We start from the raw sequence: 55,655 nt of genomic DNA on the forward strand, positions 1-55,655 counted from the left end.
GAAGCGCATCTTTACGCCGGTCGTTCATGGTATAACGCCATAAAGCTTTCAAGCGTTCTGGTTCGTTACGAGGTATAGGCACAATTTGGGCACAGAGCTTTTTGGAATGACAGGCAACAAAAAAGGAAGATCAGTAAGTAACTGATCTGCCTTTCAAAATATTGGTAGCGGGGACCGGATTTGAACCGATGACCTTCGGGTTATGAGCCCGACGAGCTACCAAACTGCTCCACCCCGCATCAACGTGAGGCGTATTCTACGGATTTTTTGCGCCACGTCAACCCTTTGTAGCAAACAAAGCACAAAAGGCTGATATTCATCGTACTGCAATATGCAAAGAGTAAAGCTATGCTTCCCATGGTCCCAATAAAAAGCTTACTGTCGGTAGGCCGCCTGACAATAAAATCGGTGGCGTGCTGTTGGTGATACAAGCGCTTGACGCTTATTCGAAATGGTTTACGAACCATAACAGTACTTAGCGTCCAAGCCATTTGTCATATCAGGGAGGTAGTCAATGGCCAATCAAGCCCCCGTCGCTTGGGTAACTGGTGGAACTGGTGGAATCGGCACGGCAATTTGTCGTTCGTTGGCAGATGCGGGTTATAGGGTAGTGGCAGGGTATAACAATCCCGAAAAAGCCAAAACCTGGCTGGACACCCAGCAAGCTGCCGGTTATCAGAGTATTACAACACTCGGAGTCGACCTGTCTGACCATAACGCATGCCTGGATGCTGCGCGTGAGATCCACGAACAGCACGGTCCAATTAGCGTGCTGGTAAACTGTGCTGGCATTACCCGCGACGGCACGATGAAAAAAATGGCCTACGAACAGTGGTATCAGGTCATCGATACCAACCTTAATAGCGTCTTTAATACGTGCCGCAGCGTGATCGAGATGATGCTCGAAAATGGCTATGGCCGAATTATTAATATCTCCTCCATCAATGGCCGTAAAGGGCAGTTTGGTCAGGTTAATTACGCTGCCGCTAAAGCCGGTATGCACGGTTTAACCATGTCGCTGGCGCAGGAAACAGCCACCAAAGGCATTACGGTAAATACCGTATCGCCTGGCTATATTGCCACTGACATGATTATGAAAATTCCGGAGTCAGTGCGTGAAGCCATTCGCGAAACGATCCCGGTGAAACGCTACGGTACGCCGGAAGAAATTGGTCGCTTGGTGACGTTCCTTGCCGATAAAGAGTCTGGCTTTATTACCGGCGCCAACATCGATATTAACGGTGGGCAATTTATGGGCTAGGCCACCACGCCTAAACGACGGCTTATCCCTCACAAGGGAGCATGCAAAGCGGGAGGCGAATCGCCTCCCGCTTTGTTGTTGTCGCATTGATGGGGCGATCAGGGGGGCGGGATATGCCCCAGGTCGCGCAATAAGCTATCCAGTTCCCTGGCTTCTTTTTCCCACTGCGCCATCGATACCGGGCCAAGCGCTAATAGCGCGGCTAAAACATCGATAATTTCTTCTTCGCGACTACGCTCTTGGCGAATTCCTTCATTCAAGCGCTCTACCTGAATCGCCAGGCGCAAAGGCTCGTCGCTTTGTCGGATGCTGCCGCTGGTTAACAGGGATAGATGTACCCGCAGCCGAGAAATGGCGTCTGCCCGCGCTGCCTCATCGTCCAGCGACAACGGGAGTGGCGTGGATTGACGCTGACGGTTACGCATCTGATGCGCCTCTGCAAATACGCTGGGAAGCGGCGTGCTGATGATATCGTCAGCGTTGATAATTTCCGCGGCCCCGCCGTCCAGATAGCGCTGATCGGCGGCCAGGTGTGCGTTAACGAGCGGTAAAATAAGCTGCCATTGCTGAACGGTATCCGCAATCTTCAGACGACTCAAACGCTCGCGCTTGGCGCGCACAATACCGCTTAGGCGACGCTGCATGCCTTCGCTACGCCGGTTTCGCGGCAGTGGCTCAAGCTGGCTGACCTGGTTCAAAAAGTCGTCCAGCGTGCTGGTTTCATTGGCGGTAGTGGGTTGCCAGCTGTCCATTTGATCGATAAGTATTTGCATGGCTTCAAGCTGCTGTTGCTGATGGGCAGCCTGCTCACTCTTGTGGGCTTCGCGCTGGGCAAACAGCTGATCGCACTCATGCCGGAACGCCTTCCAAAGGGTTTGTTCCGCCCCTTTGGGTGCGCGCCCTAACTGACGCCAGTGCTGCTGTAGTTGCTTGGTTTGTGTAATGCGTTGAGCCAAGGGTTGTTGCTGGTCGTGACGAAGCGTCCGCACTTCTTCAATAAGCGCCTGCTTTTGAGAAGCGATATGCTCGGCCCGCTGATCAATTAATGTTTGCAACTGATGGCGGATTTTTCCAAACCGCTGACCAACGGCCTCAGAGCGCTCGCGAGGCACCGGCGAGTAGTGGCGCCATTGATGGCGTGCCTTGTCGCGAATTTCACGTAGTACATCCGGGTCGGCGTCCTCTGCTGGCTGGGCGAGCAGTGTTTCAAGCTGTTCACACAGCTGCTCGCGGGCCTGCAGGTTCGCTTCACGCTCCTGGCCAAGCTGGTCACGCCATGGGGCTAACCGCTCGTGGATGCGGTCAGATGCAGCACGAAAGCGCGCGGACTGTTCGCGGTTGGCGGCGGCATCGCCCAGCGACTTCCACTCTTTCACTAGCTGGCGGTGGTGGCGGTCAAGCGCGGTTTCCGCCATGTGCGGGTCGTTGGCCAGTGCTTCAATGCTTGAACATAACTGCTCGCGCTTGGGCCCTGCGACAAAGCCGCGCCAATCGCGTAGTTCGGCCAGCCGCGCGCCGGACTGTTTTAAGCGTGCCTTCAGCGGCTTGGCTTCCGCCATTTGCAGGGCTTCGATTTGCGGCTTTAAGCGCTGGTGAAGATGGCTGGCGCTTTTGAAGGCGCCACGCTCAAGCAGGTGCTCAAAGCTATCGAGTTCCGCTTCATAAGTGCTTAATGAAACCGAGGCGTGTGGGCTAGCTGCCGGTGTGTGAGACTCGGTGGCAAGCGTTGCCTGAGCGCGCTGTATCAACGCAGGCGGCGTAAATGCTTTTGGCCAGTCGCATTCGTTGAGCAGGTGGCGCATGGTGCGGTGGTCATTATCCGCAAGTGCCTGCTCTAGCGCGACACTAACACGTTGCCAGCGCTGCCAGGCATCCAGGCACTGCTCATATTGAATAATGACGTGCGTGTAGCGTTGGCTTGCAGGCTCGCTGGGCGAGTGTACGTCGGAGATCGCTTGCCAGCGTTGGCTGAAAAGCTGGCGTTGGGCACGCAGGCTGTCGATATCCTGAACGGTCAGCTCGGTGGCATGATGAAGACTTTCAAGCGTCTCCTCCAGCCCATCAAGCAGCTGATCACGTGTCTGATCCGCTTCCTCTCGGCGGGCAAGGCTCTGCTGGCGAGCCTGCTCCTGCGTTTCATGGTCGTGAAGCGTTTTACGACAGCCCAGCATGGCCTGATGAAAGCGCTGCTCTTGCTCGGCGCTAGGAGGGGGCGTCAGGTTCTTCCATTCGCGCTCTAAATGGCGAAAGCGGCCGCCATAAAGTGGCTCCCAAGGCGCGCGAGCCTGCTGTTCCATCTGGTGAAGAAGGTGCTCCAGCTGCTGCTGTTGGCGAGCCAGCCATTCGGCATCGGTTCGCTGCTGGCCGAGTTTTTCGCGGGCAAGGCGCGTTACATAACGATCACGTCGCGCATCTTTAAGCAGGCGCTTTAGGCCCTCTTCTGTCTCAATACGCTCGGCGGCGCGATGACGAACAGCCGCGACACCGTTTTGGCACGCTTGCTTAATCAAGTCGTCTTCACGGGTTAGCCGGGCAAGAGCGGTCAGGCGCAGATCAAGGTTGTCGCCTTGTAAGGCAATCACGTTTAAAAGCCGTGGCTCGTCCAGCCCTTCCACCAGCGCTTGGCGTTGTTGCAGTTCGGTACTGCCTTCAAGACCGCTAAGCCGCTGGCTCACGGCATTGAACCATGCCTCTTGCTGGCTGTGGTCAGGGTAGCCCGCCACCAATCCTTCGACATCATCCAGCGCGAGCAGAGCCGCCAAGCGGATGCTGCTGTCACTATCGTGCGCGAGTGCTTGCAGCGCTTCGCGCTGTTCAGCCTGGTGGGGGTCAAGTCGAGAGAGGGCCTGTCGGCGTACCTCGGGGTCGGGGTGTTGCCAACGAGGAGCGAACAGGCGTCTTAACAGTCCGTGCATGGATCATCCTGCGTAGAGGTGCGTAGCATGAAAAAAATTAGCCATTATTGAACAGCGGTTGCAGTCACCGGCGCTGTCGCTTAGCTTTGCCTTACTAGGGTGTAATAGAAATTGATTCTTCACACCCAAAGGCGCCAAATTGCGCTACCTTTATTTTACCTGAACATGACATGGAGTTCGGCTATGAGCCTCAACGCCGATAGTGCCAACATGGCATTTACCTTTAAAGGCGGCATGCTGCCGATGACCGTCATGGAATTAAGTAGCGCTGACCCTGAGCATATCCGGCGGCAGTTGGCCGGTAAACTGTCTCAGTCTCCTGCCTTCTTCCAGCATACACCGGTTGTGCTAAGCGTGGAAAAGCTTGATGAGCCTCATTTGGCTTTGGAAAGAATATGCGCCGTTTGCCGGGATCACAAACTTTTACCCGTTGCGGTGCGCGGCGGTTCAGAGCCGGTACGCCAGTCGGCTTGGGCATTGGGGCTTGGGTGGTTTGCACCTGTAGAGGAGACGCGCGCTCGGGCACTGGAGAGCGTCAGCAGCAAAGAGGAAGCCTCAAAAAACAATGCCTCTGACGACGACCGTATTGAGGCACACGCCAAGAGTGCGGCAACACGGCTTTATCGCGGTACCGTTCGTTCAGGCCAGCAGGTCAGTGCATCGGATGGGGATCTGATCGTTATTGGTGCCGTCAATGCGGGGGCAGAAGTACTAGCAGCAGGTAGTATTCATATTTACGGTGCTCTGCGGGGACGGGCGCTGGCAGGTATTCATGGTAATACTCAGGCCGGTATTTACTGCCGCGAGCTTGAGGCTGAGCTGCTTTCGGTGGCTGGGAATTACAAACGCCTCGAAGATGTTGATCCCCGGCTTTTGGGCCGCGCCGCAGAAGTTCATTTTATAAAAGAGCAGCTTGAAATTAAGCCGTTGGGTTGATGGCTTCAACGCAGCGTAAATCTATGCTGAATGTTTAGCGACGCTGTCTTGCCTATCCGTTACAGTAGAGCTTTTGTGACATTGACGTTCCCGTTACTCGTTCGGCGTCGTACGCTCGCGATAAACGACTTCAAGAAGGAAGTGAATCTTGGCTAAAATTATTGTTGTGACTTCAGGCAAAGGGGGAGTCGGCAAAACCACTAGCGCTGCAGCAATCTCAACAGGTCTGGCACTGCGTGGTAAAAAAACCGTGGTCATTGATTTTGATGTGGGACTGCGAAATCTTGATTTGATTATGGGGTGCGAGCGTCGTGTGGTGTATGACCTGGTAAATGTCATCCAGGGGGAAGCTGGCCTTAACCAGGCGCTGATCCGTGATAAGCGCGTTGAAAATCTGTATATCCTGCCCGCTTCACAAACCCGGGATAAAGATGCGCTAACCCAGGAAGGGGTGGCGGAGGTTTTGGAAAAGCTTCGAGAAGAATTTGACTTTATTATCTGTGATTCTCCCGCAGGTATTGAACGTGGTGCGCAGCTTGCCATGTATTTTGCCGACGAAGCGATTGTGGTCACCAATCCGGAGGTCTCATCAGTACGCGATTCTGACCGTATTTTGGGCCTTTTGGCATCGAAAACCCGACGTGCTGAGCAGGGGGGGGATCCGATTAAAGAGCATCTGCTCGTTACTCGCTATAACCCTGAACGGGTGACTACCGGGGATATGCTTACCCTTGAGGATATTCGTGAAATTCTGGCCGTTCACTTACTGGGTCTGATTCCTGAGTCCGAAGCTGTGCTTCGCGCCTCGAACCAGGGGGTGCCAGTCACTCACGATGCATCAAGTGATGCAGGTCAGGCGTATACGGATACCGTTTCACGTCTGCTGGGTGAGGAGATTCCGTTACGTTTTCATGAGGTGCAGCGCAAAGGTCTGCTTAGCCGTATGTTTGGAGGTAACCGTCGATGAAACTCTTGGAATTCTTGAAGCGTGAGCGCAAGAAATCCGCCTCGGTGGCTAAAGAACGGTTACAAATCATCGTGGCGCATCAGCGAAGCCAGCGTGGTCAGCCTGACTACATGCCGCTACTTGAGCGCGAACTGCTCGAAGTTATTCGTCGCTATGTACATGTCGACGACAACGCCATTCAGATTTCGTTGGATAGCGAAGATAACTGCTCAGTACTTGAGCTGAATGTGACGTTGCCCAAAAGCTGACAAGACAGTAGGGCAACAGGCGGCGAGAAAGGCGCTGGGTGTGCTAGGCTAGGGTTTTTGCTGCCTTGCGGAGTGCTTGTTCATGGCGCCACCTAATGCCGCCCCTGCCAGTTTTTTGTGGCATGACTATGAAACATTCGGGGCCGATCCACGTCGAGATCGGCCCGCTCAATTTGCTGCGCTGCGTACCGATGCGGACTTAAACGAGATCGGTGAGCCTATCGAGCTCTACTGCAAGCCAGCGGACGATTACCTGCCTCATCCTGCCGCGTGTTTGATTACCGGGATTACCCCACAAAAAGCGCGACGTCGCGGCCTGCCTGAAGCGCAGTTTGCCAGTGAAGTGCAGCGCCACATGGGCGAGCCGGGCACCTGTGTTGCGGGATACAACAGCTTACGCTTTGATGATGAAGTGTCTCGCCATCTGTTCTATCGCAATCTGCTCGACCCTTACGCCCGCGAATGGCAAAACGGTAACTCCCGCTGGGATTTAATTGATGTGGTGCGCGCATTTTACGCGCTGCGCCCGGACGGCATTGAGTGGCCGCTTCGTGAAGATGGCGCGCCAAGCTTTAAGCTTGAGCACTTAACCAAAGCCAACGGGATTGAGCATGAAGGCGCGCATGACGCGGTGGCCGACGTTCGGGCAACCATTGCCCTGGCGCGGCTGCTCAAAACGCGGAACCCTAAGCTGTTTGATTACTTGCTTGGCCTGCGTGGCAAACGCGCGGTTGCCACGCAGCTGGACCTGCCTAATGCCAAGCCGCTTTTGCACATTTCCCGCCGCTACCCGGCCAGCCGGGGTTGCAGCGCCCTGGTAATGCCGTTAGCTGAGCACCCTACCAACCCTAATGGGATGATTGTGTACGACCTGAGTGTTGATCCAAGCGATTTTCTTACGCTTTCGCCTGAGCAAATACGCGAGCGCGTCTTTGTCAGTCAGCAGGATTTAGCGGAAGGTGAAGCGCGTATTCCACTCAAGGTCATTCATATCAACCGTTGCCCGGTGATCTTTCCGTCGAGTGTGCTCAAGGATATAGAGGGGCCGCAAAAAGGAGCGTATGGCGCGATTGTTGAGCGCCTTGGGCTGGATATTGCAACGTGCCGTCAGCACTGGAAAACCTTGCGCAGCGCCCAAGGGGTGATGCCTAAAGTGGCCGAGGTCTTTAAGACCAACTTTGATGACGCCCCCCACGACCCTGACATGATGCTTTATTCCGGCAACTTCTTTTCCGCCGTCGACCGGCAGCAGATGGAGCAGGTGCGTGAGATGGAACCCTGGGATCTGGTAGGGCAGCGGTTTGCCTTTCAGGATCCGCGTCTTGAGGAGATGCTGTTTCGCTATCGGGCGCGTAGCTACCCTGACACGCTGGAAGGTGACGAGCGCGAGCAGTGGGAGGCGTTTCGCTGGATGCGTATTAATGATCCGGCGATGTCCGGCTTTACGCTTAAGGCCTTTGCTCGGGAGATCGAGCGCTACAATCAGCAGCCGCTCAGCGAGCGTGAGCGGCAGATCCTTGAAGAGCTGGTAATGTTTGTCGAGGCCATGATGCCCGCCCAGGCGTTCGATGCCTGAGCGGCACACTCATTTACGGAGTGTTGCGCCGGGTAAACGGCGTTAGTGCTTCGCGGTAAGGCGTTACATCGCTGGGCTCATCACCCGGGTTGAAGCGTATATCAAGCTGGTGGCCAAGTAGCTCTGGCCATGCAGTTTGAATATCCGCAGCGCTAACCTCAAGTGCCAGGTTGGCCAGCTCTTCACGACGGTCAAAGCGGATCTCATCCAGCGCGGTGGCCTGCCAGTAACGGTTGGCCATGCCCGCAAGGCTGGTATCACGCTCGCTCAGACTGGCATGGACCGCTTTGCGATAGGCGTCGAGTTCAGCATCGTCGAGTTGCTTAAGTGCTTCGCCAGCGTCAGCTAAAAAGGCATCCATGTGCGCAGCGACCGTTTCGCTGTCCACATCCGGCGATTGAACGAGTAGTGCAATGCCAGGTGCCTCAAGCAGGGGTGAATAACCCGCGTTCACAATATAGCCCAGCTGTTCTTCCGTGCGCAGCTGTTGATAAAAGGGCGTCTCCAGCCACTGGGCAATCACACTAATGGTTGCTTGTTCTTTAGGGCTTTGGTCTCGCCCTTGTAAGTAACGCAGCACCAGGGACTCGTCGCGGGTGCTGTGCGGGTGCAGTACGCTGGAAGTCGTGTCAATGGCCAGCGGGCTAAGCGTTGGAATATCTTCTCGCGTCAAGCCTGGGCGCAGTTTGCTGCGCACCCGCTCGGCTTGTTCCTGGGCGAGTGCTTCATCCAGGTTGCCAATCGCCATGGCGTCGATATAGAGTCCGCCCAAAAAGTGCTTACGGAAGTTCTCAAGGTGCTGCTGGTCAAGGCGCTGACTGGCGTCAAGTAGTTCGGCTGTCGACCAGCGTGGGGTCAGCAGTGCTTCACCCAGCGTGCGGCTTGCCTGGCCATAAAGCGATGATTGCGGCGCATTAACCAGCTCTCTCTGCAGCTGATATTGCACGCGATCAAAGGCGCCTTCGCTAATCTCAGCCGTTTTAAGCTGATCAATGGCTTGCTCAATAAGCGGTGTCTGACCATCACGCCAACCGGAAAATGATAGCGTCATCCCACGTGCGTGCGGGTAGGCGCTAAACGACTGACCGGCCATCCATGCGGGATAAAGTGATTCATTCAAGCTGTCGTTTAGCCACCCAGCCAGCAACTGCGTCAGTACGACCTCTTCGGCCGAATAGCTGGCGTCGGGATACTGCAAACTGACCCGCCACTCAACGCTTGGTGTATTAAAGCGTGAGTCCTGCATGTGCCAAACCTTAAAGAATGGCGTGTCGATCATTAGGCTTGGGTGCTCGTCCTGGCCTTCAATAAGGGCAAGGTCGCTGGCAATAAAGGGGTTGGGTTCAGGCAGGGCCAAACCTTCAAGCGCGAGACCTTCTTGAACAGGCGGTTGTTCTCGCCACTGGGTCGAGAACCAGGGCGAAACCGTGTCACTTTCCACCTCGGGCGCAGAGTAAAAGCGCAGCATGTTGTCCGGCGTTAACGCAGCCAGATACGCTTGCTGGCGCTCAGTGTCCGGTGCATCCATGCGATACGCGGCATACTGCACATCCTCAACCGGGTAGCGGGACAAATTCATGGCGAGCTGAGTGGCTTCCTGCTGGGGTGCGCCGTGCTGTTGAAAACGAAATGCCTGCTCGCTCAAATCGCGCAGTTCAGTATAGCGCCAGTCAGCCAACCCATCGTCACGCAGCTGATCAATGGCGGCAAATAGCGTAGCCTGGATATCATCAAGCCGCTCGGCACCGGCAGGCGTCAGGCTAATGGAAACCGTAAACAGGGCGTCCTGACCATCGCCGCGCTGAACACCTGCGGACAGGCCGTCGGCCAAACCTGCGTTACGCAGTACCGCCAAAAGGCTGCCGTCCCCTTCATCGCCCAGCAAATGCGACATTAAATGAGTGGGTTTTGCGTGGTACTCATTTTCGGGATCAGGGATGGGGAAGTAAAAACGCAACTGGCGGCGATCTTGCAGTGACTGACGCTCAACGTAGCGTGGCAGGGTATCGGTATCTACCAGCGGTGCATCAATCGTAGGAACGCTCAGGCCATTGTCAGGAATATCCGCAAAACGCTCCACCACCCACTCTTCGAGTGTATCAAGCGGCTGAGGGGCTACGACGGCCAGGTTCATTACGTTGGCATCGTAATGTTGGTGATAAAAATCGATGACACGTTCGCGTAGCGTCGCTTCTCCCGCCGGCGGGCTGGCTAACGTCTCGCGGCTGCCAACGGCAAATCCTGTGGTGGCATTGTCAGGGTTGAGCAATTGATTAAGCACGTCGTTTTCGCGTCGGGACTCATCGCGAATTCTTGCCATGTACTCAGAATGAACGATATTGCGCTCGCTCTCTAAATGGTCGGCATTAAACAGCGGTGACAGGAAAAACTCGCTAAAGCGATCAAGCGCTTCCGGCAGAGCGGAGGGCTCGATATCAAAAAAATAGTTGGTATCTTGCTGAGCGGTAAAGGCGTTATGGGAGCCCGCGTGGTCAGAAATAAAGCGCTGATAGGCGTCTGGAGCGGGATACGCCTCGGTACCCAGGAACAGCATGTGTTCAAGGAAATGGGCAAGCCCTTGCAGATCATCAGGATCCTGGGCGCTACCGACTCGGACGTTCATGGATGCAGCGGCTTTATCGGCGTCAGGATCGCTTACCAATAGTGCTTGTAGACCATTTTCAAGCGTCAGCACGCGATAGTCGCGACTGTCAAAGGGGCTGGCAATCGGGATGACAGTGTCTTCTATCGGATCATCACCAGCGGCCAGCACGCCGGGGGAAAACCATACGGTGCTGAGCACCGCTGCCAGTACAACGCGCGAATAAAATAGTCTACTTTTCGGTCGTAACATTACGGCTCCTGTGGGACGGTCCATTGCAGCATTGGCCCAACCGGGTGGGCACAAGCGGCTGATTGATAGGCAGGATTGTTGACATGCTTGGATACTGGAAATGCACCTAATAGTTCCAAGGGTGCGGGTGTTAATAACGCTTTAACGGTTTCCAAAGGGCTATCGGGATCAAGCCATGTGGTCAACGCATGCGGAGGAATGACCACCGGCAATCGGTCGCTAAGCGGTGCCAGGCATGCGTTGGCCGGTACGCTAATCAGTGCTGTTGAGTCAGTAAACGCGGTAAGCGTTGTATGGTAGCGGCACCATAACGCACCGAGCAGTAAGGGCGCGCGCCTCACCTCTGTGACCAGATAAGGCTGTTTGTGTCGCGGCAGTGCTTTCCAAACGTAAAAACCGCTGACAGGGATCACGCAGCGGCGAGCCTGAAACGCTTCATGGAACATGGCTTTTGAACTGAGTGTCTCAGCTCTAGCGCAGTGTGGAGCGTGATCCAGCACCGTTAACCACGGGGGGGTTAATCCCCAAAAAACTGATTCGAGCTGCAACTCACCCTGGGCTAAACGAATAGCCGAAACGGGTTGGCGGGGTGCCAGATTGGAGGATTCCACCAGCGCGGATGGCGCCTTGAGTGAGGGCAGAAGACGCTTGAGCGGTAAATTGTGTACATGTAGGCGTCCGGTCATGCCAGTCTCCTTAAGCAGAATCGACTCAATCATGTCATGGGAGAGGTTAAAGATGCACAAGAATGCGCTAAATGTGGCGCTTTAGTGTCGAAAACAGTGTTCGATATAAGGTATCCTATATTACCCCTTGCTCACGCTAAAGCGCTGTGAGGCATTCTTTCTTGTTATTCGTTGACCTGAAGAGATCGCCATGGCCCGTCCTAGACAGCATGCGCCCGATGCCCTCCATGCGCAGGTCATGAAAGCTTGTGATGATTGGTTGGCTGTACAGTCAGTCCACGATTTATCCCTGCGTGCCCTGGCTAGAGAGGTTGGCTGCGCGCCCAGTACGCTGCTTAAACTTTACGGCAGCTTTAATAACTTATTGCAGCACGTTAACGTCGAAACGTTGGCGGGTTTGAAGCAGACCATTACGTCATTATCGGCAGACGCGCCAGAGCCTTGGCTGCGTTCGCTGGCGCATGCGTACTGGCACTTTGCCGAGCAAGACTGCTACCGCTGGAAGCTGCTGTTTGATTACCCCTTGGCACAAGAAGGGGAGCTGGATCAGCGTCAAAGCCATCTAATTGAAGCGCTGTTTACCCAGGTTGAATCCGCTCTCAAAGAGTACCAGCCCACGCTTGATGATCTCGAAGCTCGGCGGCTGGGGCGCACGCTATGGGGCAGCGTACATGGGCTTGTACAGCTGGGATTAAATGAACGCTTGGGGTATTGGCAAGGCCAGCAGCTTAAAGTGGATGAACTGCTGGATCAGTTGGTCAGTACGGTGCTGGCAGGGCTTCGGCGCCGGGAGCCGGCGTCGTGAGATGGTGGATCAATGCTGTCCGCCAAGTGCTGCGTAGCCTGATTTATCTGGCTATGCGACTTTGCTATCGCTTGCATGTGCATGGGCGTTATCACCTCCCCAAACGCGGCGGTGCGCTGGTTGTGTGCAACCACGTAAGCTTTATGGATGCTCTGGTCTTGGGGGGCGGTAGCCCTCGGCCACTGCGTTTTGTTATGGATCAGCCAATTTTCGATTCGCCCTGGCTCAAGTGGTGGTTTCAGCTTGTCGGCGCTATTCCCATTGAGTCCGAGCGGCGTAGCCCCGGCGCCTTGCGGCGTACGCTGGATGAAGTGAGCCAGGCGCTGCGTCGTGGGGAAGTCGTTATGGTATTTCCGGAAGGGCGGTTAACGCCAGACGGTGATATCCATACCTTCAGACGCGGGCTGGAAACTATTCTGGCACGCGATAATGTGCCGGTGATTCCCGCTGGGCTGGCAGGCTTGTGGGGCTCCTGGACATCACACTACAACGGTAAAGCGCTGAAAAAGTGGCCAAGCCGCTTTAGGGCGCCGGTTAGCCTGCATTTTGGTCCACCCATTAATGTGCAAGAGGTGGATGGGGTTACGCTGCGTGGCTATTTGGAAACGCGGGTGCGAGCGCTAAAAGTGGCCGCCGATAAAGATATTGACGCGTGCTAACGCGCTTCAGCGCTACCTGTTCATGTCGTCCCCAGTGATGTCCATTTCAAGTGCTAGCTATCTCAATCAAGCGCTATCTATCTCAAAGTACTGTCAGGGTTGGCGTCTTGGAAGACGCACGTTTTGCCAGCAGCGGGCAGAGGTGATCAGGTTGTCGCGGATCTCCAGTATTTCCATACGGATATTGTTAATTTGCAGGCTGGCGGGGCCTTCGGGGAACGCTTCAAGATGCTCTAAAATCAACCCGTTCAGGGTCTTGGGGCCATCGGTTGGTAAGTGCCATCCCAGCATTTTATTGATTTCACGTATGTTAGCCGTACCCTCAATGACATGGCTGCCGTCGTCCTGCTGATGAATCTCTTCATCTTCTGACACGTCCGTGGTGAACTCGCCAACGATCTCTTCCAGAATATCTTCAAGCGTTACCAATCCTTCGACATCGCCATACTCATCTACCACGATACCGATACGCCGCTTCTGCTTTTGAAAGTTAAGCAGTTGGGTATGGAGCGGTGTGGACTCAGGAATAAAGTAGGGCTCGCGTGCTTCCTGGACAATGGCCGCCTTGGTGACTTCGTCACGGGATAAAAAGCGCGCGGCATTGCGCAAGTGCAGCATGCCGATGATGTTATTGATATCGCCTTTATAAACCGGTAAGCGGGTGTGCTGGCTGGTACGAATTTGGGTCAGAATATCTTCCAGCGAGTCGTCCAGGTCAATCCCCAGCACTTCATGGCGCGGCACCATAATGTCGTTGACCGTGACATTCTCAAGATCCAGGATCGATAGCAGCATGGCCCGGTGGCGGTAGGGGATCAGCGTACCCGCCTCATGCACCACGGTACGCAGCTCGTCGCGGGTAAGGTTGTCGCCGCCATTCTCCACGCTTTTCACGCCCAGCAGGCGCAGTAGGCCGTTCGAGATCATATTCACCAGCCACACCAGCGGATAAAGCAGCTTCAAAAGCGGCTCCAGCGCCATAGAACTGGGGTAGGCAATACGCTCAGGTTTAATCGCCGCGTAGGTTTTGGGGGTAACCTCGGAAAAAATTAAAATGGTAATCGTTAAAATGGCAGTAGAAATCGCCGGACCTGATACTTCGCCGAAAAAGTGAATAGCGATGATGGTCGCAATGGATGCTGCAAGGTTATTGACGAAATTGTTGCCGATTAGAATGACGCCAATCAAGCGGTCAGGGCGGGTAAGCAGGCGCATGACCCGTTTGGCGCGCCGATCACCGCTGTTGGCCTGATGGCTCAGGCGATAACGATTAATCGACATCATGCCGGTTTCAGAACTGGAGAAAAAAGCCGATAGCAGTACCAGTAAGCCAAGAAGGCCGAATAGTAATCCCAAGGGGAAGTCGTCGCTCAAGTCGAAAATTCCTTTATGCTGTATCAAGCACGGTTTGTAGAAGCTAGAAGAAGGTGTGTCAAGACAGCCATAGCCGTGTATATGGGCTTAGCGATTGAGCAGTATCTCAAGCACAAACTTACTGCCAAAGTAGGCCAGTATCAAAAGCGTGCAACCACCCAGCGTCCACCGTACTGCGCGCATGCCGCGCCAACCGAAACGATAGCGGCCAATGAGTAGGGTTGTGAAAATAACCCACGCCCCTAACGAGAGAGCGGTTTTATGTAATAAATGCTGGGCAAAAATATTATCAAGAAAGATAAAGCCGCTCACAATTGAGAGCGTTAGTAGCAAAATGCCTGCCCAGACCAACTCAAACAGGACGCGTTCCATTGTGGTTAAAGGAGGAAGCGACTGCACGATGCCGCGAATATGGTGATGGCGTAGCGCCTGGTTTTGTAATCCCACCAGGATTGCCTGTATCGCTGCAATTGCGAGCATGGCAAACGCCAGTGCGGAACTAATGGCATGCAGCAGAATGCCGGGTGTCAGGCCCGTGTGGCTAGTGTGGCTGGGGAGCCAAGTGGCGGTAATCAGCGCGACACCCGCTAAAGGAAAGAGAATGATGCCGACGTTAAGCACTGGCTTGAAAAGACTCGCTATCAACAGCACATTAACGGCGACCGCCATGAAAAGCGTCGCGCTGGTGGTAAATCCAGGCAGGAAGCCTGGGGATTGCCCCATCAGTTGGACGACCACCGGGATATGGAGCAGCAGGCCCAAGGCGCCCAGCAGGCGCACCATGCCTTGGCGTGGCGGCACGCGGCGAAAAAGGGTCATGCCCTGCCAAGTGGCAGCAGCAACATAGAGTACAAAAGCGATCGTGGCGAAAGGCAGCGCCTGCATGATGCTATCCGTGCGCGCATTTCGCGCGTTGCAGTAAAAAACAGTTAAGTTAACGTGTACCGACTACTATAACCAATCAAAGCAGTATCGCACAGCCATCGTTAGCCCGCGCGGACAGTCATGGAGACTCAAGGCGTGAGCGCGTATAATCCATGCACATCAGTCTAGGGGCGTAGGCCCGGCGACAGCGACGGAGGCAGAGAGGCCCCATGTTTCAGAATCTCAGTGAGCGTCTTTCCCAGACGTTGAAGTCGATTAAAGGTCAGGCGCGCCTGACCGACGACAATATCAAAGATACCCTGCGTGAAGTGCGCAAAGCGTTGCTTGAAGCCGACGTAGCGCTGCCGGTCGTCAAGGCTTTTATCGAACGCGTTCGCGAGCGGGCGGTTGGCCAGGAAGTGTCCAAGAGCCTGTCGCCCGGCCAGCAGTTCGTCAAAATCGTTCAGCAGGAGCTGGAAGCCATTATGGGCGAGGCCAACGAAGGCCTGGCTCTGAAAGGCTCGCCAGCCGTTGTGTTGATGGCCGGTTTGCAAGGGGCGGGTAAAACCACGTCGGTAGCCAAACTTGCTCGCTACCTGCGCGAGCGCGAGAAGAAAAAAGTCCTGGTGGTGTCGGCTGACGTCTATCGCCCGGCAGCCATTGACCAGTTGGAGACGCTGGCCAAAGAGGTTGAAGTCGACTTCTTCCCGTCGCGCTCGGACCAAAAGCCTGTTGATATTGCCGAAGCGGCGATCAAGCACGCCAAAATCCAGTTCCACGATGTAGTGCTGGTAGATACCGCAGGCCGCTTGGCAATTGATGAAGCCATGATGGCGGAGATCCAGGCGCTGCATAAAGCGATCTCACCGCAAGAGACGCTGTTTGTCGTCGATGCGATGACTGGCCAGGATGCGGTTAATACCGCAAAAGCCTTCCACGATGCGTTGCCACTGACCGGGGTTATTTTAACCAAGGCCGACGGCGATGCACGTGGCGGTGCGGCGCTGTCGGTACGTCATATTACTGGCAAGCCCATCAAGTTTATGGGGGTGGGCGAGAAAGTTGACGCGCTGGAGCCCTTCCACCCGGATCGTGTTGCATCACGCATCCTCGGCATGGGCGACATGCTGTCGCTGATCGAGGAAGCCGAGCGCACGGTTGATAAAGACAAAGCTACCAAGCTTGCCAGCAAGGTCAAAAAAGGCGATGGCTTTGATCTGGAAGACTTCCGCGACCAGTTGCAGCAGCTCAAAAAGATGGGCGGCATGGGTGGTCTTCTGGGCAAACTGCCTGGCATGGGGCAAATGGCCGAAATGGCTCAAGGCCCTGGGCCTGAGAAAGAGCTGGGCAAGCTTGAAGCGCTGATCAACTCCATGACGCCCAAGGAGCGCCGCGCGCCGGATATCATCAACGGCTCGCGCAAGCGCAGGATTGCCGCCGGTGCTGGCCTGCAGGTGCCCGACCTGAACCGTCTGCTCAAGCAGCACAAGCAGATGCAGAAGATGATGAAGAAAGCGGGCAAGAAAGGCGGCATGCAGAAAATGATGCGCGGCATGTCCGGCATGATGGGCGGCGGCGGAGGTCCTGGCGGCCCAGGTGGAATGGGCGGCATGGGCGGTGGCGGTATGGGTGGCCCCGGTGGCCTGCCTTGGCGCTAAGCACATTAGTTTAGGCGCTGCGGCGACGTCGGTAAGGTTGACGGCCTGTGAGTTTTCTGGCTGTCAGGCTTTCCAATCAGGGCGCATTTGCGTAGAATGCGGCCTCTTCATGCGTGGGTGTTGGCAAAATATGTGTAAGCATTGCCGCCACATCCGGTTGTGAAGGCCTAAAATGGTACAAAGCAGCCACTTATCTTCAAGTGAGCCGCGTATCAAGAAAACAGTATGATGAGTGTTCTGGTGGCGGTTTGCGCTATTTTCCACTCTCGTAACCTCAACCGAAGGATAGTTATCGTATGGTTACCATTCGTTTGGCACGTGGTGGCGCCAAGAAGCGTCCCTTTTATCACCTGACTGTTACTGACTCGCGTAACGCCCGTGACGGCCGTTTCATCGAGCGTATCGGCTTCTTCAACCCGGTTGCTCGTGGTCAGGAAGAGCGTCTGCGCGTTGATCTAGAACGTGTTACTCACTGGCAGAGCCAAGGCGCCCAGTTGTCTGGTCGTGTTGCTGAGCTGGTTAAAGAAGCGCGTAAACAGGCGTAAGTCTGTTCACGGTAGAGTCTGGACTGCTGTACGTTGAGGTCGTCGATGACGCGTTTTGAAACAAGCCAAACTGACGACACGCATGTGGTGTTAGGCAAGCTGACTAGCCCCCACGGGGTGCAGGGTTGGCTCAAGGTGTATTCTTACACCAGCCCCATGGACAGCATTTTGGATTATCCCGAATGGTGGGTGCGCCAAGGGGAAACCCTGACGCGAATGGCCATTGTTCAGGGACGTCGGCAAGGTAAAGGCCTTGTTGTGCAGATTAAAGGCGTAAATGACCGCAATGCCGCTGAGGCTCTGGCGCAAGCGGATATTTTACTGCCCAAAGATGCACTGCCTACACTGTCAGCCGATGAGTATTACTGGCATGAGCTTGAAGGCTTGGCTGTCTTCACTCAAGCCGGCGAGCGGTTAGGGCGGGTAAGCTACCTGTTTGAAACCGGCGCCAACGATGTCATGGTGGTTCGCGGCGATGACGACGCGATCGACAAACGCGAGCGGCTACTCCCGTTTTTGCCTGATGACGTGATTGTCGAAATCAGCCTTGAAGATGGCCGTATGGTCGTTAACTGGGACCCTGAGTTTTGATCAATGACGAAGCGGCCGATGTGCAAACAGCGGTGCTCGGCAATGATATGGATACGCCCGCTATGTGGATCGGCGTAGTATCGTTGTTTCCTGAAATGTTCGATGCACTCACCCAGCAGGGCGTAGTAGGTCGGGCGATAGAGAAGCAACGTATTGCCTTGGAGTTTTGGAACCCGCGAGATTACGCCACCGACCGCCATCGCAGTGTGGATGATCGCCCTTATGGCGGCGGCCCGGGTATGTTGATGAAAGTCGATACACTCCGTGGCGCTATCCACGATGCCCGTGAACGGGCACATCAAGCCACCGGCCAGGTGCCTACGGTGATCTACCTTTCGCCCCAAGGGCGTAAGCTTGATCAAAAAGGCGCTCAGGCATTAGCCGCTACTGGCCCCCTTGTGGTGGTGGCAGGGCGCTATGAGGGGATTGATGAGCGTGTGGTGGAGAGTGACATCGATGAAGAGTGGTCGATTGGCGACTATGTGCTGAGCGGCGGTGAGCTGCCCGCCATGGTGCTGATTGACGCAGCGGCGAGGTTGGTTCCCGGTGTATTGGGGCATCAGGACTCCGCTATCGAAGACTCGTTTAATGACGGTCTTTTGGACTGCCCGCACTATACCCGTCCAGAAAGTATCGACGGGCGCCAGGTGCCGGATGTGCTGCTAAGCGGTAATCATGCAGCCATCAAGCGTTGGCGGTTGAAGCAGTCGTTAGGCCGCACATGGCAGCGCCGTCCCGATCTGTTAGAAGGGCGCGCGCTTAATGCTGAGCAACAGCAGTTGCTGAACGAGTTTATCGAGGAACACGCTCTGTCTGCCAAGTAGGTTATTTTCAACGACCTGGTGCAGAGCGGCGGTGCAGGACGGAAAGGGCACGTCGTCTACATATTGACGGCAAGCCTACGGACCTGTGTCACCCATAACGACTCCCGTGTGGCTCGATTCGAGCGCCGGGATCACGGTTTGCCCCTTCCACAACTGCGTGGCAAACCATTCCGTTATTTAGGAGTATGAAGATGAGCAGCAAGAACAAGGTGATCCAGGCGATCGAAAACGAGCAGATGGGCAAAGAGATTCCTTCTTTTGCGCCGGGCGACACCATTATCGTTCAAGTAAAAGTCAAGGAAGGCACCCGCGAGCGTCTGCAGGCGTTTGAAGGTGTTGTTATTGCCAAGCGTAACCGTGGCCTGAACTCCGCTTTCACCGTACGTAAAATTTCTCACGGTGTTGGCGTTGAGCGTACTTTCCAGACCTACAGCCCGCTGGTTGACTCTCTTGAAGTCAAGCGTCGTGGTGACGTGCGTCAAGCCAAGCTGTACTACCTGCGTGAGCGTAGCGGTAAGTCAGCACGTATCAAAGAAAAGCTGTCCTAAGCGACGCTTTCTCGGGCGCGCACTGTTCTTGACGTACGTCTTGGGCACGTGTCGCACCGGATACCAGAACCCCGTCACCGCTTTGCGGGGCGGGGTTTTGTTTATGTGTTCATATACTCAGCAGGAGACGATTAACGTATGAGCGTCATTGATGCTTTCCTGGACGCCCTTTGGTTAGAGCAAGGCGCCAGTGATCATACGTTAGCCGCCTATCGGCGCGATTTAACCGCGTGGCAGCACTACCTGGTAGCAGAAGGTGAGGATATATTGTCTCCCACGGGGCAGCGGCTTCCCGTATGGTTGGATGCCCGCCGAGAGCAAGGCTATCAACTGCGAAGCAATGCCCGGCTGTTATCAAGCCTTAGAAGTTTTTATCGCTGGGCGCGCTTACACGGACATGTGGTTAGCGACCCGCTGGTGGATGTTAAGCTTCCCAGAGTGCAGCCAGGCCTACCCAATACGCTGGAAGAGGCGGAGGTCGAGCGCCTGCTGATGGCGCCTGATGTTGATACGCCGCTGGGCGTGCGCGACCGCACCATGCTGGAGCTGCTGTATGCCTGTGGGCTGCGCGTGTCGGAGCTTGTGTCGTTAACCGGCGATGCGGTGAATCTGCGCCAAAATGTGGTGCGTGTGCGTGGTAAGGGGGATAAAGACCGCTTGGTGCCCATGGGGGAAGAAGCAGCAGATTGGCTTGCGCACTATATGAAAACGGCCAGACCTGCGCTGATGAGCGACCCGACCAGGCCAGCGCTTTTTCCAGGGCGCCATGATAAAGCCATGACGCGACAGACCTTCTGGCACCGTATAAAAGCGCATGCCATCACGGCTGGTATCTCGCGTCCGCTGTCTCCGCATACGCTGCGGCATGCTTTTGCGACACATTTATTGAATCATGGGGCCAATTTACGGGTCGTACAGCTGCTGTTAGGCCACAGCGATTTATCTACGACTCAAATTTATACGCATGTTGCCCAAGCCCGCTTGGAGCATTTACATGCCGAACACCATCCGCGAGGTTGAAGATAGAATGCGCCAACGTACGGTTACTCCTTCTTTACGCACGGCATTACTCACGCTCGCCATCGCCAGCGTTTTGCCGGTCGCCGCTCAGGCAGATGCCGTCACGCAACGACTGAGTGAGTCGCTGAGCGTTAATGGTCAGCCGATGCCGGTTGAGCACGTAACGACGACTCCGATGGAAGGCATTTACCACGTGCGCTTGGAAAGCGGCGAGTCGTTCTACACCAACGCCGATGGCAGCCACTTTTTGGTGGGTGATCTTTTCGAAAATGCTGAGACGGGGCTGGTCAATTTAACCGAGCAGTCCAAAAATCAGGAGCGTGTTGCGGCACTGGCAAGCATCCCCGAGTCTGAGCGCGTTGTGTATCGCGGTGTCGATGAGCCAAAAGCCACCGTGGTAGTATTTACCGACCCCACTTGCCCCTACTGTGAGCGTCTTCACGAAGCCGTGCCTGAGCTTAATGAGCGCGGGATTGCGGTACACTATTTAGCATTCCCACGGGCGGGTATGGGCAGCGATGCGGCGACCTCCATGCAGCAAGCGTGGTGTTCGGATAATCGTAGTGAAGCGATGACCCGTGCCCAGCAGCGCCAGCCACTATCGGGCCCTTCGGATTGCGATAACCCGGTGGCTGAACAGTATGAGTTGGGTATGGCGCTGGGCGTACAGGGCACGCCCGCGATTATTCTGCCCGATGGCCAAATGGTACCAGGCTATGTACCGCCAGAAAGGCTTGCCGTCATGTTAGGCTTGGGCGACGTCTAAGCTTGACCTGTCAGGCGCTTTGAAGCAGGCGCTTGGCAACAGAAACGTAGCAACAGAAACATAGCAATAGGCACGCCCAACAAGTGCCCACCAATAGAGAGCACCGTTAACGAGCGGTGACGCTGAGACACTGAATTTAAGACCAGGCGCCAAGGGCGCCCACCACGAAAGGGGATGTATTTTGAAACCGGTAAGAGTAGGCATTTGTGGGCTAGGCACGGTTGGCGGCGGCACGTTCAATGTATTGACGCGCAACGCGGATGATATTGCACGCCGTGCAGGCCGCCCTATTGTGATTGAGCAGGTGGCTCACCGTAGTATTCACCCCGACTGCGATATTACCGGTATTAATGCAACCACCGATGTTTTCGAGGTGGCAACTAACCCTAACGTTGATGTGCTGGTCGAGCTGATTGGCGGCTATGACATGGCGCGTGAATTGGTACTCACCGCGATTGCCAATGGCAAACATGTGGTCACTGCTAACAAGGCGTTGATTGCTGTTCACGGTAATGAAATCTTCAAGGCGGCTCATGAAAAGGGCGTTATCGTCGCCTTTGAAGCCGCCGTTGCAGGCGGTATTCCGGTTATCAAATCGCTGCGTGAAGGCTTGGGTGCCAACCGCATTGAGTGGGTGGCAGGCATCATTAACGGCACCGGCAACTTTATTCTGACGCACATGCGTGACGAAGGCCGAGCCTTTGAAGACGTACTTGCCGAAGCGCAGGCACTGGGTTACGCCGAAGCCGACCCCACGTTTGACGTGGAAGGTATCGATGCGGCGCACAAGCTGACCATTCTGGCCTCGATTGCTTACGGTGTACCGCTTCAGTTTGAAAGAGCCTTCACCGAAGGTATTTCACGGATTACTGCTGAAGATGTCGAGCAGGCCGATAACCTGGGCTACGTTATTAAGCACTTGGGTATTTCCAAGCGTACCGACCAGGGGCTTGAGCTACGCGTTCACCCCACGTTGATCCCCAAAGAGCGTTTGCTGGCCAATGTGCATGGCGTCAAAAACGCCATTGCCATCATGGGTGATGCGGTAGGTCCCACGCTTTACTACGGTGCCGGTGCGGGTGCTGAACCAACGGCTTCCGCCGTGGTTGCTGATGTGTTGGATGTGGCTCGTGATATTACAACTGCCCACCACTATCGCGTGCCCTATTTGGCGTTCAGCGGTATTGATGAAGATGTCAGCCAACTGCCGATTATGCCGATGGAAGACATCATTACGGCGTATTATCTGCGCCTGTTGGCGGTGGACCGCCCTGGTGTACTGGCCCGCGTGGCCACCATCCTTTCGGAGCAGGGCATCTCTATTGAGGCACTGATCCAGAAAGAGGCAACCGAAGGCGAGCTGGTGCCGATTATTTTGCTGACGCACCGCACCAAAGAGAAGCAGATGAACGAAGCAATTCGTGAAATCGAAGCGATGGCCGATATCGCCGGACCGGTGACACGCATCCGCGTGGAAAGCCTGAGCGAAGGGGAGTAACCCACTATGCGCTATATCAGTACGCGTGGGCAGGCGCCCGCGCTCTCGTTTGAAGAAGTCGTACTAACCGGTATGGCCAGCGACGGCGGCCTTTACGTGCCGGAAGAGCTGCCCACCCTCTCGAAAGAAGCGCTGGCCGATATGGCCGGGCTTTCTTACGCCGAGATTGCTTTTCGGGTCATGAAGCCGTTTGTAAACGGCGAGATCGACGACGACACTTTCCGCACCATCGTGACCGACGCGTATTCCACCTTCACTCACGATGCGGTGGTGCCGCTCAAGCAGCTCGACGCCAATCACTTCCTGCTTGAGCAGTTCCATGGCCCGACGCTGGCATTTAAAGACGTCGCGCTACAGCTTTTGGGCCGCCTGTTGGATCACTTTTTGAAAAAGCGCGGCGAGCGCGCGGTGATCATGGGCGCCACCTCGGGCGATACCGGGTCGGCGGCGATTGAAGGCTGCCGCCACTGCGACAACCTGGATATCTTTATTCTGCACCCGCACCAGCGGGTGTCCGAAGTGCAGCGCCGCCAGATGACCTCGGTGCTGGCCGATAACGTCTTCAATATTGCTATCGAAGGCAATTTTGACGACGCTCAAGCCATGGTCAAGGCAAGTTTTGCCAATCAAGACTTTCTGAACGGCACGCGCCTGGTGGCGGTCAACTCGATCAACTGGGCGCGCATCATGGCTCAGATTGTTTACTACGTAGCAGCGGGTGTGGCGTTGGGTGCTCCGCATCGCGAGGTCAGCTTCTGTGTGCCGTCGGCCAACTTTGGCAACGTGTTTGCGGGCTACATGGCGTACAAAATGGGGCTGCCGGTCAAGCAGTTCATCATTGCCACCAACTCCAACGACATTCTGCACCGTACGCTGGCCGCCAACGACTTCTCCAAGAAGGAGCTTGAGGCAACGCTCGCGCCTTCCATGGATATCGTGGTGTCGTCGAACTTCGAGCGTCTTCTGTTTGATGCTTATGAGCGTGATGGCGCCGCCGTGGCGGCACTGCTGGAGCGCTTTCAGCAAGAGCCCACCGCACTTGCCGATGCGCCGCTTGCCAAGCTGCGCGAGAAGTTCTCAAGTTTTAGTGTGGACGATGCGACCATTCTGGACGTCATTCGCGAAGCGCATCACCGTACTGGTGAAATGCTCGACCCGCATACCGCCACGGGCTATCGCGCTGCTGAGCGTGTCCGCGCTGATCACTCAACGCCGATGATAACGCTTGCCACCGCACACCCGGCCAAGTTTGCTGAAGCTGTGGTGAAGGCAGGCTTCCAGGGTGTACCCCTGCCCACGCATATGGATGATTTGCTGGAGCGTGAAGAGCACTACACGGTATTGCCAGCTGAGCTGAGCGCCGTGCAGCAGTTTGTGGCGGATAACCGTCGTTAACACATGATGACTGCTTTGCCAGATGCCAATCCGCCCGTTACACCTCAGCACACCACGCAGCTAATGTTGGAGCCTCGTCCGCTGGACGAGGCTGTCTACGCCCGTGCCCAGGCACAAGGCTTGAGCGAGCTTCAGGCGCGCCTTCTCGCCTCACGGCTGCCCGGCTATCAGGGCGAGCTTGCCCCGCTGGTAACGCCCAGCCTGCGCTACCTGGCTCACCCGGAAAAGCTCGCCGATGGGCGCCGTGCCGCCGAACGTATTGCTCAGGCGGTTGCCGAGGGTGAATCCATCGGGATTTTGACCGATTACGATGTGGATGGGATTACCTCCCACGTCGTCATTCGCCGCACGCTGGTTGAGCTGTTTGGTGTGCCCGAGCACAAGCTGCATAGCCTGATTGGCCACCGTATCCACGATGGCTACGGGATCAGCTTGCCGTTGGTTGAGCGCACGTTGGCGCTTAAGCCATTCCCGACCCTGGTGATTACCGCCGACTGCGGAAGCAGCGACGAGCCACGTATTGCGCGACTCAAAGCGGCAGGCATTGACGTGGTGGTCAGTGATCACCACGCGTTGCCATTGGAAGGCCCGCCCGCGTCGGCTTACGCCTGCGTAAATCCCACCCGTGACGATTGCACTTATCCGGATAAAACCATCGCCGGGTGCATGGTGGCGTGGCTGTTGATGTCGTTGGCACGTGGCGTATTGGTGGAGTGGGGGGCCTTGCCCGAGGCTACGCCCAAGCTTTCGCCGTGGCTCTCCTATGTGGCGCTGGGCACCGTGGCGGACTGCGTATCGCTGGGCGGAAGCCCCGCCAACCGCGCCGTGGTGAGCTACGGATTAACCCTGATCAACCGCATGGACGCCGCCTGCTGGCGCGCCATGGCGGCACGCCTGGGTGCGGACAGCGTACCGTTCAATGCTGAAACGCTGGCCTTTCAGATGGGCCCGCGGATCAATGCGCGCTCGCGGCTGGATGACCCTTACGCGGCGCTGCATTTCATGCTAGCCGAGAGCGACGCCGTCGCTAACCGTCAGTTGGAAGTGCTGGATCAGGATAACCAGTCGCGTAAGGCGATTGAGGCTGATATGGCCGAAGAGGCACGGGCGTTGGCCGCCAGTGCACTGTTAGCCGATGAGCCTGCTGTGGTGGTGTTTCTGGAAGATGGCCACCCCGGCGTTCAGGGCATTGTGGCCTCCCGGCTGGTGCAGTCTTACGGGCGCCCTGCGCTGGTGCTGACGCAGGCGGCGGCACCCAATATGCTTACTGGTTCAGGGCGCTCAATCGATGGTTTGCACCTGCGCGATGCGCTGCAGCGTACCTTTGAACTTGCGCCTGAGGCGCTGCAGCGCTTTGGTGGGCACAGCGGTGCCGCAGGAGTGGGCGTTCCCCGCGAACAGCTGGACGTGTTTAAACAGGCGTTTCTCAAGGCCGTAGCGGAACAGCTGGAAGGGCGTTCGCTCTATCCCCGGCTATGGACGGACGGCGAGCTTTCCACCGCGCAGCTCTCTCTTGCCACGCTTGAGGAGATCGACGCGCTGGGCCCCTATGGGCGTGAATTTGACGCACCGCTTTTTGAAGGGCGTTTTATCGTCGAAGCGCTGCGCCCAGTGGGTGCCGATGGCGCGCACTTGATGCTTGAGCTCTCCATGGGTGCCATCACCTGTAAAGCAATCTGGTTTCGTGCCTTAACGCCAGGTGAGCTGCCCGCGTTCGCCATCGGCGACACGCTGCACTGCGCTTACAAGCTTAACCGTAACCGCTGGCGGGGGCGGGAGTCGTTGCAGTTGATGGTTGAGCACGCAAGCGCAGTTTAAAACGCTTTCATCAACCCGGTCCATTAACCCTGTTCATCACCCCAGCACACTTCATAAGGGCGTTTAAATGCGCGTGGAAGATTTACCCAAGGACCCGCACCGCCTCTATGAGGATGTAATGGCGATGCTGCTGGGCACGTTCTTCGTTGCCTTGGGCGTTACCTTTTATACCCAAGCGGTGCTGCTAACTGGCAGCACTGCGGGCTTGGCGCTGCTGCTTAATTACGTGACGCAGTGGGGGTTTGGGCTGTGGTTTTTTGCCATCAACCTGCCGTTTTACTACCTGGCGATCAAGCGTATGGGGTGGAGCTTTACGCTGCGTACCTTTATTGCCATTGGCCTGGTGTCGCTGTTTTCTGAACTAACCCAGGGCTGGGTGCAGTTTGAAAGCGTGCCTTCTCTCTACGCCGCACTCATGGGCGGGGCATTGATGGGCATTGGCATGCTAATGCTGTTTCGCCACCGCACGAGCCTGGGCGGCATCAATATTCTGGCGCTCTACCTGCAGGACCGACACGGCCTGCGGGCGGGCTATGTGCAGCTAGGCATTGATGGGATGATTTTGCTGGTGGCGCTTACCCAGCTACCGTTAGACCGCGTTGGCTACTCGGTGCTGGGGGCGCTGACGTTGAACTTGATTATCGCCCTTAACCATAAGCCCGGGCGATATATCGGCGTGAGTTAGCGCTCTAGCTAAGCCAGAACCACCAGATGACCAGGGCAATGAGCCCCAGGCCCGTCGCGTTAACCAGTAAGCTCATGAGGCCTCCTGTTGAGTGGGCTTCCAGAACCGCAGGCGATTGGCATTACTCACCACGGTGATGGAGGAGAGCGACATGGCGACCCCCGCGATAATCGGTGAAAGCAGCATGCCGGTTACCGGGTAGAGCAAGCCTGCCGCAACCGGGATGCACAGCACGTTATAACCAAAGGCGCCCACCAGGTTCTGCTTGATGTTGGCAAGCGTGGCGCGGCTGATTTCAATGGCTGAGGCCACGCCGTGAAGCGACCCACGCATGAGGGTGATCCCCGCGCTTTCCATGGCAATATCCGTCCCCTGGCCAATCGCAAAGCCGACGTTAGCGCGCGCCAGCGCCGGGGCATCGTTAATACCGTCGCCCACCATGCCGACGATTTCTCCCGCTTGCTGTAAGCGCTCAATCTCGGCGTGCTTGTCCTCGGGTGTCAGGCCCGCTTTGAACGTTGTAATGCCCACTTCGCGGGCAATCGCCGCGGCGCTATGCTGGTTATCGCCGGTCAGCATGACCACGTTCAGGCCATCCTGCTGCAAGCGCTTAACGGCCGCGATGGCATCGTGACGTAGTGGGTCGCTAATCCCGAAGAGCGCCGCTAGCTGATTATCCACTGCCAGATATACCAGCGTACGCGCCTTGTGTTGTAGCGTGTTAACCGCTTGCTGGGCAGATGAAAGATCAACTCCGGCAGCCTCAAGCAGGCGCGCATTGCCCAACAGCAGCGCTTTTCCATCGCGGGTTTCGGCTTTTACGCCACCGCCTGTAACACTTTCAAACCCTTGAATCTCAGCAGGCGCGGCGCCCTGCGCATCCGCGTAAGCGATAAGGGCTGCCGCCAGCGGATGCTCAGAACCGCGCTCCAGGCCATGAACCAGGCCCAGCACAGTGGTTCTATCCATGCCAAACAGCTGTGCATCGGTGACACTGGGTTTGCCTTCGGTGAGCGTGCCGGTTTTATCCACCACCAGCGTGGTGAGCTTGCTGGCGGTTTGTAGCGCTTCGCCGCTTCTTACCAGCACGCCCTGTTCGGCAGCCTTGCCCACGCCAATCATGGTGGAAATGGGGGTAGCAAGGCCCAGTGCGCAGGGGCAAGCAATAATCAGCACGGTCGTGGCCGCTACCAGCATATGAATTACGCGTGGCTCAGGGCCAACGTTAAACCACGCAAGTGCCGCCAGTACGGCAATAATGATGACGGACGGCACGAAGATGCTCGATACTTTATCCGCCAGTTCACCAATTGGTGGGCGCGAATTCTGGGCGCTGGCGACCTGCTCGGTGATTTGCCCAAGCCGGGTATCGCGGCCCACACGGGTCGCGCGATACACCAGCCCGCCTTGGCCATTGACCGTGCCTGCGTTGACGTTATCCCCGGTTTGCTTGCTGACGGCCAGCGGCTCGCCGGTCAACATGGATTCATCAATATGGCTCTGGCCTTCGGTGACTTCGCCATCAACGGGTAAGCGCTCGCCGGGGCGCACGCGGAGTTGGTCGCCTTCACGAACCTCATCCACGTCTACCTCTTGCTCTTGGCCGTCGCGAATGACGCGTGCCGTGCGGCTTTGCAAATCAAGCAGGCGCTTTAGCGCGTTGCTGGTACGCCCACGGGCGCGAAGCTCCATGGCGTTACCCAGCAGGATAAGCCCAACCACCATCGCCGAGGCTTCAAAGTAGATCCCCTGAGCTATTTCAGGCAACCAGGGTGCAAACAGCACCACCGCCATGGAGTAGAGCCAGGCGGTACCCGTGCCCATCGCCACCAGCGTATCCATATTGGCCTGATGGCGTTTGAGATTCTTCCACGCGCTAACAAAAAAGTGTCGGCCTGGAAAGGCAAGCACGCCCAGGGTCAAGACACCAATCGCCAGCCAGTAAACGCGGCCCAGGCCCATAACGTGGGGATGATAGATAAACATGCTGAGCATCAGGGGAATGGCCAATGCCAGCGCGATGGCACTGCCCCGCAGCCGCTGCCGATAGGTAGTGGCATCTTGCTCGGTGCGAACGCGCTCGGCTTCACGCATATCCACAATCGGCTCCGCCGTGTAGCCCACTGAGGCGACTGCGTTGATAAGGGTTTGCGCATCGGCACTGCCCACCACTTGGGCGGTGTGGGTCGCGAAGTTAACGCTGGCGGCTTCCACCCCTTGGGTGTTTTTCAGCGCATTCTGAACGCTTTTAACGCAGCTGGCGCAGGTCATGCCGCTAATTGCCAAGCGTAGGTTGGTGCCAGTCGTGGCCGGTATCTCAGTTGCCTCTGGCGTGGATTTAGGCGCTGTCGGAGAGGCGGGTTCGCTGCTGGCCGGGTAGCCGGCTTTTTCCAGCGCCGTGTTCAGGCGGCTATCGTCCAGGCTTGTAGTAACTTCAAGGCGTTTTTCAGCCGGGGTGCCCACTACCTCAGCCGCTGGGTCTTCTGCCTGAATCGCCTCGCGCATCCGCTTAACGCAGCCCTGGCAGCTCATGCCACCTACCGTACGGAAAACCGTATGGCGTGAATAGGTTGTGTCGTTCATAAGGCCTCCCTGGAAGAGGGGTCGTCGGGAAAGCTTTCAATAAGGCGGCACACGCTATGCCCATCGGGTGTGCCGTCAGGCATATGCTCCCAGCTTCCCAGCGCCTGCTCCATGCGCTGGGCCAGCGCTTCAAGTTCGGCAATCCGTGTACGGATCTGCGGCAGGCGGCTGGCCAGCAGGTCGCGCACCAGCGGGCAGGGCGAGTCGCCCTGGTCGGCATGCAGGAGAATGTCGCGTATCTCCGCTACGCTAAACCCCAGTTTGCGTGCTCGCTGAATAAAGTGCAGCCGCTCAAGGTCGGTGCTTGAGAAAAGCTGATAGCCGTTATCTGGATGGCGGCTCGGGAGAAGTAAGCCTTCGCGGGTGTAGTGGCGCACTGTCTCTGCCGTTACACCGCCCTGTTTGGCAAGCTCGCCGACTTTCATCGCGTACTCCTGTGAGTCTTCGTCTGCTGTTAGTAAACAGTGGGAATACACGTAGTGTAAAACCTATGGGTAACACGCAGGTCAAGGTGGGCTGTTCAATAATTCGGTAAAAAGGGCTTAAAACGAATAAAACAATGATTTAAAACGGTCGTACGACTAATGTATGAGCGAAAAATAAAATAAAACGCTCGTTTGCCCTTGAACCAAGGGCCGCATTGGGCGAAAACTGAGGTGTATGCCTACGCTATAAGAACAGTACCAGCGGATGTCGCCATCCACGGGATCATCGGGACAAGAGGCCGACCATGTATAATAAATTTAATAAACTCACTCTAGCAGCTGCGGTTTCGGCAGCTGTCTTCGCAAGCCAGGCACACGCTGGCGGTTATCAAATTAACGAGCAAAGCGTTAGTGGCCAAGGGTACAGCCATGCTGGGCGTAGCTCTAACGTACACGATGCCACCATTGTGTACGGCAACCCGGCAGGGATGTCGTTTCTTGATCGCGCGCAGATCACGGTGGGGGGCACCTATCTTCATGTAAATACCGATGTCAATAATGCTACCTCTGGGCGTTCTTTGGAAACGCCTGCGGGCTCATTGCCTTTGGGATCAGTAACAGGAACCAATGAAGGTGACATGGTGCCTGGTACGCTGGTTCCTTTTGCTTTTTATGCACAACCGGTCAATGAGCAGTTAGCGTTTGGTTTCGGCGTATATGCACCGTTTGGTTCAAAAACAGAGTATGAAGGTGGTTTCGAGGGGCGTAACCAGGGGAATTATACGGAGGTGAAGGTAATGACTGCCCAACCAACCGTCTCCTACCGCTTTAACGAGCAGTGGGGCGTCGGGTTGGGGATTACCTATAACCGCGTTGATGGCGAACTGCACCGACAGGTGCCCGTTGCTGTTGGAGTGGCAGCCAATGGGGACCCGATCGTTACTGAGGTGGATTCACGCGTTGAAGGTGATGATGACGCATGGGGATATAACTTGGGGGTGATTTATCAGCCGGTGCCCGAAACCACATTGGGCTTAACGTACCGCTCAAAAGTGGACTTCAATTTGGACGGTAACTTTTCCGCAAGTTCCCCTGTGCTTGATCAGTTAGGTATCGGAACCGTAACGGATACGGCTGCTCTGGACTTGACCACGCCTGAGACGGTTAACTTCTCGATAACCCAGCAAATGAGCGACAACCTCAAACTCATGTTTGGGGCTTCCTGGGCTCGCTGGAGCCGCTTTGATCAAATACTGGTTACCGGCACTGAGCGTGAAGAGATCACTAACGAGCAGCAAAATTACTCCAATGCTTGGGCGTTTGCCACCGGCGGGGAGTATCAGTTAACGCCTGAGCTGGCGTTGCGAGCAGGGCTAGCGCTGGACTTTACACCAACGCAGGATGCGACACGTAGCGTGCGTATTCCTTCTGATGACCGGCGTATTTTCTCGCTGGGTGCTGGTTGGAGCCCTACACCAGACCTAACGCTTGATTTCGCTTACTCTTATCTAACCGAGCGCTCAACCCAAGTGGATCAAACAAAGACGGATAGCTTCACTGTGGCTGGACAGCAGACACCGCCCATTACGTCTACCTACTCTGCCGGCTATAAAAACGAAGCCCACGGCTTTGGTGCTCAGTTGACCTATCGTTTTTAAGCCCATATTTTAGGCGTCTCGATGAAATACGTTTCTCGCGTGTTAAATCGGTAGCTCTACTCCTGAACCCGGCACTCGCCGGGTTCAGGCATTCGCCGTCATGGCGAGTGGATGCGAGAAACGCCAGGTTTCGTTACAATGGGTTTTCAGAATTTCGCCGCTGTGGTGCTGGCTTGGAATCATCAAGCCAAGACGCCACAGCGGCGCGTCTTTCTTTTGAACCATGTCATATTGACCAAGGCCAGGGCGATCCATGTTGGAAACCAACCCGATACATAACCAGATCAAGGACCTGTCTGAGCGGACAGACGTTCTTAGGGGGTATCTTTGACTATGCCGAGCGTAAAGATCGGCTAGAAGAAGTCTCTCGCGAGCTCGAAGACCCGAATGTCTGGAACGACCCGGACTACGCACAAAAGCTGGGTAAAGAGCGCTCTTCCCTGGAAGCCATTGTGGCAACCATCGACGAACTGGACCAAGGCCTTGGCGACAGCCGCGACCTTCTGGAACTCGCCGAGATGGAAGAGGATGAGGACACGGTTGAAGAAGTGCGCCAAGAGCTTGATGGCCTTCAGGTCGCGCTTGAAAAGCTCGAATTTCGTCGCATGTTCTCCGGCGAAATGGATGAAAATAACGCCTACCTGGATATTCAATCCGGTTCGGGCGGTACGGAAGCGCAGGACTGGGCCAATATTCTGCTGCGCATGTATCTGCGCTGGGCAGAAAGCCACGGGTTCAAGGCTGAAATAACCGAAATTTCCGCAGGCGAAGTCGCAGGTATCAAGTCGGCCTCGCTGCATGTTCAGGGCGACTATGCGTTCGGTTGGCTGCGTACTGAAACCGGTGTTCACCGGCTGGTGCGTAAAAGCCCGTTCGACTCCGGCGGCCGTCGTCATACGTCGTTTGCGTCGGTATTCATGTCCCCGGAAGTTGATGACAGCTTCGAGGTTGATATTAACCCTTCGGACCTGCGCGTTGATACGTATCGCTCCAGCGGTGCGGGCGGTCAGCACGTTAACACCACCGATTCGGCGGTGCGGATTACCCACGAACCTACCGGTATTGTGGTGGCTTGCCAGAACCAGCGTAGCCAGCATGCCAACCGTGACTTCGCCATGAAGCAGTTAAAGGCGAGGCTCTGGGAGCATGAAATGCAAAAGCGTAATGCCGCCAAGCAGGAAGCGGAAGACTCCAAGGCCGATATCGGCTGGGGCAGCCAGATTCGCTCTTACGTGCTTGATGACCAGCGTATCAAGGATTTGCGCACCGGCGTGCAGTCCAGCAACTGTGACAAGGTACTCGACGGCGACCTGGACCAGTTTATCGTCGCCAGTCTCAAGCAGGGTTTGTAATCTTTTTAGCGTTCGAACATGAATAGGGTGCCCCATGGCTAACCAAGACGCGTCTTCTCCTGAAAACGAAAATCATCTTATTGCCGAACGCCGCGCCAAGCTCACCGCGCGTCGTGAACTGGCCGCAGAGCAAGGGAAGAGTGCTTTCCCGAATGACTTTCGCCGCGATAGCCTGACCGTTGAGCTGCAGGAACGGCTGGGCGAGAAGGAAAAAGCCGAGCTGGAAACGCTTGACCATCACGCATCCGTGGCGGGGCGCATCATGCGCCAGCGCGGTCCGTTTATCGTGATTCAGGACGTGGCGGGGCAGATCCAGCTTTACGTGGATAAAAAAGGCCTGCCGGCGGATGTGCTTGATGACATCAAGAGCTGGGATATTGGTGATATCGTGGCAGCGCGCGGCCCGGTGCATAAATCCGGCAAAGGCGACCTGTACGTGATGATGGTCGATGCCCAGCTTCTGACCAAGAGCTTGCGCCCGCTGCCGGATAAATTCCACGGCCTGACGGACCAGGAGGCGCGCTATCGCCAGCGCTATGTGGATCTGATCATGAACCCGCAGTCGCGCAAAGCGTTTGAAACGCGGGCAGCGGTGATCAGCTCCATGCGCCGTTTCTTTGAAACGCGTGGCTTTATGGAAGTGGAAACGCCGATGCTTCAGGCGATTCCTGGCGGTGCGACGGCGCGTCCATTTGTGACTCACCACAACGCGCTGGATATGGATATGTATCTGCGCATCGCGCCTGAGCTTTATCTTAAGCGTTTGGTGGTGGGTGGTTTCGAGAAAGTCTTCGAAATCAACCGCAACTTCCGTAATGAAGGTCTTTCGACGCGGCACAATCCTGAATTCACCATGGTCGAATTCTACTGGGCGTATGCCGACTATAACGACCTGATGGATATGACCGAAGCGATGCTGCGCACTGCAGCCGAAGAAGTGCTGGGCACCACCACGCTTGAGTACCAGGGTGCAAGCTACGACTTCGGCCAGCCGTTCAAGCGTTTGACGCTTAAGCAGTCGATTCTGGATCACGGCGATGGCATTAGCGATGCTGATCTGGATAGTCTTGATGCGGCGCGCATAACGGCTCAGGAACTGGGTATCAAGGTCAAAGACAGCTGGGGCTTGGGTAAAGTCCAAACGGAAATTTTCGAAGAAGTGGCCGAGCACAAGCTCGACCAGCCGACGTTTATTACCGAATACCCGGCTGAAGTCAGCCCGCTGGCGCGCCGCAACGATGCCAACCCGTTTGTCACCGACCGCTTCGAGTTCTTTGTGGGTGGGCGTGAAATTGCCAACGGCTTCTCGGAGCTGAATGACGCTGAGGACCAGGCCGAGCGCTTCCGTGCACAGGCCGCCGAGAAAGATGCAGGCGACCTGGAAGCCATGTACTACGATGCTGACTACGTGCGTGCACTGGAGTACGGCATGCCGCCTACCGCCGGTGAGGGCATCGGGATTGACCGGTTGGTCATGCTGTTTACCGACAGCGCGTCCATACGTGATGTATTGCTGTTCCCGGCAATGCGCCCTGAGGCTGAGTAGCACGCTGGATGGAATGAGGTAGACTAAAAGTTGGTAAGGGCGCGATTTAGCGCCCATAATGGTCAACGTTTCGACGGCGAGGAGAATCCCATGAAACTGCTAAACCGCTCCGCTCTGAGCGTCAGGCCGACCCAGCCCTTTGTGGACTGGATCAATGCGCTGGAACCCACCATGGGAGACGACGACCTGACACTGGACGACGTCGAACGTGAAAGTACCATTTACCTGATTCCTGAAATGGATACCCCGGAAGCGCTCGAAACCTTCGTGCACGACCGCTATGTAGAAATCCTCGAAACCGAGTTGCGCGCTTGGGAAGAGGATGAACGCCAATGGCCAGAGCCGCTTGATTGGGCGCTGTTCAAGACATTTCTTAGCGTTGAGCACAGCTATCTCGCCATCGATTTGGATGATGAGACAGCGCTTGAGATTTCAGACGTTGATGATGCGTTGTTGCTCGACAGCGACCAGGATTAACGTTCGGCACTAGTTAGGCGCTATCTCATCATGACGTAACTCATGACGCACATCTTGTTCTCAAGCAGTTGCGCTCATGCACGTTAAAACCGGCTTAGGCCGGTTTTAACGTGTTAGCCGTTTCGCTTTAGGAATACCCCACCGATGCGACTGTTTCAAACCCGTCCTGGAGACGACGGCCTGCCCGGGCCGGAACGTGCCTTGGCGGTATTGGCCCTGATTACCGGCACGCTAATGGCGGTGATGGACACCACCATGATTAATTTGGCGCTGCCGACCATTGCAGCAGACTTAAACGCCTCTGCCGCACGCTCGGTGTGGATCACCAACATGTTTCAGGTGGTATGTGCCGCCTTCTTGCTGGTGTTTGCCGGGATCAGCGAACTGGTAACGCGACGGCGTATTTATCTGTTTGGGCTAGGCACGTTTATGGTGGGCGCATTGGGGGCGGCACTGTCACGTAATTTAGAAACGCTGCTGGTGTTTCGTGCCTTGCAGGGGCTAGGCGCTGCCGCCACGCTCTCTATTGGCCCTTCGCTTTACCGGGCGATATTTCCCTCACGCCTATTGGGTAGTGCGTTAGGGTTAAGTGCGCTCGTTGTCGCGGGTGGTTATGCCGCAGGGCCAACGCTGAGCGGCGTTATTTTATCCTTTGCGGACTGGCCGTGGCTGTTTGCACTTAATCTGCCCCTTGGGCTGTGCTCTTTATGGTTTGCCAAGCGCGCACTGCCTCGGGATAAACCCCGCCAGGGAAGTTTTGATTTTCTGGGGGCGCTGTTGTCCATGCTGATGCTGGCGAGTTTCTTCCTGGCCATGGACGCGGTGGGGCACGCGGCATCGTTTGGCCTGGTGGGTGCCTGGGTACTGCTTACCGTAGCAAGTGCAGTGGGGTTTATCATGCGCCAACGTCGAGCACTGTATCCGTTGCTGCCGCTGAGTATTTTTGCTGAAAAGCGCTTCACGCTTGCGGTATCCGCCTCCGGCCTTGCGTTTATTGGTCAGGGTCTGACCTTTGTGGCGCTGTCGTTCTATTATCAGGAGCAAATGGGGCTTTCGCCCCTGGAGACCGCTTGGTTGTTTACCCCATGGCCGCTTGGGATCATGCTGGTAGGGCCGTTGGCGGGTCGCCTGGCGGACCGTATCAATCCCAGTGTGCTTTCAAGCACCGGCCTGGGGCTGATCGTTGCCGGCCTGGTCGCGCTGGCGCTGGTGGATGAAACCATGGGTGTCATGGAAAGCCTATGGCGTACGGCACTATGCGGTATCGGTTTTGGCCTGTTCCAGCCGCCCAATAACCGCGAAATGATGGGCAGCCTTCCGCCGGAGCGCAGTGCCAGTGTGTCGGGCGTGATGAGCACGATTCGCACGGTAGGTCAGTCGTTTGGGGTGGCGATAGTAGGGGCAGCACTAGCGCTTGGGTTTGAGGTTCAGATAACTCTCTGGTTGGGAGCGGTTACATCGTTTCTGGCGCTTCTGGCAAGCCTTTCAAGAGTGTCGCTTGCCCGGCGTGCGCTGGTTGAACGCCGGGCATCGTCTGGTGGCTAGTAAGCGCGTACAATAAAAATGTTGAATATTGAGGAGAGCAGTAATGACGGTGCAAGCACAGATCGAACAGAAGTTAGCGGCGCTAGCGCCGGAAGTCGTGCGCGTGGAGAACGAAAGCCACATGCATAACGTGCCCGCCAACTCCGAAACCCACTTCAAGGTAACGCTGGTTAGCGACATTTTCGATGGCCTGATGCCGGTGAAGCGTCACCAGAAGATTTATGCACTGCTGGCCGGTGAACTTTCTGGCCCGGTGCATGCGCTAGCGTTGCACCTTTATACGCCGGTTGAATGGCAGGCGAGGGGCGGCGAGCGTCCTGATTCACCCAACTGTCGTGGCGGCGGCCAGTGACGCCAGAGGTTACCCGGCGCCACTACCTGGATGCCATGGGCATTACCGCCTGGGCATCACGCTATCAACTGCCCAATGCGCTGCCGACCGAAGCCTGCGAGTGGGATGAAACGCCGCCGGAAAAAACGCCCCCGCGTGAGCGTCTCCAGGCGTTGCTTGATGACGCGCCAACCCCGCGTAGCGAGCCCAAAGCACCGGGCGTTAACTCGTCTGCGTCAGCGCCTTCTTCGGTACGTGCTTTGCTCGGCCAGGCGCCAGCGGATAAAGCGCCCACGGACATCTCTGTTGAACCAGTGTCTGCTGCGTCAGCGTCCGGTGAATCAGTGCCCGTTGAATCAGTGGGGTCGATGCCTGCGGCTTCGGCTAAACCGCTGCAGTTTTCGCTTTCCTGCGTGTGTATAGGGCAGCGATGGTTGAGCTTGCACCCTGGCGAGATAACGCCCCAGGCGCAGCGCCTGCTTGCCAACATTTGGCAGGCCGTTGGTATCGCGCCGGATGCGTTGTCCAGCATCACGCTGTTTAAGTGGCCGTTAATGGCCAATACCTTTGCAGAAGACCCTCTTGAAGAAGCCAGAGAAGGGCTCTCTGCGTTTATGTCAGGCTGCGCTAGTCGGCAGGGCTGGGCGCTTGAGCGCGTACTCTGGTGGGGGGAGCAACCCGAAGACGATGGCGCTGCTGATATCATGAGCGTCTTGAATATTCAGCAAGCGCGTAGCGATACACTGGAACTGCCGGTATGGCAGGGCGTAGCACTTGAACATCTTGCTAAAAATGGCGCTGCCAAGCGTAACCTTTGGCCCCAGCTGTACGCATTAGGCCAACAGTGGAAAACGCTCAAAGCCCCCGAAAATGATCGCTGAGCTTCAGGCAAGTGACGGCCTACGGTTAGCAACTCTTGAGGCTCAGGCCCAAAGTGGAGTGAGTGAGCGCCAACTTAATGCGGCATTAGCCGATACAGATGCCTGCGTAGTGGGTTATTTTCAAGAAAATGCCCTGGTAGGCTATGCGCTAGTAGCGCGCTTACCCTTTGATGCTGAGCTTCAAGCCATTGGCGTAGACCCTGCTCACCGCCATTTGGGGCTGGGGTATGCGTTAATGCAGGCAGTGATGTTAAAAGCGGCTGAGTGGCAAAGTGAGTGTTTACTACTGGAGGTGCGGGTGAGCAACAAGGCCGCGATTAGCCTTTATCAACGTTTTGATTTTAAGGTGGATGGGCAGCGTAAAGGCTACTACCCGGCAGTACAGGGTGCCGCCGGGCGTGAAGACGCACTGCTAATGTCGCGTACGTTTAGCTAGCGATCCCTTCAAACTTGCTGAGTAAGCTGTTCAAGCGGCGTTCCCACTCTTCGCGCTCTTGCTTGAGTTTGGTGTTTTCGTCGCGCAGCTCTTCATTTTCCAGCTTCATCATTTCCAACGCTTCCACCGTATCGGTGACTTTTTGCTCGAGCTGATTGAACAGTTCCAGGCTCATGTAAACCTCCAGGTTATAAAAACAAACAACAGGCGTGCAACAGGTTGAATCAGGCGAGCGTAACGCTCGTAGGCGTCATCGGCAAGCGCTGTTTACGGGGTCTGGCGTTGATAAAGTCGGGCAGTACTTTCACCCGCTTGGGTTTCGCGGTGCAACTGCCAGTTAGTGGGAGGCATTGGGTCTAGTGAGCGTTCGGTTTCCAGGTAAATCATGGCGTCGGGTGCAAGCCAGCCAAGGGTCTCCAGTGCGTTACAGCAACTCGTAGCAAGCCCCTGGTGAAAGGGTGGGTCAAGAAATACCAGGTGATAAGGGCGAGGCGGCTGGCTCAAGAACGTGTTTGCATCGCACGCAGTGACTTGGCCTCGGGTTGCGCCAAGCGTGGCCAGGTTTTGGGTAATATAGGCGGCTATGCTGTTGTCACGCTCGATAAAGTCAACGTGAGCGGCACCGCGCGAAAGCGCTTCAATACCCAGAGCGCCGGTGCCCGCGAACAGGTCCAGCACATGTTGGCCATAGAGCTGCTGCCCCAGCCAGTTAAACAGCGTTTCACGTACTCTGTCTGGCGTTGGCCGTAAGCCGGGCCGGTCAAGCACAGGTAGCTGGCGGCGGCGAAAGTCACCACCGATAATACGAAGCTTGCCAGGCTGCCGGATAGGCGTGCCTTTGGAAGCGGATGGGCGAGAGGAGCGTTGTCGTGTCATATCGGGGATTGTAGCGGGCTACTTATCCAAAGTCTTGGTTGGCGGTGGTAGGATGGTCACAATGTTCACCTTTTAAGTCGGATGACTCCCATGTTTGGTTTTTTCAAACGTAAGAAAAAGCACGACTCCCAACAGGAGCCGCAAGAGCAACGCCCGCAGGAACTCAATGATGATGCGCAGCTTGACGAGCCGCCGCAGGAACCGCTAGCCGACGTTGAAAATGTCGCGCCGGTGACAGAGCCTGAACCTGACGTTGAGCCAGCCCCTGCGCCTCCTGAAATTAAGCCAGAATCGCCTGAGCCTGAGCCTGAGCCTGAAGTTGAGGTTGAGCCCGCACCTGCTCCATCTGAGGTTAAGCCGGAACCGCCTGAGCCTGACGTTGAGCCAGCGCCTGTGCCTCCCGAGGTTAAGCCGGAACCGCCTGAACCCGAAATTAAGCCAGCGCGTGAGCCCGACACTAACCCGGTTCCTGAGCCTGAAGTTGACCCGGAACCGGCTGAGCCTGACGTTCAGCCTGAGATCCAGCCCGAGCAGAAGCCTGCACTTCAAGAAAAGCCTGGCGAGAAGAAGGGCTGGTTTGCGCGGATTAAATCAGGCCTGGGCAAAACGCGCGCTAACTTAACCGATGGCATCGCCGATCTGTTTTTGGGAAAAAAGCAGATTGATGATGAGCTTTTAGAGGATCTGGAAACCCAGCTGCTGATGGCGGATGTGGGGATTGAAGCGACCAGCGAGATTATTGGACGCCTAGAAGCACGCGTCTCGCGTAAAGAGTTGAATAACCCTGAGGCGCTTTATCGTGCTCTTCAAGAAGAGCTTGCTGCCATGCTTGGGCAGGTGGCAACGCCGCTTGATTTGAATAAGCAAACGGACGGCCCCTTTGTGATTTTGGTAGTAGGGGTGAATGGTGTGGGTAAAACCACAACGATCGGCAAGCTGACCCAGCGTTTTCAGCGCGAGGGAAAAAGCGTCATGCTGGCCGCAGGGGATACCTTCCGGGCGGCGGCGGTTGAGCAGCTTAAGGTGTGGGGGGAGCGCAATAGCGTACCGGTCATCGCTCAACATACTGGCGCCGATAGCGCTTCGGTCATTTATGATGCTGTCGCCGCCGCCAAAGCGCGCGGCGTGGATATCCTTATCGCCGATACGGCAGGCCGCTTGCACAACAAAAGCCATCTGATGGAAGAGTTAAAGAAAGTCCATCGTGTGATGCAAAAACTCGATACCACTGCGCCGCATGAAGTGATGCTGGTGCTGGATGCAGGTACGGGGCAAAACGCGATTGCGCAGGCGAGCACATTCAACGAAGCCGTGCCCATCACGGGGATTACGCTAACCAAGCTGGACGGTACGGCCAAAGGGGGAATTATTTTTGCCTTGGCCAAACAGCTTGAGACGCCCATTCGCTTTATCGGCGTAGGCGAAGGGCTGGACGATTTACGTCCCTTCGAGGCAGACGACTTCGTTAGCGCACTGTTTGACCGCCAAGAGGACGATGCCAGCGCATGATCGCTTTTGAGCATGTCGGCAAGCGCTATGGAGGGCGCTTTGAAGCCCTGGCGCATCTGGACTTTCGTGTGGCCCGCGGTGAAATGGTGTTTTTGACCGGCCACTCGGGCGCGGGTAAAAGCTCTTTGCTGCGCCTGATTATGCGACTTGAAAAGCCTAGCCGTGGGCGTGTGATCGTGGCGGGGCACGATATTGCCCAGCTTCATGCAAGCCAGGTGCCTTTTTATCGGCGCCAGATTGGGGTGGTGTTTCAGGATCACCAACTGCTGTTTGATAGAAGCGTGTTTCATAACGTCTCGCTGCCGCTGGATATTCAAGGCATTGAGCCGCGGGAGTCGGCGCGCCGCGTGCGCGCCGCGCTCGATAAAGTGGGGCTTTTACACCGTGAGAAGGCGCTGCCCGTTGAGCTTTCAGGTGGTGAGCAGCAGCGGGTCGGCATTGCCCGAGCGGTGGTTAATAAGCCCGCGCTTCTCCTGGCCGATGAGCCAACCGGTAACCTGGACCCCCAGCTTTCCGCCGATATCATGGCGCTTTTTGAAGACTTCAATCGCATCGGCACCACGGTAATGATCGCAAGTCACGACCTTGCGCTGATTGCTCGTTTGCGCCACCGTATTTTGCGCTTGCGTGATGGGCGCTTAGTGGCTGATGAGGGCGCAGTATGAAACCATCGGCAACACCGCGTCGCGCAAAAGGCGCTGCACCGAAAGCGGGGCGCAAAGTATCTACCCAGCGTCAGGAAGCCCCACCTCCCAAACGGCGCGGAGCCAATTCGCAGCAAACGCGTTTTTCAAGCCGTTTACGTGCCTGGGGGCGCCACCACCGGGCGATGAGTTGGGACAGCTTTTATCGGCTGTTGCGCCACCCCGTCGGCAGCCTGCTGACAATGCTCGCGATTGCCATTGCCCTCGTGCTTCCGGCTGCGCTATGGCTGACGCTGGATAGTGCTCGATTGCTGGATGCCGAGCTGGATGAGAGCGCGACCCTCACGGTGTATTTAGAAACCACCGTTGACCCGGCTCAAGCGGCGCGGATTGATGAGGCGGTAAGCGCTGAGCAGGCGGTGCTAGAGACGCGCTTGATCAGTGCCGAGCAGGGCATGGTCGAGTTTCAAGAGTCGCTGGGGCTGGATGATGCGCTGGCGGGGCTGGATGCTAATCCGCTTCCCGCGAGCATCGTGGTGCGTCCACAAAGCGTGGAGCTGGCATCCATGGAGCAACTGTCTGTTACGTTAGCATCGCTGACAGGCGTTGATGAGGTTCGGGTAGATTTGGCCTGGGTGGAGCGCTTACGCCATTTGGCCGCACTTGGCCGACGCGTTGCGTTAGCGCTAGGTCTGCTGTTTGGATTAGGGGTGCTCTTGGTGGTCGGTAATACGATTCGTTTGGCCGTTGAAAGCCGACGCCGCGAAATCGAGGTGGTCATGCTGATTGGTGCCACGCACGCTTTTGTACGTCGCCCGTTTTTATACAGCGGGGCGTGGTATGGTCTTGGGGGCGGTGTATTGTCGCTGGGTTTGCTGGGCTTGGGAAATCACTGGCTGTCGCTGCCGGTCGCCGCATTAGCGGCTAGCTATGGTGCAAGCTTCTCATTGCCGCAGCTGGATATCACAGGCTCTACAATTTTGCTATCCTGCAGTACACTATTAGGTTGGTTGGGCGCTTGGCTGGCAGTGACCCGTCATCTTTCCAGTATCCGCCCCCGCTAAGCGTGCATGGCGCTGTCTGCGAACGGTAATAATGTTTTATTACTCTGGCTAGTGCCATCGCAAGTCGTTAGCACCAACGCAATCTGGCGGTTGAGTAGCGCTGGTTGATGAAGTAAATCGATGGCACATTTCGGCAAAACAGGCAGCAGAAACAAGTGAACTTTGCCGCTTAGGCAAGGTCTTAATTGTTAATTGAGGCGTACGGACGTAATTTCAAAGACGTACGTCAATCACGATAGATGATAAGGGAGACCACCTGCACATGAGCACTAGTCTTCTACCGGTGGGACAGCTTTCTCCAGGTCACGACTTGGGCGGCTACATTCGAGCGGTTAACGGCATTTCGGTGCTGAGTGTTGAGGAAGAGCGCGAGCTTGCTTTTCGTCTTTATGATGAAGCTGATCTAGAGGCTGCGCGCCGCTTGGTTCTCTCACACTTACGCTTTGTTGTGCATATTGCTCGCAGTTATTCAGGCTATGGGTTGCCCCAGGCAGACTTGATTCAGGAAGGTAATGTCGGCTTGATGAAAGCCGTAAAGCGTTTTGATCCTAACCAGGGTGTACGCCTGGTATCGTTTGCGGTTCATTGGATCAAGGCTGAGATACACGAATTTGTACTGCGTAACTGGCGGATTGTTAAAATCGCCACGACGAAAGCCCAGCGTAAGCTGTTTTTTAACCTGCGCAGCGCCAAGAAACGCCTTGCCTGGTTGAACAACGATGAAGTGGATGCCATCGCTAAAGACCTCGACGTTAAGCCGGAAGTTGTGCGGGATATGGAAGGTCGCCTTTCCGCTTATGATGCAGGCTATGATGCCTCACCGAGCGATGACGAAGAGAGCACGTATCAGGCGCCCGCTTACTTTTTGGATGACGCCTCTGCTGACCCGGCGACTAAGCTTGAAGACAGTGATTTTGAGGAAGACTCAACGCGGCGTCTGCAGCTTGCTTTAAAAGGTCTGGATGAGCGTTCGCGGGACATTTTGCAGCGCCGCTGGCTGACCGATAATAAAGCGACCCTGCATGATTTGGCCGATGTGTACGGCGTTAGCGCTGAACGTATTCGCCAGCTTGAGAAAAACGCGATGAAAAAGCTGCGCCAAAAAATGGGCGATGCTATCGCGGCGTAAGTCTACGTAGTTAGCTGTTCATAGCCAAAAACCGGCCTCTATCAATTAGAGCGCCGGTTTTTTTATGGCTGTTTTATGCGTATGAAGTGGTTTTTTAACGCCGTGCTCTGACATATTTCCACAGCCCGCCACCAGGCAGTATTAACGCGATAAAGCAGCAGGCTGCTGCGGGCGCTGCAACGTCCAAAAACGAGTCCAACGTCCAGTGGTTGAATAAACCATAGAGGTACCACACCTCGTTGGGCCCGCCACCCGCATATTCATGCTGGGCTATCTCGCGGCCTAAAAAGATGGCCACCACCAAAGAGCCCGCCACCCAGCGGCCAACAAACGGCCATAGCAAGCCTTGAAAGATCAGCGCGATAATCGTGTGCTCAAGGTGGGTAATATTCAAAAGTGCCTTCCTGTGGCAGGGGAGAGAGCATGTTAACAAAGAATGAGCCAACGTCCCTGTTGACCAACTTGATACTCTTAGGCGGGTTGCGGCGCTTCGAGCAGTAACTGCCTTGATAGAAGCGTCCACTGATCTTCCCAGTACTCAGTGGGCAGGCGTTTAAAGTCGCTGCGCACGTATTGAGAAATGCGCCCTTCCGCTTGGGCGGCGAGCAGGTTAGCGGCCGCTGAGGCCGGAATGCTGGCGCGGCGTCCTTCGCGCAGTTCGGCCTCACGGATAATCTGCTTGAGCTGTAGCTCCAAACGCTCAAATAGCTGATGAACTCGCTGGCGCAGGCGGGCTGTTTCGCCGGTCAATACATCGCCGCCCATCACTCGGGCAAGTCCTGGGTTCTTTTCGGCAAAGCCCAGTAGTAGCGCCAGGATAGTGCCGCAGCGGGGGATGGCGTCGGGCACCTCTTCTAAAATACGCGTAATGCGCGCAAAAATGCTCTCTTCAATAAAGTCGATTAAGCCCTCAAACATTCGCGCTTTGCTGGGAAAGTGGCGGTACAGTGCCGCCTCGGAAACGCCGACCTGGCGTGCAAGGGCGGCCGTGGTAATACGCTTTCCACTATCTTCTTCCAGCATTAACGCGAGTGCTTGAAGAATCTGCTCGCGACGGCGAGGTTTACGGTCGTCACTCATGACGTTAGCCCTCCGTTGCAGTTAGCTCGCGTCGGTAATAAGCGTACCTACGCCAGCGTTGGTGAAAATCTCCAACAACACTGCATGGGGAACACGACCGTCGATAATATGCGCACTGTTAACGCCATTTTTAACGGCATCAAGCGCACAGCGTATTTTGGGCAGCATGCCGCCATAAATGGTGCCGTCGGCAATCAGGGCATCCACTTGAAGCGTGCTTAGCCCGGTTAATACCTTGCCTTCCGCATCCATGAGTCCGGCGACGTTGGTCAGTAGCATTAGCTTTTCAGCGTTTAATGCCTCGGCTAATTTACCCGCCACCAGGTCGGCGTTAATGTTGTAACTATGGCCTTCATCGTCAACGCCGATGGGCGCGATCACTGGAATGAAGTCGCGGGCAGCGAGCATTTCGATCAGGTCTGTTGAAATGAACTCGACTTCTCCCACATGCCCAATATCGATAATTTCCGGAACGGTCATTTCGGGGCTTTGGTGCTCGACCTTGAGCTGGCGAGCACGAATTTGTGCGCCATCCTTCCCCGTTAGGCCTATTGCCTTGCCTCCGCTTTGGTTAATCAGGTTGACGATGCTTTTGTTCACCAGTCCGCCCAGTACCATTTCAACCACGTCCATGGTCTGGGAATCGGTCACACGCATCCCGTTCACAAAGCGCGATTCGATATTAAGCTTTTCAAGCAGGCTGCCAATTTGCGGACCGCCGCCATGAACCACTACGGGATTAATGCCAACTTCTTTCATTAGCACGATATCACGTGCGAAAGAGTTGATGAGCGTGTCTTCAGTCATCGCATTGCCGCCGTACTTGACCACAACGGTTTTGCCGGAGAACTGCTGAATATAGGGGAGTGCTTCGGAAAGCACCTCCACAACGACCTGCGGGTCGCGACTGGCTGAATTCATCGTGTTGTCCCTTGCTTGCTGTTTTCTTTTATCCAGATGATACGTGGCTAATGAATATTGTTATCGTGCTGCATATCACGAGTGCGCGGTTAAGCTGGCATCTCGGGAATTTTGAGTGCCGGTGCCACACGAGCTAACGCGTTGACAAAACATTCCCGTATACGCATTAGTGCCACGGCATTTTTCCCTTCAAAGCGCATCACCAAGGCAGGTGTCGTGTTGGATGCGCGACATAAGCCCCAGCCATCGGGGTAATCAACGCGAATGCCATCCAACGTGGTTTTAATACCTTCGCCGAAGTCACCTTCACGGGCAAGTGCTTCGATCAGGCCAAATTTTTCGTCATCACTAACGATTATATTAATTTCTGGCGTGCTTGGATCTTGAGGAAAGCGGTCAAAAAAGGCGTCTGCATCTTCGTTATAAAGCGCTAGAATTTCCAGCAGGCGCGCGGCGGAATAAAGGCCGTCATCAAAACCATACCAGCGCTCTTTGAAGAAAATATGGCCGCTCATTTCCCCGCCCAGCAGAGCGTTGGTTGCCTTCATGCGCGCTTTAATCAGCGAATGGCCGGTACGCCACATTTCTGGCTCGCCGCCCGCTTCGCTAATGACTCGGGCAAGGTTACCCGTACATTTAATATCATAGACCACCCTGGCGCTTGGGTTACGCGAAAGCATGTCGGTCGCAAAGGCCATCAGGAGGTGGTCAGAGTAGATGATGCGGCCGCGCGGTGTAACAACGGCAACTCGGTCGCCATCACCGTCAAAGGCAAGCCCGATATCCGCGCCGGTTGTCTGAACACTCTTGATCAGGTCTTGCAGGTTTTCAGGCTTGCCGGGGTCAGGGTGGTGGTTAGGAAAATGGCCGTCAATCTCACCAAACAAGACCGTTGTTTCAACCCCCAACTGCTTGATTAGCTCGGGTCCTAGCTCACCGGCGACGCCGTTACCGCAGTCTACAACGGCTTTGATAGGACGCTTGACGCTAACATCTTCCAAAATACGGGTAAGGTACGCGTGCCGGATGTCGTATTGATGAACGCTGCCTTGGCCGCTGGTGAGATCATGGGTGTGAATGCGGTCATACAGCGCGGCAATAGCGTCGCCTGATAATGTTTCACCTGCCAGGACAATTTTGAAGCCATTGTAGTCGGGCGGGTTATGGCTGCCGGTCACCATGACGCCTGAGCAGCTCTCAGGCATCACGTGGGTGGCAAAGTAGAGGACAGGCGTGGGCACCATGCCGATATCAATAACGTCGCGCCCAGCGGCTGTTAAGCCTCGAATCAGGGCGGCTTGCAGGCGCTCGCCGGATAAACGACCGTCTCTGGCAACGATGACACACTGCTCACCCCGGGCGGCCGCTTCTGAACCAATCGCACGGCCAATCCACTCTGCGGTGGATTCGCTCAGCGTGTTATCGACAATGCCACGGATATCATAGGCACGAAAAATCGAAGCAGGTACATCCATTGGCTACTCCTGTCAGTGCGTAACGTTCGCCCGAGCCTTGTTAATGACGGACAGTATTAATGCCGCCCCGTATTAATGACGGCCAGTGCTGCCAAATCCGCCGCCGCCTCGGGTGGAGTCGGTAAAGGCATCAACAATAGAGAGCTCTGCTTGCACCACCGGCACGAGAACATACTGGGCTAGCCGCTCAAAGGGCGACAGTGTAAAAGCGCTTTGGCCACGGTTCCACACCGAAATCATCAGCTCACCCTGGTAGTCTGAATCGATTAGACCTACCAGATTGCCCAATACAATGCCGTGTTTATGGCCCAGGCCCGAGCGGGGAAGAATCATGCCAGCAAGGCTTGGGTCTTCAATATAGATGGCAAGACCCGTTCGTACGAGTTGGCATTCGCCAGGATTGAGCGTTAGCGGTTCGTCGAGCAGCGCCCGCAGGTCCATGCCCGCAGCGCCATCAGTGGCGTAGTGCGGCATGTGGTCGTGTAAGCGCTCATCAAGCACTTTGCACTGCAGGCGGGGACGGGTGGTCATGTAGAACTCCAACATTTAAAAAAACGATAGTAAAAAGGATATTGAAAACAGCTTTAAAAACAGGTGCTAAGGGCTAGAGCAGCGCTAGCGCTTGACGAACAATGACCTGCGCAAGCTGAGTTTTTGGCTGAGGGGATTCCAAACGCTGCTCGGTGCCTTGCGCTGTGCGCCAGAGCAGCAGCGCGGCATTCTCATTGCTGCCAAAGCCCAGGCCCGCTTGAGAGACGTCATTGGCGACAATCATATCAAGCCCCTTGCGGTTAAGCTTATCGTGGGCGTAATGCTCCAGTTGCTGTGTCTCTGCGGCAAACCCTACGACCAAGGGGCGTTGTTCGGTAGGCAGCGCGGCCACATCGGCAATGATGTCAGGATTTTTGATCAGTGTAAGCGTGAACGTATCGCTATCTTCCTGCTTTTTAAGCTTGTGCTCGGCAGGCGATGCCGAACGGTAATCAGCCACTGCCGCGCAGCCAATAAATAACGCCGCCTCAGGCGCCCGGTGCATGGCTTCTTGATGCATTTGCTCGGCCGATTCAACGTCAATACGCGTAACGCCGTTGGGCGTTGGTAGAGCCACAGGCCCGCTAATCAGAGTAACCGTAGCGCCCTGCGCTACCGCCGCCGCCGCCAAGGCGTAGCCCATTTTACCTGAGCTGTGATTGGATAGGTAACGCACGGGATCAAGCGCTTCACGGGTAGGGCCTGCGGTGATGACTACATGAGGGGCGTTGCCTGCCTGGGGGGCACCTGAAAAGAGGCGTGCAACAACCTCAAAGATGGCATCAGGCTCGCTCATACGCCCTGGACCTACATCGCCACATGCCTGGTCGCCCGCCGCGGGGCCGATAAGTTGCCAGCCATCAGCGTGCAGTTGCGCTACATTGCGTTGCGTCGCCGGGTGGCGCCACATGGCCTGGTTCATGGCCGGGGCGATCAGCCTGGGGGCTTCACTGGCCAGGCACAGCGTGGTGAGTAAATCATCCGCCATGCCGTGGACCAGTCGCGCCATCAGGTCCGCCGTTGCGGGAGCGATCAGGATAATATCCGCCCAGCGGGCGAGCTCAATATGCCCCATCCCGGCTTCCGCTTCCGGGTCAAGCAGAGACGTGCGCACCGGCTCGCCGGATAACGCCTGTAGTGTCAGTGGCGTAATAAACGCCTGAGCACCACTGGTCATTACCACACGCACTTCACAACCGGCTTGTTTAAGCAGCCGCACGATCAGCGCGCTTTTGTAAGCCGCTATGCCTGCACTAATGCCCAACAGAATGCGTTTACCTGCAAACGTTGAGAGCGTCGTTGGAGTAACAGAGGCAGAAACCATGGTAAAGGGCCCATATGCGCGTTCTTAAAGAGGCTTACCATACCATTCGTCTTGCTAATTTGGCATGTTGCTACAAATAATGCGTAAGCCAGGTTTACTGAGCTTTTTACGTGCATGTCTTTGGGGTGAGGAGGTAGGGGATGGGGATAAATCATTGGCCGGAGGGTGAGCGGCCACGAGAAAAGCTATTAACCATGGGCGCGCAGACGCTTTCTGATGCAGAGTTGCTGGCGATTTTTTTGCGCGTGGGCGTGCAGGGGCGCTCGGCGGTTGATTTGGCGCGTGATCTGCTCACCGCATTTGGCGGCCTGCGTCCGCTGCTGGAAGCGGACCAGGCAAGCTTTTGCGCGGCGCACGGTCTGGGGAGTGCCAAGTTTGCCCAGCTGCAGGCCACGCTTGAGATTTCAAAGCGCCATTTAGCCAGCCAATTGGCACGTGGCAACGCGCTGACATCGCCTGAACTGGTGCGTCATTACCTGAGCTCTCAACTGCGCCATTTGGGGCATGAGGAGTTCGCGGTAATTTTTTTAGACACGCAGCACCGAATTATTCGCTATGAATCCCTGTTTCGCGGTACCCTAGACAGCGCCTCCGTTTACCCCCGCGAAGTTGCCAAGCGCGCATTAGAACTTAGCGCTGGCGCCGTTATCCTGGCCCACAATCACCCCTCCGGTGTGGCTGAGCCAAGCGATGCTGACCGTCGTATCACCGAACGCTTAAAAGAGGCCCTTGGCCTCTTTGACGTACGCGTCTTGGATCATTTCGTGGTGGGAGATGGAGACGTGGTCTCTTTTGCTGAGCGCGGCTGGCTATAGGCAGTAGATAGAGGGCAGGCATTTAATGTCAGCTGTCTAGGTAAAATACCTAAAAAGTGGCTTTTTTACGCCTTTTTAGACGGTTTTGCTTGCCGGTGGTCCGGTGCTCTGGTATAAAGTGCCACCTTTAAACTTGGGTTGAATAACGGATTTGGGTACAGCTAGACGGTTAACGGCGTCGACTCCCTCTCTTCCGGTTTGCCCGACAGTTTTGAACACTCAGGCTTATATCCTGGCCAAGCGGTTGGAGGCTCTCATGTCCAAAGTATGTCAGGTTACCGGCAAGCGTCCGGTAACTGGTAATAACGTTTCACACTCCCAGCGTAAGACACGTCGTCGTTTCTTGCCGAACCTGCACTCCCATCGTTTTTGGGTTGAAGCCGAAAACCGCTTCGTCAAGCTGCGTGTTTCCTCCAAGGGCATGCGCATCATCGACAAGAAAGGTATCGAGACGGTTCTGGCTGATATCCGTAAGCGCGGCGACGCCATCTAAGACAGCATTTTTGGGAGAGTAAAACCATGCGCGATAAGATCAAACTGGTGTCCAGTGCCGGTACAGGCCACTTCTACACCACTGATAAGAACAAGCGGAACACGCCGGATAAGTTCGAATTCAAGAAATACGACCCGGTTGTCCGTAAGCACGTTATCTACAAGGAAGCCAAGATCAAGTAATCGCGTAAGCGATGATGATCGGCTTCCACTGCAGGCGAGCGCCTGTTGAAAAACCCGGCCCGTGCCGGGTTTTTGCATACATGGGGTTTGCAGATGCAGGCGACTTAATAGTGGCTCCGCATTGCCTGCCTTGTAAGTGTCTATCCTGTCGATATCCCTATCGTTAATCAGGTTCTCTTCATGCCCGAACTGCCCGAAGTCGAAACTACCAAGCGCGGTATTGCTCCCTATTTGGAAGGCCAGGAAATTACCGAGGTGCGTGTTCGCCAGCCGCGCTTGCGTGTTCCGGTGCCTGACGATTTGGCTGAGCGTTTGGTCGGTGCGCGCATCGGCACCCTGACGCGGCGTGCCAAATACCTGCAAATCCCTGTAAAGCAGTCGCCAAACGATGCAACGTTGCTGTGGCACCTGGGAATGTCGGGCAGTTTGCGCATTGCCCAAGTGGGGGATATCCCCAAAAAGCATGATCATGTCGATGTGGTCACCGCAGACGGCTATGTGTTGCGCTATCATGACCCACGTCGCTTTGGTTTTGTGGATTGGCAGTTAGGCGATGGGACGGCAGACCGGCGCCTTGTCCACCTTGGGCCTGAGCCGTTTGATGAGGCCTTTAATGGCCAGTGGCTATATGCGCTTTCGCGTAACAAGCGCGTGGCGGTAAAACCCTTTTTAATGGATAACCGGGTCGTGGTGGGCGCGGGGAATATTTACGCCACTGAAGCGCTGTTCATGGCCGGTATTGACCCACGTCGTGCAGCCGGGCGTATTTCTCTTGCCCGCTATGAGCAGTTGGCGGCGGCTGTGAAAGAAGTATTGGCGGCGGCTATCACTCAAGGTGGTACCACGCTGCGCGATTTTGTGAGCGGCCAGGGTGAGCCTGGTTATTTTGCTCAGCGGTTAAATGTTTATGGGCGCCAGGGGCAACCCTGCTTACGCTGCGGTAGGGAGCTTCGGCGTATTACGCTTGGCCAGCGCGCCAGTGTGTTTTGCCCTGGCTGTCAGCATTGATAGCTGATTACCCTTTTGTTATCTGTTGTCTACGCTTTTGGAGACTGTTGTGACTCAACGCCTGCGCTTAAATAAAAACGCCGATCGCCGCTTAAAAGCAGGCCATCTGTGGATCTACTCCAACGAAGTGGATATTAAAGAAACGCCGCTTAAGAATTTCACTGCTGGCGAAACCGCGTTGGTCGAGGCCTCTAACGGTAAAGTCCTGGGCGTGGCGTATATCAATCCGCACTCGCTGATTGCGGGCCGCGTGATGTCCCGTGATCCGGATATGCGTCTGGACCGTTCGCTGTTTGTACACCGTTTCAATCAAGCGCTGTCACTGCGTCAGCGTTTATATGCCAAGCCTTTTTACCGCCTGATTCACGGTGAGGGTGACCTGCTGCCAGGTCTGGTGATTGACCGTTTTGGCGATGTATTGGTTGTTCAGCTAAATACCGCCGGCATGCAGGCGCTGGCCGATGAGATTGTCGATGCGCTTGAGAAAGTGGTTAAACCTGACGTCATCGTGTTCCGTAACGATACCGGCGGGCGTCGTCAGGAAGGGCTGGAAGCTCACGTCGACGTAGTGAAAGGCACGCTGCCCGACGAAGTATTGATTGAAGAGAACGGCACACGCTTTGCCGTGCCGGTGCTGAACGGTCAGAAAACCGGTTGGTTCTTTGATCACCGCGAGAACCGCGCTTGGCTGAACCGCCAGGTGGCTGGCAAGCGCGTGCTGGATGTCTTTAGCTATGTGGGTGGCTGGGGTGTCCAGGCGGCGGCCAATGGCGCCTCTGAGGTGCTGTGTATCGATGCTTCAGGCCCCGCGCTTGAGCAAGTGGCGCGAAATGCTGAGCTTAACGGTGTACAAGAGCAGGTCGCCATTGGCGAAGGCGATGCCTTTGAAGCTTTGGCAGCACTGAAAGCCGACGGCGAACAGTTCGACGTGGTGGTTCTGGATCCGCCGGCGTTTATCAAGAAGCGTAAGGATATTCCTAATGGCGAGCGGGCCTATGCGCGCTTAAATCGCGAAGCGATGCGTTTGCTGGGCCGCGATGGCCTGTTGCTTTCAGCGTCGTGCTCCATGCACCTGGGGGAAGATCGCTTGGTAGATGTCGTGCGAGGCGCGGTACGTCATCAGGATCGCCATGGGCAGGTGATCTTCCAGGGCCATCAAGGGCCAGATCACCCCATTCACCCGGCCATTCCAGAAACCGCTTATCTTAAAGCGCTGGGCGTGCGCGTGTTTCGCGATTAACCCATTGAGTCATTAGGCGGGGTGGGCAAGCTGGATTAGCACGATAGTGGCGCAAGGAGCAGAGCAATGGAGTGGGCGTTACCCGATCCCTTTGTGATCGATATTCATGTTAGCGAAGCGGCGATAGATGATTATCAGCACGTGAATAACAGCGAATACCTGCGCTGGGTTGAGCAGGTTAGCTGGGCCCACTCCGAAGCCTTGGGGCTTTCCATCGAGCGCTACCGCGAGCTGGACCGCGCCTTGGCCATACATCGCCATGAGCTGGACTATCTTGCTCCTGCCTTTGCGGGTGATGAGCTTCAATTGGCGACGTGGGTCGTCGCGTGTGATGGGCGCTTTAGCCTTACCCGGCGTTTCGAGCTTAAGCGGGTGCGAGATGCCAAAATGCTCTTCCAGGCGCGCACCCGGTTTGCGTGTATTGCGCTTTCAAGCGGGCGCCCCAAGCGCCTGCCAGAGGAGTACCAGAGAATCTACGGCGGGGCCTTAATAACAGAGTGACGTTAAATTTTCGGTATAAAACCCTCAAACGCTGGATTTTTACTCCTGTAAAACGCCTTAACCGGCGTTTTTTTGTTTTGTGCTTAAGGAAGTGGTGGGTCGCTTGAGCTGTGCTGTAATGCTAAGACCGTTGTTTAATCTTACGCACAAAAAGAGAGATCGCTATGCAGATTGCCGTCCCCAAAGAGATCAAAAACCATGAATATCGTGTCGCCCTAACACCCACCGGCGTGCGTGAGCTTGCCCAGCGTGGCCACACCGTTAGTGTGCAGGCAGGCGCAGGAGAGGGCGCTGGTTTTAGCGATAGCGACTATGAGGCTGCGGGTGCGCAGATCGAAAGTGATGTCGACGCCTTGTGGAAGAATGCTGAGCTGATTCTTAAAGTAAAAGAGCCGCAGGTGGAAGAGGTTGCGCGCCTCACTTCCCAGCATACGCTGTTTACCTATCTGCATCTTGCAGCGGAAGAAGCCCTGACGCGGGGCTTGATGGAGAGCGGGGCTACCTGTATCGCTTATGAAACGATTACGGATGCCAATGGAGGGCTGCCGCTGCTTGCGCCAATGAGTACTGTGGCTGGGCGTATGGCCGTTCAAGCAGGGGCGCATGGCCTGGAAAAAGCCCAGGGGGGCGCTGGCGTTCTATTGCCCGGCGTGCCGGGGGTTGCACCGGCAACCGTCACCGTAATAGGCGGCGGCGTCGTAGGTGAAAACGCCGCGAGAATGGCGCTGGGGTTGGGCGCGGATATCACTATTCTGGATACGTCACTGGCGCGGCTAGACGTTCTGGATAGCCGCTACCAGGGGCGCATCAAAACGGTTTATTCCACCGCCGATGCGTTGGATAACGCCGTGCGCGAGTCTGATATGATTATTGGCGCCGTGTTAATCCCGGGTGCGGCGGCGCCCAAGTTGATTACCCACGCTATGCTGAGCGATATGAAGCCAGGCAGTGTGCTGGTGGATGTAGCGATTGATCAGGGCGGCTGCTTTGAAACCAGTAAGCCCACCACTCACGCCAAGCCCACGTATATCGTGGAGGGCATTGTTCATTACTGTGTGGCCAATATGCCGGGCGGCGTGTCACGCACGTCAACCCTCGGCCTCACCAATGCCACGCTGCCTTTTGTGCTGGCGCTGGCCGATAAAGGCTGGCAGCAGGCGCTAAACGACGATCCCCACTTTCTGCCAGGGCTTAATGTGCATGCAGGGCAGGTGACCTACCAGGCCGTTGCCGATGCCTTTGGTTTGGCGTGTATCGCCCCAGCAAGCGTGGCAGCACGATAAGTACGAATGACCGATCAGGTGCGCTAACCCGCAGGGCACGACAGTGGGTTTTTAATGTTTGTCATCGTTAGTAATGAGGCGGCACCTCGTCTTCAGGGCGGCTTTCCCCCTGATGGTCGCCTGCCTGGAAGGCTTGATGCTGTTCACGCAGGCGTTCACGCATTAATGCGCTAAGCTGTTCTAGCTTGGCAAGCCGCTTTTCCTGTTGGGCAACCGCTTGGTCAAGCGTGTCCAGCCAGTGTTCCTGGTAAGCCAGGCGGCTTTCGAGATTTTCGAAAAGTTGATTTAGCTCAGCAGGAGAAAAGTCTTGTGTCATGGTAACATGGCAACCTTGTGTAATATGTCCGGTACTGTTAGGAATGGGCCTGATGGTTCGGGTATTGTCTTTCGTTCGTTACCCATACAACAAGAGAGCTTTTATCATCTATGAATCCAAAAGTTGTGTTTCGCTGTTTCTTAATCAGTGTATTACTAGCCGCCCCCACGCCGCTTTTGCTGGCGGGGATTGTTCATTTAACCAACGCGCCTCTGGCCGATTTATGGCAGGCAGAGTTAGCCATTAGCGGTATCAGTGGTGTTTACATTGCCGTTGCCTTGGGCAGCTTCATCGTTTTATTTATAGGTACGTTAGCGTCGGCTGCTCTGGCTCCTCCGCTAGTCGTTAAACCGAAAGTAGAAAGCTCAGGCGACACGCGTGTTAAAGCTGCGCCGCGTCAGCCCCAGCCTGCCGACGAACGGGACGATGAAGAGGAAGACGTCATCGACCCCAACGACGGTCGGGAAGAGGGTGAAGTAAAGTGGTTTAATACCAATAAAGGCTATGGCTTTATTACTCGTGATAATGGCGAAGATGTGTTTGTTCACTTTCGTGCTATTCGGGGTCGCGGCCCGCGTATGCTGGCAGAAGGCCAAATTGTGCGTTACCACGTCATCAAGAATGACCGTGGTTTACAGGCCGATGATGTGAGCATTATTGAGTAGCATGTCCACAAGCGTAGTATCAATGTGAACATAATCGACCCCGCCCCGGCGGGGTCGATTGCATTTCAAGAGCAGTCTTCAAAAAAACAGCCTTCAAAAAAACCGTCTTTATGCCGTCTTCTTTCAGGCAGCGTTAGCGGCCTGAGTCGGGCCACTCAATAGCGCCTTCTTTACCACCGGGTAGCACCTGCCAGAAGCGGTCAGGGTCATCGCCTGGGTGCCAGCCGCCAAGCGAGCAGCGCACTTCCGTTTGCAGCGCCTCTGCGGCGTGTTGCGCGCACTCCTGGTCGGTCATCCAGGGCGTATGGCTACTGTCAAACCATAAGCTTGCAAAGCGGTCAGCTGCTTTTTCGACCAGTAGTATGGGCACCTCTTTCCCCTGGTGTTGGCCATGGGTTTTCCACTTGCCTTTGCCGGCAGGGCTTAATGGCGGTGCAGCAAGCGCACTGGCAAGCCATGCGTTAAGCGCTTCCAGTGAAATGCTGGCGACATACACTTCAATGTCCGGGTAGCGCTCCATCATACGTTGACCTCATCAAGCGTGAGTAGGGCCTGAAGCGTTGCCTCATAGATTCGGCTCAAATCATCCAGGTCGCTAGCGCGTACGCGCTCATTCACTTTGTGGATAGTGTCGTTAAGCGGGCCAAGTTCCACCACTTGAGCACCCAATGTGGCAATAAAGCGCCCGTCAGAAGTACCGCCGCTGGTGGATAGCGCCGGGCGTTTGCCGGTAACGGCTTCAACACCGCGTACGGCCGCGTTAACAAGCTCGCCTTCTGCGGTTAGGAACGGCTCGCCGTTCAGTGTCCAGTCCAGCTGATACGCCAGGCCGTACTGGTCAAGAATCGCCTCGGTACGCGCCTTAAGCTGCT

The 55,655-nt window shown here is 55.8% G+C and carries 57 protein-coding genes and 1 tRNA gene (1 of these 58 running past the window's edge); 38 read left to right on the forward strand and 20 right to left on the reverse strand.

Features of this window, described 5'->3' with window-relative positions; translation table 11 throughout:
• Positions 1-162 precede the first annotated feature (162 nt).
• Positions 163-239, reverse strand: a tRNA-Met gene (locus tag ACT3TY_RS05420).
• Between the two features lie 275 nt (positions 240-514).
• Between ACT3TY_RS05420 and phbB the strand changes: the two genes are divergently transcribed.
• Entirely contained in the window at positions 515-1,261 is a 747-nt protein-coding gene (phbB, locus tag ACT3TY_RS05425) for an acetoacetyl-CoA reductase (RefSeq protein ID WP_441677801.1), read from the forward strand.
• 98 nt (positions 1,262-1,359) lie between these two features.
• Here phbB and ACT3TY_RS05430 read toward each other — a convergent pair whose 3' ends face one another.
• A complete protein-coding gene (locus tag ACT3TY_RS05430; protein WP_444627575.1) occupies positions 1,360-4,176 on the reverse strand; it encodes a DUF349 domain-containing protein in 2,817 nt (938 codons plus the stop codon).
• A 183-nt stretch (positions 4,177-4,359) separates the two neighbouring features.
• On the opposite strand from ACT3TY_RS05430, the gene minC reads away from it, so the two are divergent.
• The 4 genes from minC to sbcB all read left to right on the forward strand — a co-directional run bounded on the left by minC (position 4,360) and on the right by sbcB (position 7,903).
• On the forward strand, positions 4,360-5,112 hold the full coding sequence (minC, locus tag ACT3TY_RS05435) for a septum site-determining protein MinC (protein WP_172118549.1): 753 nt from the start codon (positions 4,360-4,362) through the stop codon (positions 5,110-5,112).
• A 148-nt stretch (positions 5,113-5,260) separates the two neighbouring features.
• Complete coding sequence (gene minD, locus ACT3TY_RS05440) at positions 5,261-6,079, forward strand: septum site-determining protein MinD (RefSeq protein WP_087110125.1); 819 nt, start codon at positions 5,261-5,263, stop codon at positions 6,077-6,079.
• A complete protein-coding gene (minE, locus tag ACT3TY_RS05445; protein WP_018918334.1) occupies positions 6,076-6,327 on the forward strand; it encodes a cell division topological specificity factor MinE in 252 nt (83 codons plus the stop codon). The genes minD and minE overlap by 4 nt, the downstream gene beginning before the upstream one ends.
• Positions 6,328-6,409: 82 nt before the next feature.
• Positions 6,410-7,903, forward strand: coding sequence for an exodeoxyribonuclease I (gene sbcB, locus ACT3TY_RS05450; RefSeq protein WP_444627577.1), 1,494 nt, complete (start codon positions 6,410-6,412; stop codon positions 7,901-7,903).
• A 13-nt stretch (positions 7,904-7,916) separates the two neighbouring features.
• On the opposite strand, the gene ACT3TY_RS05455 is transcribed toward sbcB, so the two are convergent.
• Positions 7,917-10,757: an insulinase family protein gene (locus ACT3TY_RS05455; protein ID WP_444627578.1), complete on the reverse strand. Its 2,841-nt coding sequence runs from the start codon at positions 10,755-10,757 to the stop codon at positions 7,917-7,919.
• The gene (locus ACT3TY_RS05460; protein ID WP_444627579.1) at positions 10,757-11,443 is read right to left on the reverse strand and encodes an SOS response-associated peptidase; all 687 of its coding nucleotides are present in this window, start codon (positions 11,441-11,443) and stop codon (positions 10,757-10,759) included. Before ACT3TY_RS05460 ends, ACT3TY_RS05455 begins: the two co-directional genes overlap by 1 nt.
• Before the next feature lie 190 nt (positions 11,444-11,633).
• On the opposite strand from ACT3TY_RS05460, the gene ACT3TY_RS05465 reads away from it, so the two are divergent.
• Both ACT3TY_RS05465 and ACT3TY_RS05470 read left to right on the forward strand, forming a co-directional pair.
• Positions 11,634-12,248: a TetR/AcrR family transcriptional regulator gene (locus tag ACT3TY_RS05465; protein WP_444627581.1), complete on the forward strand. Its 615-nt coding sequence runs from the start codon at positions 11,634-11,636 to the stop codon at positions 12,246-12,248.
• A gap of 53 nt (positions 12,249-12,301) precedes the next feature.
• Entirely contained in the window at positions 12,302-12,907 is a 606-nt protein-coding gene (locus ACT3TY_RS05470) for a 1-acyl-sn-glycerol-3-phosphate acyltransferase (protein ID WP_444627651.1), read from the forward strand.
• A gap of 93 nt (positions 12,908-13,000) precedes the next feature.
• Here ACT3TY_RS05470 and ACT3TY_RS05475 read toward each other — a convergent pair whose 3' ends face one another.
• On the reverse strand, positions 13,001-14,281 hold the full coding sequence (locus tag ACT3TY_RS05475; protein ID WP_172118542.1) for an HlyC/CorC family transporter: 1,281 nt from the start codon (positions 14,279-14,281) through the stop codon (positions 13,001-13,003).
• Between the two features lie 87 nt (positions 14,282-14,368).
• Positions 14,369-15,166: a cytochrome C assembly family protein gene (locus ACT3TY_RS05480; protein ID WP_444627583.1), complete on the reverse strand. Its 798-nt coding sequence runs from the start codon at positions 15,164-15,166 to the stop codon at positions 14,369-14,371.
• 209 nt (positions 15,167-15,375) lie between these two features.
• Between ACT3TY_RS05480 and ffh the strand changes: the two genes are divergently transcribed.
• From ffh to ACT3TY_RS05535, 11 genes are all read left to right on the forward strand, one after another.
• The gene (gene ffh / locus ACT3TY_RS05485) at positions 15,376-16,803 is read left to right on the forward strand and encodes a signal recognition particle protein (protein WP_444627584.1); all 1,428 of its coding nucleotides are present in this window, start codon (positions 15,376-15,378) and stop codon (positions 16,801-16,803) included.
• A gap of 296 nt (positions 16,804-17,099) precedes the next feature.
• Positions 17,100-17,348: a 30S ribosomal protein S16 gene (rpsP, locus tag ACT3TY_RS05490; protein ID WP_009724081.1), complete on the forward strand. Its 249-nt coding sequence runs from the start codon at positions 17,100-17,102 to the stop codon at positions 17,346-17,348.
• Positions 17,349-17,393: 45 nt separating this feature from the next.
• Positions 17,394-17,939 (forward strand): ribosome maturation factor RimM, encoded by a 546-nt coding sequence (gene rimM, locus ACT3TY_RS05495; protein WP_444627586.1) that lies wholly within the window; start codon positions 17,394-17,396, stop codon positions 17,937-17,939.
• A gap of 62 nt (positions 17,940-18,001) precedes the next feature.
• Positions 18,002-18,763 carry a tRNA (guanosine(37)-N1)-methyltransferase TrmD gene (gene trmD, locus ACT3TY_RS05500; protein ID WP_444627652.1) on the forward strand — a complete coding sequence of 254 codons (762 nt, stop codon included), beginning with the start codon at positions 18,002-18,004 and terminating at the stop codon, positions 18,761-18,763.
• A gap of 191 nt (positions 18,764-18,954) precedes the next feature.
• On the forward strand, positions 18,955-19,311 hold the full coding sequence (gene rplS, locus ACT3TY_RS05505; RefSeq protein ID WP_087110090.1) for a 50S ribosomal protein L19: 357 nt from the start codon (positions 18,955-18,957) through the stop codon (positions 19,309-19,311).
• A 138-nt stretch (positions 19,312-19,449) separates the two neighbouring features.
• Complete coding sequence (xerD, locus tag ACT3TY_RS05510) at positions 19,450-20,331, forward strand: site-specific tyrosine recombinase XerD (protein ID WP_441677817.1); 882 nt, start codon at positions 19,450-19,452, stop codon at positions 20,329-20,331.
• Positions 20,306-21,097 (forward strand): DsbC family protein, encoded by a 792-nt coding sequence (locus ACT3TY_RS05515; protein ID WP_444627587.1) that lies wholly within the window; start codon positions 20,306-20,308, stop codon positions 21,095-21,097. The genes xerD and ACT3TY_RS05515 overlap by 26 nt, the downstream gene beginning before the upstream one ends.
• Before the next feature lie 181 nt (positions 21,098-21,278).
• Positions 21,279-22,595 carry a homoserine dehydrogenase gene (locus ACT3TY_RS05520; protein ID WP_172118532.1) on the forward strand — a complete coding sequence of 439 codons (1,317 nt, stop codon included), beginning with the start codon at positions 21,279-21,281 and terminating at the stop codon, positions 22,593-22,595.
• A gap of 6 nt (positions 22,596-22,601) precedes the next feature.
• Complete coding sequence (thrC, locus tag ACT3TY_RS05525; protein WP_444621776.1) at positions 22,602-23,990, forward strand: threonine synthase; 1,389 nt, start codon at positions 22,602-22,604, stop codon at positions 23,988-23,990.
• 63 nt (positions 23,991-24,053) lie between these two features.
• The gene (locus ACT3TY_RS05530) at positions 24,054-25,808 is read left to right on the forward strand and encodes a single-stranded-DNA-specific exonuclease RecJ (protein ID WP_172118558.1); all 1,755 of its coding nucleotides are present in this window, start codon (positions 24,054-24,056) and stop codon (positions 25,806-25,808) included.
• Positions 25,809-25,875: 67 nt separating this feature from the next.
• Positions 25,876-26,493: a YitT family protein gene (locus ACT3TY_RS05535; RefSeq protein ID WP_444621777.1), complete on the forward strand. Its 618-nt coding sequence runs from the start codon at positions 25,876-25,878 to the stop codon at positions 26,491-26,493.
• Positions 26,494-26,565: 72 nt separating this feature from the next.
• Here the strand turns inward: ACT3TY_RS05535 and ACT3TY_RS05540 are convergent, their stop codons facing one another.
• Both ACT3TY_RS05540 and ACT3TY_RS05545 read right to left on the reverse strand, forming a co-directional pair.
• Positions 26,566-29,076, reverse strand: coding sequence for a heavy metal translocating P-type ATPase (locus ACT3TY_RS05540; protein WP_444627588.1), 2,511 nt, complete (start codon positions 29,074-29,076; stop codon positions 26,566-26,568).
• On the reverse strand, positions 29,073-29,501 hold the full coding sequence (locus ACT3TY_RS05545; protein WP_192527213.1) for a MerR family transcriptional regulator: 429 nt from the start codon (positions 29,499-29,501) through the stop codon (positions 29,073-29,075). Before ACT3TY_RS05545 ends, ACT3TY_RS05540 begins: the two co-directional genes overlap by 4 nt.
• 305 nt (positions 29,502-29,806) lie before the next feature.
• On the opposite strand from ACT3TY_RS05545, the gene ACT3TY_RS05550 reads away from it, so the two are divergent.
• Positions 29,807-31,159: an OmpP1/FadL family transporter gene (locus ACT3TY_RS05550; protein ID WP_172118527.1), complete on the forward strand. Its 1,353-nt coding sequence runs from the start codon at positions 29,807-29,809 to the stop codon at positions 31,157-31,159.
• Positions 31,160-31,243: 84 nt separating this feature from the next.
• On the opposite strand, the gene ACT3TY_RS05555 is transcribed toward ACT3TY_RS05550, so the two are convergent.
• Entirely contained in the window at positions 31,244-31,414 is a 171-nt protein-coding gene (locus tag ACT3TY_RS05555; RefSeq protein WP_172118526.1) for a hypothetical protein, read from the reverse strand.
• On the opposite strand from ACT3TY_RS05555, the gene prfB reads away from it, so the two are divergent.
• The 7 genes from prfB to rimI all read left to right on the forward strand — a co-directional run bounded on the left by prfB (position 31,413) and on the right by rimI (position 37,727).
• Positions 31,413-32,511 (forward strand): peptide chain release factor 2 gene (gene prfB / locus ACT3TY_RS05560; RefSeq protein WP_172118525.1). Its coding sequence is split into 2 segments (ribosomal slippage): positions 31,413-31,487 and positions 31,489-32,511, totalling 1,098 coding nucleotides; the frame shifts between segments, so codons are not numbered across the junction. The genes ACT3TY_RS05555 and prfB overlap by 2 nt on opposite strands.
• Positions 32,512-32,545: 34 nt before the next feature.
• Entirely contained in the window at positions 32,546-34,057 is a 1,512-nt protein-coding gene (gene lysS / locus ACT3TY_RS05565) for a lysine--tRNA ligase (protein WP_444627589.1), read from the forward strand.
• Positions 34,058-34,147: 90 nt separating this feature from the next.
• A complete protein-coding gene (locus tag ACT3TY_RS05570) occupies positions 34,148-34,534 on the forward strand; it encodes a hypothetical protein (RefSeq protein ID WP_087110069.1) in 387 nt (128 codons plus the stop codon).
• Positions 34,535-34,678: 144 nt separating this feature from the next.
• Positions 34,679-36,079, forward strand: a complete 1,401-nt coding sequence (locus ACT3TY_RS05575; RefSeq protein ID WP_444627591.1) for an MFS transporter — start codon at positions 34,679-34,681, stop codon at positions 36,077-36,079.
• Positions 36,080-36,122: 43 nt separating this feature from the next.
• The gene (locus ACT3TY_RS05580) at positions 36,123-36,431 is read left to right on the forward strand and encodes a BolA family protein (RefSeq protein WP_087110065.1); all 309 of its coding nucleotides are present in this window, start codon (positions 36,123-36,125) and stop codon (positions 36,429-36,431) included.
• Complete coding sequence (locus ACT3TY_RS05585) at positions 36,428-37,291, forward strand: hypothetical protein (protein ID WP_444627592.1); 864 nt, start codon at positions 36,428-36,430, stop codon at positions 37,289-37,291. The genes ACT3TY_RS05580 and ACT3TY_RS05585 overlap by 4 nt, the downstream gene beginning before the upstream one ends.
• A complete protein-coding gene (gene rimI, locus ACT3TY_RS05590; RefSeq protein ID WP_444627593.1) occupies positions 37,281-37,727 on the forward strand; it encodes a ribosomal protein S18-alanine N-acetyltransferase in 447 nt (148 codons plus the stop codon). Before ACT3TY_RS05585 ends, rimI begins: the two co-directional genes overlap by 11 nt.
• Here rimI and zapB read toward each other — a convergent pair.
• Together zapB and rsmD are read right to left on the reverse strand one after the other, a co-directional pair.
• Positions 37,720-37,902 carry a cell division protein ZapB gene (gene zapB, locus ACT3TY_RS05595; protein WP_087110059.1) on the reverse strand — a complete coding sequence of 61 codons (183 nt, stop codon included), beginning with the start codon at positions 37,900-37,902 and terminating at the stop codon, positions 37,720-37,722. The two genes, rimI and zapB, sit on opposite strands and share 8 nt — an antisense overlap.
• Before the next feature lie 92 nt (positions 37,903-37,994).
• Positions 37,995-38,603, reverse strand: a complete 609-nt coding sequence (gene rsmD / locus ACT3TY_RS05600) for a 16S rRNA (guanine(966)-N(2))-methyltransferase RsmD (protein WP_444627595.1) — start codon at positions 38,601-38,603, stop codon at positions 37,995-37,997.
• A 90-nt stretch (positions 38,604-38,693) separates the two neighbouring features.
• Between rsmD and ftsY the strand changes: the two genes are divergently transcribed.
• The 4 genes from ftsY to rpoH all read left to right on the forward strand — a co-directional run bounded on the left by ftsY (position 38,694) and on the right by rpoH (position 42,949).
• A complete protein-coding gene (gene ftsY, locus ACT3TY_RS05605) occupies positions 38,694-40,112 on the forward strand; it encodes a signal recognition particle-docking protein FtsY (protein ID WP_444627597.1) in 1,419 nt (472 codons plus the stop codon).
• Entirely contained in the window at positions 40,109-40,777 is a 669-nt protein-coding gene (gene ftsE / locus ACT3TY_RS05610; protein ID WP_087110053.1) for a cell division ATP-binding protein FtsE, read from the forward strand. The genes ftsY and ftsE overlap by 4 nt, the downstream gene beginning before the upstream one ends.
• Entirely contained in the window at positions 40,774-41,820 is a 1,047-nt protein-coding gene (gene ftsX, locus ACT3TY_RS05615) for a permease-like cell division protein FtsX (protein WP_444627599.1), read from the forward strand. Before ftsE ends, ftsX begins: the two co-directional genes overlap by 4 nt.
• A 262-nt stretch (positions 41,821-42,082) precedes the next feature.
• Positions 42,083-42,949 carry an RNA polymerase sigma factor RpoH gene (gene rpoH, locus ACT3TY_RS05620; RefSeq protein ID WP_087110047.1) on the forward strand — a complete coding sequence of 289 codons (867 nt, stop codon included), beginning with the start codon at positions 42,083-42,085 and terminating at the stop codon, positions 42,947-42,949.
• Between the two features lie 94 nt (positions 42,950-43,043).
• Here rpoH and ACT3TY_RS05625 read toward each other — a convergent pair whose 3' ends face one another.
• From ACT3TY_RS05625 to coaBC, 6 genes are all read right to left on the reverse strand, one after another.
• Positions 43,044-43,343, reverse strand: a complete 300-nt coding sequence (locus ACT3TY_RS05625; RefSeq protein WP_444627601.1) for a hypothetical protein — start codon at positions 43,341-43,343, stop codon at positions 43,044-43,046.
• A gap of 77 nt (positions 43,344-43,420) precedes the next feature.
• Positions 43,421-44,029 (reverse strand): nucleoid occlusion factor SlmA, encoded by a 609-nt coding sequence (slmA, locus tag ACT3TY_RS05630; RefSeq protein WP_087110043.1) that lies wholly within the window; start codon positions 44,027-44,029, stop codon positions 43,421-43,423.
• Between the two features lie 21 nt (positions 44,030-44,050).
• Entirely contained in the window at positions 44,051-44,950 is a 900-nt protein-coding gene (argB, locus tag ACT3TY_RS05635; RefSeq protein ID WP_172118513.1) for an acetylglutamate kinase, read from the reverse strand.
• A gap of 89 nt (positions 44,951-45,039) precedes the next feature.
• The gene (locus ACT3TY_RS05640; protein ID WP_172118512.1) at positions 45,040-46,425 is read right to left on the reverse strand and encodes a phosphomannomutase/phosphoglucomutase; all 1,386 of its coding nucleotides are present in this window, start codon (positions 46,423-46,425) and stop codon (positions 45,040-45,042) included.
• Positions 46,426-46,497: 72 nt separating this feature from the next.
• Complete coding sequence (gene dut / locus ACT3TY_RS05645; RefSeq protein WP_172118511.1) at positions 46,498-46,956, reverse strand: dUTP diphosphatase; 459 nt, start codon at positions 46,954-46,956, stop codon at positions 46,498-46,500.
• A gap of 73 nt (positions 46,957-47,029) precedes the next feature.
• Complete coding sequence (coaBC, locus tag ACT3TY_RS05650) at positions 47,030-48,280, reverse strand: bifunctional phosphopantothenoylcysteine decarboxylase/phosphopantothenate--cysteine ligase CoaBC (protein ID WP_172118510.1); 1,251 nt, start codon at positions 48,278-48,280, stop codon at positions 47,030-47,032.
• A 140-nt stretch (positions 48,281-48,420) separates the two neighbouring features.
• On the opposite strand from coaBC, the gene radC reads away from it, so the two are divergent.
• The 7 genes from radC (at position 48,421) to ald (ending at position 53,802) form a co-directional block, all read left to right on the forward strand.
• Positions 48,421-49,095, forward strand: coding sequence for a RadC family protein (radC, locus tag ACT3TY_RS05655; protein WP_172118509.1), 675 nt, complete (start codon positions 48,421-48,423; stop codon positions 49,093-49,095).
• Between the two features lie 256 nt (positions 49,096-49,351).
• Complete coding sequence (gene rpmB, locus ACT3TY_RS05660; RefSeq protein WP_172118508.1) at positions 49,352-49,588, forward strand: 50S ribosomal protein L28; 237 nt, start codon at positions 49,352-49,354, stop codon at positions 49,586-49,588.
• Positions 49,589-49,614: 26 nt separating this feature from the next.
• Entirely contained in the window at positions 49,615-49,770 is a 156-nt protein-coding gene (gene rpmG, locus ACT3TY_RS05665) for a 50S ribosomal protein L33 (protein WP_009098622.1), read from the forward strand.
• 180 nt (positions 49,771-49,950) lie between these two features.
• A complete protein-coding gene (mutM, locus tag ACT3TY_RS05670) occupies positions 49,951-50,778 on the forward strand; it encodes a bifunctional DNA-formamidopyrimidine glycosylase/DNA-(apurinic or apyrimidinic site) lyase (RefSeq protein WP_172118507.1) in 828 nt (275 codons plus the stop codon).
• Positions 50,779-50,827: 49 nt separating this feature from the next.
• A complete protein-coding gene (locus ACT3TY_RS05675) occupies positions 50,828-52,018 on the forward strand; it encodes a class I SAM-dependent rRNA methyltransferase (protein ID WP_172118506.1) in 1,191 nt (396 codons plus the stop codon).
• 66 nt (positions 52,019-52,084) lie between these two features.
• Entirely contained in the window at positions 52,085-52,519 is a 435-nt protein-coding gene (locus ACT3TY_RS05680) for an acyl-CoA thioesterase (RefSeq protein WP_444627603.1), read from the forward strand.
• A 164-nt stretch (positions 52,520-52,683) separates the two neighbouring features.
• On the forward strand, positions 52,684-53,802 hold the full coding sequence (ald, locus tag ACT3TY_RS05685) for an alanine dehydrogenase (RefSeq protein WP_444627605.1): 1,119 nt from the start codon (positions 52,684-52,686) through the stop codon (positions 53,800-53,802).
• 67 nt (positions 53,803-53,869) lie between these two features.
• On the opposite strand, the gene ACT3TY_RS05690 is transcribed toward ald, so the two are convergent.
• Entirely contained in the window at positions 53,870-54,118 is a 249-nt protein-coding gene (locus ACT3TY_RS05690) for a SlyX family protein (RefSeq protein WP_193055199.1), read from the reverse strand.
• A gap of 110 nt (positions 54,119-54,228) precedes the next feature.
• Here ACT3TY_RS05690 and ACT3TY_RS05695 point away from each other — a divergent pair, with 110 nt between their 5' ends.
• The gene (locus ACT3TY_RS05695; protein ID WP_216658099.1) at positions 54,229-54,783 is read left to right on the forward strand and encodes a cold-shock protein; all 555 of its coding nucleotides are present in this window, start codon (positions 54,229-54,231) and stop codon (positions 54,781-54,783) included.
• Positions 54,784-54,916: 133 nt separating this feature from the next.
• On the opposite strand, the gene ACT3TY_RS05700 is transcribed toward ACT3TY_RS05695, so the two are convergent.
• Positions 54,917-55,306, reverse strand: coding sequence for a hypothetical protein (locus tag ACT3TY_RS05700; RefSeq protein ID WP_087110018.1), 390 nt, complete (start codon positions 55,304-55,306; stop codon positions 54,917-54,919).
• Positions 55,303-55,655, reverse strand: partial view of a succinyl-diaminopimelate desuccinylase gene (dapE, locus tag ACT3TY_RS05705; RefSeq protein WP_193055200.1) — the 3' portion only. It continues 820 nt past the right edge of the window; the window shows 353 of its 1,173 coding nt (coding positions 821-1,173); its start codon lies off the right edge, out of view — the gene reads right to left on this strand; the stop codon is at positions 55,303-55,305. Before dapE ends, ACT3TY_RS05700 begins: the two co-directional genes overlap by 4 nt.

This window comes from Halomonas sp. AOP22-C1-8, from assembly GCF_052378905.1.
Classification (GTDB): Bacteria; Pseudomonadota; Gammaproteobacteria; order Pseudomonadales; family Halomonadaceae; genus Vreelandella; species Vreelandella citrativorans.

Excerpts from the sequence above, each read along its gene's own strand:
- lysS (WP_444627589.1), top strand. The coding sequence starts at position 32,546 with ATGGCTAACCAAGACGCGTCTTCTCCTGAAAACGAAAATCATCTTATT.
- ACT3TY_RS05540 (WP_444627588.1), bottom strand. The coding sequence starts at position 29,076 with ATGAACGACACAACCTATTCACGCCATACGGTTTTCCGTACGGTAGGT.
- ACT3TY_RS05555 (WP_172118526.1), bottom strand. The coding sequence starts at position 31,414 with ATGGATCGCCCTGGCCTTGGTCAATATGACATGGTTCAAAAGAAAGAC.
- ACT3TY_RS05460 (WP_444627579.1), bottom strand. The coding sequence starts at position 11,443 with ATGACCGGACGCCTACATGTACACAATTTACCGCTCAAGCGTCTTCTG.
- zapB (WP_087110059.1), bottom strand. The coding sequence starts at position 37,902 with ATGAGCCTGGAACTGTTCAATCAGCTCGAGCAAAAAGTCACCGATACG.
- ACT3TY_RS05570 (WP_087110069.1), top strand. The coding sequence starts at position 34,148 with ATGAAACTGCTAAACCGCTCCGCTCTGAGCGTCAGGCCGACCCAGCCC.
- ACT3TY_RS05695 (WP_216658099.1), top strand. The coding sequence starts at position 54,229 with ATGAATCCAAAAGTTGTGTTTCGCTGTTTCTTAATCAGTGTATTACTA.
- coaBC (WP_172118510.1), bottom strand. The coding sequence starts at position 48,280 with ATGGTTTCTGCCTCTGTTACTCCAACGACGCTCTCAACGTTTGCAGGT.
- slmA (WP_087110043.1), bottom strand. The coding sequence starts at position 44,029 with ATGAGTGACGACCGTAAACCTCGCCGTCGCGAGCAGATTCTTCAAGCA.
- ACT3TY_RS05530 (WP_172118558.1), top strand. The coding sequence starts at position 24,054 with ATGTTGGAGCCTCGTCCGCTGGACGAGGCTGTCTACGCCCGTGCCCAG.
- ACT3TY_RS05580 (WP_087110065.1), top strand. The coding sequence starts at position 36,123 with ATGACGGTGCAAGCACAGATCGAACAGAAGTTAGCGGCGCTAGCGCCG.
- ffh (WP_444627584.1), top strand. The coding sequence starts at position 15,376 with ATGTTTCAGAATCTCAGTGAGCGTCTTTCCCAGACGTTGAAGTCGATT.
- ACT3TY_RS05550 (WP_172118527.1), top strand. The coding sequence starts at position 29,807 with ATGTATAATAAATTTAATAAACTCACTCTAGCAGCTGCGGTTTCGGCA.
- ACT3TY_RS05690 (WP_193055199.1), bottom strand. The coding sequence starts at position 54,118 with ATGACACAAGACTTTTCTCCTGCTGAGCTAAATCAACTTTTCGAAAAT.
- ftsX (WP_444627599.1), top strand. The coding sequence starts at position 40,774 with ATGAAACCATCGGCAACACCGCGTCGCGCAAAAGGCGCTGCACCGAAA.
- ACT3TY_RS05680 (WP_444627603.1), top strand. The coding sequence starts at position 52,085 with ATGGAGTGGGCGTTACCCGATCCCTTTGTGATCGATATTCATGTTAGC.
- rimI (WP_444627593.1), top strand. The coding sequence starts at position 37,281 with ATGATCGCTGAGCTTCAGGCAAGTGACGGCCTACGGTTAGCAACTCTT.
- ACT3TY_RS05455 (WP_444627578.1), bottom strand. The coding sequence starts at position 10,757 with ATGTTACGACCGAAAAGTAGACTATTTTATTCGCGCGTTGTACTGGCA.
- dut (WP_172118511.1), bottom strand. The coding sequence starts at position 46,956 with ATGACCACCCGTCCCCGCCTGCAGTGCAAAGTGCTTGATGAGCGCTTA.
- xerD (WP_441677817.1), top strand. The coding sequence starts at position 19,450 with ATGAGCGTCATTGATGCTTTCCTGGACGCCCTTTGGTTAGAGCAAGGC.
- phbB (WP_441677801.1), top strand. The coding sequence starts at position 515 with ATGGCCAATCAAGCCCCCGTCGCTTGGGTAACTGGTGGAACTGGTGGA.
- rsmD (WP_444627595.1), bottom strand. The coding sequence starts at position 38,603 with ATGACACGACAACGCTCCTCTCGCCCATCCGCTTCCAAAGGCACGCCT.
- rpmG (WP_009098622.1), top strand. The coding sequence starts at position 49,615 with ATGCGCGATAAGATCAAACTGGTGTCCAGTGCCGGTACAGGCCACTTC.
- minE (WP_018918334.1), top strand. The coding sequence starts at position 6,076 with ATGAAACTCTTGGAATTCTTGAAGCGTGAGCGCAAGAAATCCGCCTCG.
- ACT3TY_RS05465 (WP_444627581.1), top strand. The coding sequence starts at position 11,634 with ATGGCCCGTCCTAGACAGCATGCGCCCGATGCCCTCCATGCGCAGGTC.
- ACT3TY_RS05480 (WP_444627583.1), bottom strand. The coding sequence starts at position 15,166 with ATGCAGGCGCTGCCTTTCGCCACGATCGCTTTTGTACTCTATGTTGCT.
- rpsP (WP_009724081.1), top strand. The coding sequence starts at position 17,100 with ATGGTTACCATTCGTTTGGCACGTGGTGGCGCCAAGAAGCGTCCCTTT.
- ACT3TY_RS05640 (WP_172118512.1), bottom strand. The coding sequence starts at position 46,425 with ATGGATGTACCTGCTTCGATTTTTCGTGCCTATGATATCCGTGGCATT.
- rimM (WP_444627586.1), top strand. The coding sequence starts at position 17,394 with ATGACGCGTTTTGAAACAAGCCAAACTGACGACACGCATGTGGTGTTA.
- ald (WP_444627605.1), top strand. The coding sequence starts at position 52,684 with ATGCAGATTGCCGTCCCCAAAGAGATCAAAAACCATGAATATCGTGTC.
- ftsY (WP_444627597.1), top strand. The coding sequence starts at position 38,694 with ATGTTTGGTTTTTTCAAACGTAAGAAAAAGCACGACTCCCAACAGGAG.
- trmD (WP_444627652.1), top strand. The coding sequence starts at position 18,002 with ATGTGGATCGGCGTAGTATCGTTGTTTCCTGAAATGTTCGATGCACTC.
- rplS (WP_087110090.1), top strand. The coding sequence starts at position 18,955 with ATGAGCAGCAAGAACAAGGTGATCCAGGCGATCGAAAACGAGCAGATG.
- sbcB (WP_444627577.1), top strand. The coding sequence starts at position 6,410 with ATGGCGCCACCTAATGCCGCCCCTGCCAGTTTTTTGTGGCATGACTAT.
- radC (WP_172118509.1), top strand. The coding sequence starts at position 48,421 with ATGGGGATAAATCATTGGCCGGAGGGTGAGCGGCCACGAGAAAAGCTA.
- ACT3TY_RS05700 (WP_087110018.1), bottom strand. The coding sequence starts at position 55,306 with ATGATGGAGCGCTACCCGGACATTGAAGTGTATGTCGCCAGCATTTCA.
- rpoH (WP_087110047.1), top strand. The coding sequence starts at position 42,083 with ATGAGCACTAGTCTTCTACCGGTGGGACAGCTTTCTCCAGGTCACGAC.
- ACT3TY_RS05430 (WP_444627575.1), bottom strand. The coding sequence starts at position 4,176 with ATGCACGGACTGTTAAGACGCCTGTTCGCTCCTCGTTGGCAACACCCC.
- mutM (WP_172118507.1), top strand. The coding sequence starts at position 49,951 with ATGCCCGAACTGCCCGAAGTCGAAACTACCAAGCGCGGTATTGCTCCC.
- ACT3TY_RS05515 (WP_444627587.1), top strand. The coding sequence starts at position 20,306 with ATGCCGAACACCATCCGCGAGGTTGAAGATAGAATGCGCCAACGTACG.
- thrC (WP_444621776.1), top strand. The coding sequence starts at position 22,602 with ATGCGCTATATCAGTACGCGTGGGCAGGCGCCCGCGCTCTCGTTTGAA.
- ACT3TY_RS05535 (WP_444621777.1), top strand. The coding sequence starts at position 25,876 with ATGCGCGTGGAAGATTTACCCAAGGACCCGCACCGCCTCTATGAGGAT.
- ftsE (WP_087110053.1), top strand. The coding sequence starts at position 40,109 with ATGATCGCTTTTGAGCATGTCGGCAAGCGCTATGGAGGGCGCTTTGAA.
- ACT3TY_RS05545 (WP_192527213.1), bottom strand. The coding sequence starts at position 29,501 with ATGAAAGTCGGCGAGCTTGCCAAACAGGGCGGTGTAACGGCAGAGACA.
- rpmB (WP_172118508.1), top strand. The coding sequence starts at position 49,352 with ATGTCCAAAGTATGTCAGGTTACCGGCAAGCGTCCGGTAACTGGTAAT.
- ACT3TY_RS05575 (WP_444627591.1), top strand. The coding sequence starts at position 34,679 with ATGCGACTGTTTCAAACCCGTCCTGGAGACGACGGCCTGCCCGGGCCG.
- argB (WP_172118513.1), bottom strand. The coding sequence starts at position 44,950 with ATGAATTCAGCCAGTCGCGACCCGCAGGTCGTTGTGGAGGTGCTTTCC.
- ACT3TY_RS05470 (WP_444627651.1), top strand. The coding sequence starts at position 12,302 with ATGCGACTTTGCTATCGCTTGCATGTGCATGGGCGTTATCACCTCCCC.
- minC (WP_172118549.1), top strand. The coding sequence starts at position 4,360 with ATGAGCCTCAACGCCGATAGTGCCAACATGGCATTTACCTTTAAAGGC.